Origin of the sequence: Liquorilactobacillus nagelii DSM 13675 (assembly GCF_019444005.1) — a bacterium.
Classification (GTDB): domain Bacteria; phylum Bacillota; class Bacilli; order Lactobacillales; family Lactobacillaceae; genus Liquorilactobacillus; species Liquorilactobacillus nagelii.
The window spans coordinates 2,133,181-2,190,851 of sequence record NZ_CP049304.1; the positions used below are offsets into that span (position 1 = coordinate 2,133,181).

Sequence of the window (57,671 nt, forward strand, 5' to 3'; positions counted from 1 at the left end):
ACGCAACAGCTTATTATCGCTTATTGCTATTAATCAAGAGCGGCAGAATTGGTGATGTGGTAGCTGTTGATTCAGTTTGTACAAGTTTAGCATCGCAAAATAATTTAAAAAATCATAAGAAACTGGATGTATGGGGAAGCATGGAAGCGTGGGGTGCAATTGCAATTCTTCCGATTTTTCAAATTTTGGGCACAAATTATCAAAGTAAAATAACGATTTCTAAAAAATTCGATAAAAGTGACAGCTTTGATTTATTTACAAAAACAGATTATGTTTTCAATCATGCCACAGGATCTTTTATGGTTGGAAAGGGAATAAAGTCAGAGGGGCAATTAATTATTTCAGGAACAATGGGTTATGTTATTGTACCCGCCCCATGGTGGAAAACGGACTATTTTGAGATTAGATATGAAAATTCTCAAAATAATAAACGTGTTTTTTATCAGTTAGAAGGAGAAGGAATCCGATATGAAATTTTAGCTTTTATGAAGGGAATCGAACTTGGTAACTCTAATCAATATATATCTTCAAGTGTAACACGGAAAATTTGCAATGAATTTAAAGATTATTATCAGCAAAAATATTTAATTAATATATAGTTTTTAGGAGGAAAAAATGGAATTTTATGTTAATAAAAACATTATGAAAACAAAACGCATATTTCCAAAGCAAAACAGATATAATTTTTATCGTTTTGATATGAATGAAAATCCTGAAGGTTTACCAAAAAGTTTTGTTGATAGTGTTTTAAAAGAAATAACTCCAGAATTTCTTGCAACTTATCCAGAACCAGACAATTTTGTTGCAAAATATGCTACTTATATGCATATTTCTGAAAATAATGTATTAACAACTAATGGTTCGGATATGGCAATTAGATATGTATTTGAAACCTTTGCTAAAGAAAGTAGTGAGGTGGTAACGGTATCTCCTACTTTTGGAATGTACGATGTAAACTGCAATATCTTGGGCTTAAAACACATTCCTGTTGAATATGAAAAAGATTTAACAATTAATGTTGAAAAAATATTAAATTCGATAAACAAAGGAGTTAGGATAGTTGTTTTAGTAAATCCTAATAATCCTGTTGGTAATGTGTATTCTCGAGAAAATGTTGAAAGAATAATAAAGAGAGCAAAAGAAGTTGGAGCGATTGTATTAATTGATGAGGCATATCATTATTTTTATCCAAATTCATTAATTGATGTAGCTTTAAAGTATCAGAATGTTATAGTTTTAAGAACTTTTTCTAAATTGTTTTCCTTAGCTGCTTGCCGAATGGGTATTGTAATTAGCAATCCAACCATTATTCATTATTTAAGAAATGCAAGATTAACGTTTGAAACTAATTCAATCGCGTTGTTGTTTGGAGAAAGAATTTTAGAAAACCAAGGTTTAATAAATAATCTAATTGAAAGCGAAATTACTGGCAAAAAATATCTCGTAAGTGAACTTAAAAAAGAAAACTATGTTTATCTTGAATGTGAAGGCAACTTCGTTTTGATAAAGCCAAAGTATTTTTCTCCACTAGAGATTGAAAAGGTTTTGTGCTTAAAAAAGAGAATATTGATTCATTCTTATGAAAGTGGAATTTTGAAAGATTATTTTAGAGTTTCAATTGGATCAGAAAAAATGATGAAATTATTCACAGATGCTTTTTTTGATGTTGATAAAAAATAGTTTTACCAGACCCATGTATGAATTTATGTAGGCGGGAGAATAGAAATGAATTTAAGAGAAAATCAAATTATATTGGAGCAATAACCAGTTTCTTATTTGGTGAACGCATCGGTAATGAAGATTTTCCATTACGGGGAATTCTTAATCGAATAAAATAAAAACATGAAAATAACTTTTTACAAGTAGTTGTGTTACAGGAAAGGAAAATTTATATCAATTGACTAGGGCTAATGATAATTTGTAACTTATGAGTATATAATATATAGGGTGATAATTCATGAATATTGCTTTAATAATTGCGGGTGGTTCAGGTAGAAGAATGGGGCAGGATATTCCTAAACAATTTGTTAACATTTATAATAAACCGGTCTTAATTTACACATTACAAACCTTTCAGGCTCACCCCAAAATAGATTTTATTGAATTAGTTTGTATCGCAGGCTGGCAAGATATTGTTAAGGCTTATGCTAAACAATTCAGCATAAATAAGTTGAAATTAATTGTTCAAGGTGGCAATACAGTACAAGAGTCTATTAGAAATGGTGTTTATAATTTAGAAAAATGGTGTAAAAATGATGACACAGTTATTATTCATGATGGGGTGAGACCGCTAGTGGATGAAGAAGTATTGTCCGATGTAATTGTGAAGTGTCAGCAATATGGTAATGCGGTTTCGGCATTACCTTACAATGAACAAATGTTTGTAGTTGAAGATGATTTGTCAACTCAAAAATATATTCCACGTGAAACATTAAGGCGTGTGTCAACTCCTCAGGCATATAAATATGGAAAACTTTATTGGGCGTACCATAAAGCTTTTAAGGAAAAAATTGGTATTTATGGTTCGGCTTATGTAAATACAATGATGGTTGATTTAGGAGAAAAATTATATTTCTCAGCTGGTTCTGAAAAGAATATCAAATTAACTACTAAGGAAGATTTAGATTTATTTAAAGCATATCTAAAAATTGAGGACGACCCTTGGATTAAATGAAGAGGAGAAAAGTATTATGATGCAGTATGAAATATATCAAGGTGATATACAAAAAGTTGCAGAGATTCTGTTACCATGGGAAAAATTAGCCGATAAATCGATTTTAATTACTGGAGCAACTGGGTTAATTGGCAGCTTTTTAGTTGATGTTTTGGCTTATAAAAATATTCACGAAAACCTGAACTGTCACATATATGCTTTAGGTCGAAACAAACATACTGCATTTCAGCGTTTTAATACTTATTTTCATGATGACTTTTTCTCTTTCCTTAAGCAAGATATAATCCAACCGCTAGAACTTGAAAGAAAAGTTGATTTTATCATACACCTAGCAAGTAATACACATCCTTTAGCTTATATAAATGATCCAATTGGCACAATTACAACAAATGTGATTGGAACAAATAATTTACTTCAGTTTGCTGCTCAAAGAGAAAATATAAGATTTTTATTTGCATCTTCTAATGAAGTTTATGGTGAAAATCGTGGAGATGTTGAACTTTTTGACGAAAGCTATTGTGGTTACTTAAATTCAAATACTCTAAGAGCAGGGTATCCTGAGAGCAAGCGTTGTGGCGAAGCACTTTGCCAAGCTTACTATTGCTCTAGAAATGTTGATTTTGTAATAGCTCGCTTGACCAGAACATTTGGTCCAACAATGATTAATGGGGACAGCAAAGTTATCTCTCAGTTTATTCAAAATGCAATTAAAAATCAAGCTATTATTTTGAAAAGTTCAGGTGAACAAAAATATTCTTTTACGTATGTAGCAGATGCGGTAACAGGATTGTTGACAGTGCTTATGCGTGGGAAAAAATCTGAAGCGTACAATGTAGCAGATAAGGGCTCTGATATTTCGCTCAAAGAATTGGCGAATTTAGTTGCGGAGTTGTCCAACTCAACAGTAAGTTTTGAATTGCCGAATGAAATTGAAAAAGCTGGCTTTAGCAAAGCAACTAAAGCGATGTTAGACGGTAGCAAGTTAAAACAATTAGGATGGAAAGCAAATTATTCTTTAGAAGAAGGCATAAAACATACACTGGATATTTTAAAGAAAGCAAATTTATGAAAGAACATATTATTGAGGTATCTACTCACAATGATAAACACAATCCCCATCAAACGCATGTATTACGTGTTTGATGGGGATTGTACATTTTCATTTTTTAAATTGTGCAAAAAAGTCTCAGTTCTAGTAAAGTTAAATCGCTAAAAGAAATCGCGAGATAAAACAGAATTCTATATTAAAAAATTAACAGGAAATGGAGTTCATTTTCAACAAAAACATTTTGGTATTGCATACGGTGATCTAACACTTTGCGTGGCAATAATGGCTTTGCCACACCAGAGGCGATGATATCTGTGAAAGTTCTTCGACCCAAGCACAACAAGAAGCTGCACGAGCTGGTAAATTAATTTTTTGTGTGAGTTTATCATTACCAATTAAGCCAACTTAAACGCTGAATCAGCATTTGAGCTTTATCATAAACTCGGTCCGATGAAGAACTACATCGAAGATGCTAAAGAAGGTTTCTTCTTCGACAAAAGTGCTAGTTCAACGTTTAATGCCAATGCGGCCCGGATGATGGTTAGTGTGCTAGCTTGCAATATCGTCAATTTTTCAAAGCAGATAGCACTGCCAAAATGTGAATCCAGTTTACGAGTTAGTACGTCGCTGATCTGTTTATTCAAAGTGACCATTCGCGTCGTGCACACTGGGCAGCGAGTCCGATTACGACTAAGTTTCATGATTTTTCAAAAAGCGAGAAAACTGGTGTTTTTTTGGGCCTATGAATAATTTAAATCATTCATATAGTCAGCCATTCTTAGTTGAACGGTTGACTTTTTTATTGAAAACAAAAGCAAATTAAATGAAAAATAATGGAAACTTATAATCCGCAAATCGCTCTAAATCAACAAATTTTAATGTGATATATTTTTAGAATTGTTTTGCACTATTTTTTTCAAAGAAACTTTCAATAACTTCTTAATTATTCTGAAAATAAGCCGATAAAATCAAGGAGGTTATTTAATTAAGGAGAGTGCTTGGAATAAGATGAAAAGTAAGCAAAGTTTGGGAAAATTTATCGGGAAACTATTGTTTGGAATTACGTTGCTAACAATAATTGTTTTAATGGTTTGTTCATATGCTTCAACTAAAAAGTTATTAACGACTCGCAATCAATTGAGTCAACAAAGTGCGGTTGACGCGTTAGTTACTAGCAATCATAATTTGCAAAGTTCGACTAACAGTGAATTAGAGAAGTTGGCAGGTTCATCAATCTTTAATCAGCAAAATTATAATGCAAAAACTGTTCGTCAGGCTTTGAATATGGCTAAAAAAGGCAATACTCAAATGGAACAGATTGAATTTGGTTCAACCAAAGGCGAGATGATTACCTTCACTAAGTTGCCAACAGGGTTTGATCCGCGTGTACGTCCGTGGTATGAAGGTGCCATCAAAGAGGATGGAAAGGTTTTTTGGACAGCGCCGTATCAGGATGCTGGAACTGGTAAAATGTTGACGACGGCGGCGATTGCGGTCAAAGACAAACAGGGTCAAGTGATTGGTGTCTTGGGGATTGACTTATCCTATAATAATATTCAAAAAACAATTTCGGCTTTAAATGTTGGCCGAACTGGCAGTGTCAGCTTGGTTTCAAATAATGGAACGGTTATTGCTTCTAAAGGTAAATCCAAGAACTATACTTTTAATAGTGGTAAAAATATCAAGACTAATACTGTTTTTAAGGCGATTGCGGCAGCAGACAAGAAAACCGGTATTTTAGAAGTCAATGATAAAAGTATTGGTCAAATTTATTACAACAAGCAAGGCAGTGAGTGGTCATTTGCTGTGGTAGATCATAATGATTTGAACAAAGAATTACATTCATTGATTGTGATTTCTTTGGTGATAACGCTTATTATGCTGCTGATTGTCATCTTATATGCGATTTACTCATCCAAGGTTATCAAAGAAACGGTTGCAATTTACATTAAACGTTTTGAAGCTGCTAGTCAGGGTCAATTTGATAAGATTAAACCATTTAAAGGTGGCAGTACCTTGGGGTTGCTAACCAATCCAGCAAAACTTGGCTTAAAAATGAGTGCGCCTGATGAAAATGGTCAGGAATTTAATCAAATTGCTTATCATTATAATGAAATGGTTGATGCAATTGGTAAATCGATTAACAAAGTTCAAGTGGAAAGTAAAACAGTTGCTGGAAAATCTGATTCTTTACTAGGACTTTCACAGCAAACGAATAAAGCAACTGAGGAAGTTGCTCAAGCAATTACCGGAATAGCTCAGGTTACGACTTCACAAGCTCAAGAAACCTCAGATAGCGTTGGTCAGTTGAAACATTTATCAGATGTCATCAACACTCTGCATAAAAATGTTGCCCAAATGACAGAACGCGCTCAACATTCTGGAAAAATGAATCAGGAAAATTTAGAGATTTCGGATCAGGTAGCTAATAATTGGAATCAAGAGTTGACCAAGATGCAAGAATTAGAAGAAAGTGTTGCTAATCTAAATGAACAAGTTCAAAATATCAATAAAATTATCACGGTAATTGGTGGAATTTCACGCCAGACGAACTTATTGGCATTGAATGCTTCGATTGAGGCAGCAGGTGCCGGAGAAGCGGGTAAAGGTTTTGCAGTTGTCGCAACCGAAATTCGTAAATTATCCGATCAGAGCAAAGACTCAACTAAAGAAATTGGTGAAATTCTCGAAAAAATTCGGGTTGATTCAGAAGAAATGGTTAAAAAGATGGGAGCTTCAGTTGCTGGTGGTAAGCAGCAAACGAAGCTGATCGACCAAGCAATTGGTTCTTCAAAAGATGTTTTTGGTGTCAATCAAAAATTAATTCAAGACATTCAAGAAATTGAGCAAGCTAGTGGTAAGATTGCTGAAGTTCAGGGTAAAATTGAAGAAAGTTTGGAGAACATCTCGGCTTCAACTGAAGAGAACTCAGCAGGTGCCGAAGAAGTTTCAGCCAATTCTGAAGAAGTGCAAGCAACAATGGAGGAATTTACTAATCATGTAGCTGAACTACAAAAGACTGCAGATACTTTAGCTAAAGTTGTGGCAACTTTCAAGTTTGAAAAAGAGTAAATATTTATTATAATAAAAAACCTTTATGACAATTTAAGTCTTTAAAGCATGAAAACTATCTGGATATTAATCAGATAGTTTTTTATTTTTAAAAATCCCTTTATTTTATTTGATTTTGTCCGATATTAAAATCGAAGCTGAATTATAAAAGGATGGTGTTAGGTAGTATGAAAAGTAAAAAGAGCTTAGGCAGAATAATTTGGACCTTGCTATTTGGAATTACGTTACTAACAATTATTGTTATGTTGGTTTGTTCGTATGCTTCAACCAAAAAATTGTTAACTGACCGTAACCGACTAAGTCAGCAAAGTGCGGTTAATGCGTTAGTGGCATCTAATGACAGTTTACAAAACTCGACTGAAAAGGAGCTCGAAGAACTAGCTAATTCTTCAGTGTTCAAACAAAGTAAATATGATTCTAAAGCAATCCGCCAAGGGCTGAATATGGCTCGCAAGGGTAACACACAATGGATTCATATTCATTTTGGATCTACGAAGGGAGAAATGATCACTTTCAATAAACTCCCAACTGGATATGATCCACGGACACGCCCTTGGTATACCGGGGCGTTGAATGATGATGGTCAAATTTTTTGGACAACACCATATAAGAGTACTGACACCGGTAAAATGCAGACAACTGCTGCAGTAACAGTCAAAAATTCTCAAGGACAAGTAATTGGCGTTTTAGGGATTGATTTATCATATGACAATCTGGCCAAAACGATATCATCGATGAATGTTGGCCGAACAGGCAGCGTAACTTTAGTTGCAAAAGACGGTACGGTGCTGGCATCCAGAGGTAAATCGAAAAATTACACCTTCAGTAGTGGTCAAAGCATTAAAAATAATTCAGTTTTCAAAGCTATTTCGGCAGCTAAAAGCAATTCTGGCGTTTTAACAGTTAACGACAAGCGAATTGGACAGGTTTTTTATAATAAAACGGATGATGGCGAGTGGTCATTTGCGGTTGTTGACCATAATGATTTAAATACGGAATTACATTCGTTATTGATTATTTCTTTAGTCATCACTTTAATCATGCTTGTTATTGTAACTTTATATGCGATGTACTCATCGAAGGTTATTAAAGAAACGGTAGCAGTTTATATTAAACATTTTAAAGCCGCTAGTGAGGGCAAATTCAGTAAAATCAAGCCATTTTCAGGTGGAAATACCTTTAAATTATTGGGAAATCCAAAAAAATTAGGTGAGAAATTGAGTTCTCCAGACGAAAATGGTCAAGAATTTAATCAAATTGCTTATCATTATAATCAGATGGTTACTGCCATCGGCGGATCAATTAATAAAGTGCAAGGGGAAAGCAATCATGTGGCTGAAAAGTCAAATTCTTTACTAGGGCTCTCCCAACAGACTAATAAAGCAACTGAAGAAGTAGCCCAAGCAATTACAGGTATTGCTCAAGTTACCACTTCACAGGCGCAAGAAACATCTGATAGTGTTGGACAATTAAAACACTTATCGGACGTGATTAAGACACTGCATAAGAATGTTAAGCAGATGAATGAACGTTCAGCTAACGCGGGTAAATTGAATCAGCAAAACTTGGAAATTTCCGACCAAGTAGCTGACAATTGGAATCAAGAATTAACGAAGATGCAGGAATTGGAAACTAGTGTTAGTCATTTAAATGAACAGGTACAAAACATTAATAAGATTGTTAATGTAATTAGCGGTATTTCACGTCAAACTAACTTATTAGCGTTAAATGCGTCAATTGAAGCGGCAGGCGCCGGTGAAGCTGGGAAAGGCTTTGCGGTTGTTGCAACTGAAATCCGTAAATTATCTGATCAGAGCAAAGACTCAACCAAAGAAATCGAAGAAATTCTTGGAAAAATTCAAGTTGATTCTGGTGAAATGGTTAAGAAGATGGGGGCTTCAGTAGCTGGTGGCAAGGAGCAAACGAAGTTAATTGACCAAGCAATTGGTTCATCTAAGGATGTTTTTGGTGTCAACCAAAAGTTGATTCAAGATATTCAAGAAATTGAACAAGCTAGTGGAAAGATTGCGGAGGTTCAAAGCAAGATTGAAGAAAGTCTAGAAAATATCTCGGCTTCAACCGAGGAAAATTCAGCGGGTGCTGAAGAAGTTTCGGCTAATTCGGAAGAAGTTCAAGCAACAATGGAAGAATTTACCAATCATGTATCAGAATTGCAGAAGACAGCTGATGAGCTGAAAAAAATAGTTGCAGCTTTTGAATTTGATAAATAACTTAATGAGGTCGGCCCACTGATTTTATAACAAGTGTTAAAGTAGAAAAAAGTCTACTTTAACACTTACTTTTTTTAGCAAAAGTAACTTATTTTTTATTTTTTGTTTAAATGACTTAAGTTTTTTTAAAAATTTCCGATATTATTAATCAGCGAATCAATTAAAGGGATGGTGTTGGAATTTATGAAAAATAAAAAAAGTCTAGGAAGAACAATTGGCAAAGCAGTTTTTGCAATTACACTCCTAACAATTATTGTCTTAGTGGTCTGTTCCTATGCTTCAACTAAGAGATTACTTACTCAAAGAAATCAACTCGCGCAGCAAAGTGCGGCTGAGTCTTTGATGAACAGTAATAATAGTTTTAGGAGTTCCACTCAAAAAGAATTAAGTCGATTGACAAGCGAGAGCGCTTTCAATGGAAAAAATTCAATGATAGCCAAATCAAGCAGCTTTTGCGTGATGCTCAAAATGCTAATGCTCAAATCAAGTATAGTGGTTTTGCAGCTACTGATGGACATTATCTGACTTTATCAGCAATGCCAAGCGGGTATGATCCACGAACTCGTCCGTGGTATAAAACAGCCGTTGCCAACCAAGGGAAAGTTATGTGGACAGAACCGTATAAGGATGCAGAAAGCGGTCAAATTGTAACGACAGCCTCTCTAGCATTTAAAAATGATAAGGGTCAGTTGGGCGTATTAGAATTGGATTTGTCATATGATAACATTAGTAAGACTGCTGCAGATATGAAAGTTGGCCGGACTGGTAGTGTAACTTTAATCCATAAAGGTGGTACAGTAGTTACTTCAGATGGCAAATCAAAGAACTTTACATTTAAGCAGGGCAAGAACATTAAAGAAACAGCGATTTATCAAAAAATAGCACAGGCCAAAGATAATAAAGGCTTGCTAAAAGTCGCCGATGCTGGCACGGTTTATTATGACAAAGACAACGCAAACAGTGATAATTGGTCATTTGCGGTGGTTGATCATAACGACTTGAATAGTGAACTGCATTCATTGATTGTGATATCATTGGTGGTTACCATTATTATGTTATTAGTAGTTGTTCTATATGCGAGTTACACCTCTAAAGTTCTTAAGTCAACAATTGCAATTTATATCAAGCATTTTGAGGATGCTAGTCAGGGTAAATTTCTCAAGATTAAGCCATTTAAAGCTGGTAAGATTTTTGGCTTATTAGCTAATACAGAAAAATTAGGGCTGGAATTCAGTTCACCGGATAAAAACGGCCAAGAATTCAATCGAATTTCTTATCATTATAATGAGATGGTCGATGTACTGGGTAAGTCAGTTAATGAAGTTCAGAATGGAAGCGACAATGTTGCGGGAAAGTCAAATTCCTTATTAGGCCTCTCGCAACAAACCAGTAAAGCAACTGAAGAAGTTGCCCAAGCCATTACCGGGATCGCTCAAGTCACTACTTCACAAGCCCAGGAAACATCTGACAGTGTTGGTCAATTAAAACATCTTTCTGAGGTAATCAAGTCACTGCATAAGGATGTTAAGCAGATGAATGACCGGTCAGCTAATGCAGGCAAGTTAAATCAGCAGAATCTGGAAATCTCTGATCAAGTTGCTGATAATTGGAATCAGGAATTAGCTAAAATGCAGGAACTGGAAGGTAGTGTCAGTGAGTTAAATGAACAAGTCCAAAATATTAATAAGATTGTTAATGTAATTGGTGGAATTTCACGTCAGACGAATCTATTGGCTTTGAATGCTTCAATTGAAGCCGCAGGTGCTGGGGAGGCAGGTAAAGGGTTTGCGGTCGTGGCCACTGAAATTCGTAAATTATCCGATCAAAGTAAAGATTCAACTAAAGAAATTGGAGAAATTCTTGGAAAGATTCGCGTTGATTCAGAAGAAATGGTTAAAAAAATGGGAGCTTCAGTTGCTGGTGGTAAGCAGCAAACCAAGCTAATTGATCAAGCAATCGGGTCATCTAAGAATGTTTTTGAAGTCAATCAGAAATTAATTGATGATATTCAAGATGTTGAACAGGCCAGTGGGAAAATTGCTGAAGTTCAAAGTAAAATTGAAGAAAGTTTGGAAAATATCTCGGCTTCAACAGAAGAAAACTCAGCTGGAGCGGAAGAAGTTTCGGCTAATTCGGAAGAAGTCCAAGCAACAATGGAAGAGTTTACTAATCATGTTGCTGAATTGCAAAAGACAGCTGATAAACTTAAAAAAGTTGCAGCAGCTTTTGAGTTCGACAAATGATAACCAGTTTTAATTAAATAAAAAAGCGTCCGATCGTTATTAATCATATTGATTAACAATGGTCGGACACTTTTTTAGAAAAATAGTTTAAGTCAAAAAAGCAAATTTCGGACGTGGAATGATGATGAAAGCTGCCATGATGGCAACAAAATCAAAGTAGCTATCCAAAACAAACGGTGCAATTACGTAGTGAATAATAATTACAAAAGCGATAATCAACAAGGCTATAAATACTCTAATTTTTTTACTCATCATCCAAGCCCCCTTTTCCAATTAAATGATAGCGCTTTCTTTAAGCGAGAACAAGTAATTAACTCGATTTCAGGTTTTTAACATTAATTGGATTCTTTTATTTGTTATTTGCAAGTCAAACTAGCAAATAAATTTATAATCCTAACTCAGTTTTTGGTCGAATTAATATCTCAGCAAAAAACTAAAAAAATGACGAATAATCTTGATTATCCATTGATGAAACCTTGTATTTCAAGAGTAAATATTTTAAACTAGGGATAGCGTGTGAAACATCGTTTGTTTCACAAATAGGAGAAAAAACGAAGGGGTTAATATGAAACCAGCAGAATTTCAAGCGAAATTGGCTGACCAGGGAATAGTGCTTTCAGGCTGGCAGCAGGAACAATTTGCCGTCTACTATCGTTTGTTGGTCACTACTAATCGACAAGTAAATTTAACAGCATTGACCGCAGAAAGTGATGTTTATTTAAAGCATTTTTATGATTCATTGATGCCAAGCTTGGTTTTACAACAGATTCAACAAGAACCACTGACAATCTGTGATGTAGGTGCTGGTGCCGGTTTTCCGTCGATACCACTGAAAATTGCTTTTCCGCAGTTGCAGATCACGATTGTTGATTCATTAAACAAACGGATTAACTTTTTACGAGAACTGGTTGGGGCTTTGAACTTGAGCAATGTTGAGTTGCATCATGCTCGTGCTGAAGAATTTGGGGCTCGCCAAAGTGAATTTCGGGAACAGTTTGATATTGTAACTGCTCGAGCAGTGGCTTCTTTAGATGTTTTAAGCGAATTATGTTTGCCGCTCACTAAAGTTGGAGGCAAGTTTGTTGCCTTAAAAGCTCAAAAGGCGCCAGAAGAAATTGCTGCAGCAACAAGTGCAATTAAAGTGTTAGGCGGACGAGTATCTGCTGATCAGACAATGGTTTTACCCGAAACCAATGACGTCCGTCATGTAATTGTGATTGATAAAACAACGGCTACTCCGGCTAAATATCCACGTAAACCAGGAACACCGAATAAAAAACCACTTAGTTCGATCTTGCATAAGGAGGGGTAAAAGTGGCATTTTCATTTTGGAAAAACAAGCAGGAAACTGCTGCTCCGATGGCAGCTGCTCAAGTTCAGCAAATACCGACAGCACAAATCATTGCTAATCATTACCAGCCAAGACAAGTTTTTGATCAAGAAAAGATTGCTGAATTGGCAGCTACTTTGCAAGAGCATGGGATGCTGCAGCCAATTATTTTACGTTCTGCAGCGGCTAAGGAAGAACAACAGTATGAAATTATTGCTGGTGAACGCCGCTTTCGTGCTGCTCTGCAATTAAAGTGGGATAAGGTTCCAGCAATTATTAAGGAGATGTCTGATACTGAAGCAGCTTCTTTTGCGGTAATTGAAAATTTGCAGCGTGAGGGTCTAACCGCCATTGAAGAAGCTCAGGCGTATCAAGAATTAATGGAGCTTAATCAATTGAATCAAAGCCAATTAGCTAAAGAGATTGGTAAAAGCCAGTCATTTGTGGCTAATAAATTACGTTTATTGAAGCTAGCACCATTTGTTAAGCAAGCTTTGCTGACGCGAAAAATATCTGAACGACATGGCCGCAGTGTGGTTGGTCTATCAGTTGAAGCTCAAAGTAAAATTATTCAACAAACAATTGATCAGCAGTTAACAGTTAAAGAAACTGAAAACCTAGTTAAGTCCCAAGTAACAACATCATCTCAAGATAAAGTCTCGAAAAAGAAACCACAGCATAAGTTGGCAAAGGGCAAAACACAAGATTTAAGGGTGGCAGTTAATACAATTAAGCAGTCACTGAAATTAATCAGTGATAGTGGAATTAAGGTAACAACACACGAGGAGCAGGGTCCGGATTATCATCGGATAATTATTGACCTGCCGCTTGAAACGGAGAAATAGGAGGCACCAAATGGGAACAGTAATTGCACTGGCTAACCAAAAAGGTGGTGTTGGTAAAACGACGACCAGCATCAATTTGGGGGCATGTTTAGCTGATTTAGGGCAGCGCGTCTTGTTAATTGACTCAGATGCGCAAGGTAATGCGACTAGCGGTGTTGGCATTCATAAAACTGGGATTGAAAAGGATATATATGACGTGCTGGTTAATGAATATCCATTGGATAAAACAATTTTACCAACAGGCCATCCGAATTTTGATGTTGTTCCGGCAACTATTCAATTATCTGGGGCTGAAATTGAGTTAACCTCACAGTTAGCACGGGAATCACGTTTGTTAGAAGCGGTAAAGGAAGTTCGTGATCAATATGATTTTATTCTAATTGATTGTCCACCGTCGTTAGGCTTACTGACAATTAATGCATTTTGTGCCAGTGATTCGATTTTAATTCCAGTTCAAAGTGAATACTATGCCTTGGAAGGGTTGAGCCAATTATTGAATACTATTCGGCTGGTGCAAAAGCACTTTAATCCAGATTTACAAGTTGAAGGAGTTCTAATGACGATGCTTGATGCCCGCACTAAGCTGGGAGTCCAAGTGGTTGAAGAAGTTCGTAAATTTTTTGGCGAAAAGGTCTATCAAACTTTGATTCCACGTAATGTTCGTTTATCTGAAGCCCCTAGTTATGGACAGCCAATTGTTGATTATGACCCGACTTCAAAGGGAGCACAGGAGTATCAGGCACTGGCTAAGGAGGTTCTGAGTCATCATGGCAAATAAAAATAGCAAAGGCTTGGGTCGCGGAATTAATGCTCTATTTCAGGATCTGGAACAAGTTAGTCAGGAAGAAGAAGTTATTACTGAACTAAAGCTGACAGAGATCCGACCAAATCCTTATCAACCGCGAAAAGATTTCAATGAAGCATCGCTAGCTGAATTAACGGCTTCGATAAAAAAATCTGGAGTTTTTCAACCGATTATTGTTCGTAAGTCGCAAGTTAAAGGGTACGAAATTATTGCCGGCGAACGCCGCTTTCGCGCTTCTAAATTAGCCGGCAAAGTAACAATTCCCGCGATTGTTCGTCAATTGGATGAACCGCAAATGATGGAAATTGCGGTTTTGGAGAATCTCCAGCGAGAAGATTTGACGCCGCTAGAAGAAGCCCAAGCATATGATATGTTGATGAAGAACTTGAAATTGACGCAAGCTCAAGTTTCTGAGCGGCTAGGCAAAAGTCGTCCTTATATTGCTAATTATTTGCGGTTGCTTGGTTTGCCAGACTCGGTTAAGCAGTTAGTTCAGCAACAGCAACTGTCAATGGGGCAAGCCCGGACTTTGTTGGCCTTAAAAGATAAGCGCCAGGTTGCAGCAGTTGCCCAAAAAACAGTTAAAGAAAATCTGACTGTGCGGCAGTTGGAGCAGCTGGTAGCGCGGATGAATGGTGAATCTGCTCAAACGGCCAAAAAGCCAGTCAAAGATCCGTATCATAAATTTTATCAGCAAAGCGAACATGCGCTCCAAGAAAAGTTTGGCACCAAAGTTGCAATTAAAGGCAATAGCAAGGTTGGACATGGCCGAATTGAAATTAATTATTTATCAACCGCTGATTTTAACCGAATTATGGACATTTTAGGAATTTCACTTGATTGAATATCTATTTAGGGGGATTTTAAATGACAGTTGATTATAATTTGCACGATATCGTAGAAATGAAGAAACAACATCCTTGCGGTGTTAATCGTTGGAAAATTATCCGGGTTGGGATGGATATCAAGATCCAATGTACTGGCTGCCAACATTTGGTTATGATGCCGCGCCGTGAGTTTAATCGCAAATTAAAAAAAGTACTCGAACCAGCAGCCAATCAGGAATGAAAATTTAAGAAAGAGTGAAGAAAGCATGTCATTAACAGCAGGAATCGTCGGCTTACCAAATGTTGGCAAGTCAACTTTATTTAACGCAATTACTAAAGCCGGAGCAGAAATGGCTAATTATCCATTTGCGACAATTGATCCGAACGTCGGAATGGTTGAAGTTCCCGATCAACGGCTAGCACGGATTGATGAATTAATTCCCGCCAAGAAGATTATTCACACGACCTTTGAATTTACCGATATTGCGGGAATTGTTAAAGGTGCCAGTCACGGTGAAGGATTAGGCAATAAATTTTTGGAAAACATTCGCCAAGTTGATGCAATTGTTCATGTTGTTCGAGCTTTTGATGATGATAACATTACCCATGTTAATAATAAAATTGCTCCATTAGACGATATTGAAACAATTAATTTAGAATTGACCATCGCTGACCTAGACAGTGTCAATAAACGTTATGCGCGAGTGGAAAAAGTTGCACGCACCAAAGATAAAGAAGCGATGGCTGAATTTGCTGTTTTACAAAAAATCAAACCGATTTTAGAAGCAGGCAAACCAGTTCGCTCACTAGAATTTGACGAAGATGAACAAAAAGTTGTCAAAGGACTCTTTTTACTGACTTCAAAACCAGTATTATATGTGGCTAATATTGCTGAAGACGACATGGCTGATCCAATGGCATCAGAATATGTTCAGCAGGTAAAACACTATGCCGATCAAGAAGGTTCAGGCATGTTGGCGATTAGTGCCAAAACTGAAGAAGAAATTGCTCAGTTGGATGATGATGACAAACAAGACTTCCTGGAAGCTGAAGGGGTTGAGGAGTCAGGCCTAGATCGGTTGATTAAGGCTTCTTACAAACTGTTAGGTCTAGCAACCTTCTTTACGGCGGGTGGTAAAGAAACTCGTGCTTGGACTTTTAAACAGGGAATGAAAGCTCCGCAAGTTGCTGGAATTATTCATTCAGACTTCGAACGCGGATTTATCCGAGCGGAAACGGTTTCTTATACAGATTTGGATAAATTTGGTAATTTGGCTGCTGTTCGTGAAGCTGGCAAGTTGCGTTTAGAAGGTAAGGATTACCTGGTTCAAGATGGTGATATTATTGAATTCAGATTTAATGTGTAAGTTTGAAATTTAGAAAGTGAGGAAGCATATGACTGAGAAAAAAGCTGCTGAAGAAAACCAAGCAACAGCTGGTCAAACGACGGTTGGAGATAATAAAGAACGTAATCAAAAAGTTGCACAGCAGCAAGCAGCAAATCTAGAAGAAAAAAAAGCTGAAGAAGTTAAGGTTGTTGTCGGTAAATTTGCCGGTTTAACGAAACGAAATGAAGACTTTTTGTTTCGCTTAAATAAAATTCTTGAAGAACGCAACTATGATTCAGCTAAACGAGAAGCGATGATTGAGGAATTAACACTTGAATTGCGTGAGAAACAAAGCAAGGGAATTACGGCCAAGCGTCTGTATGGCACTCCAAGTGAAAAAGCCGATGCAATTATTGCGGGGCCAAAAAAAGAAGCTCAACCAGTTACTTTTTGGAAGATGGCGTTGGATAATGGCTTAATGATGTTTATGCTGTTTTGTGCAATGTATGCGATTATGGGGATGGTTTCACCAAAATCAGTTAAAGTCAATGGTGGAGTTTTAACTTTGTTGGTTACCTCTGTATTAGCCGGTGTCGGAATGGCCTTCTTCTATCAGATGGCAGCTGATCGCAAAGCTAAGAAGCAACGGTTGCCTTTTTGGAAGATGTTATTATGGTCATTGATTCTGGTTGTCGTCTGGTTGATTGTCTTTACCGGTGTTGCAGCAATTCCGGGTGTTCTGAATGCAGGCTTGAGCCCAATCATTTATGCCGTTTTAGCTATTTTGGTTTTTGGGTTGCGTTATTACCTGAAGAAAAAAATTGGGTTGCGCAGTATGCCATTTTAAAAGATTAAGTTGACATTTGTAGGCTTTACCAGTAAGATACAAGTGTATTAAAATTGATTGACAGTTAATTAGGAGGCACTAATGATTTATTTAATGGAAAAATGTGAATGCATGTGTACCTTGAAACCGAGCAGTTTGATTTCACGGTTCATTTGGCGTTCCACCTTAAGTAGTTAATCAGCAGCGCCGAAAATGAAAAAGTGAAAGTCCCGTCTCGGTTCGAAAATTCGATCGAGATGGGATTTTTTTATTAGCAAAATAATTGTTAATCGAGAAAGGAGTTAGCTAATGTGGGAGATAGTTAGAACGGCTTTACCGCAATTAATAGCTGCGGGATTGAAGTACACGATACCAATTGCATTGGTTTCATTTGCGATTGGTTTAGCAATTGCATTAATTACCGCATTAATTCGAATTTCCACGCGGGGTGGGTTTTTCAAAGTAATTAAAGTAATTTTTCGCTTTTATGTTTGGTTATTCCGCAGCACACCACTGTTGGTTCAGTTATTCATTGTTTACTTTGGGCTACCCTATTTGAAAATCAGCGGTATTGCTCCTGGAGGAATTAAGCTAGATCCGCTAACAGCAGGAATTATTACTTTTTCCTTAAATACTGGGGCATATTGTTCGGAAACAATTCGAGCAGCAATTTTATCAATTCCCAACGGTCAATGGGAGGCGGCTTATTCGTTAGGAATGACGAAAACTAAAGCACTACGGCGAATTATTTTACCCCAGGCTTTACGAGTATCTTTACCACCGCTGGCTAATAGTTTTATTAGCTTGGTCAAAGATACTTCACTAGCTGCTTCAATTACAATTGTTGAGATGTTTGAGGTTAGTCAGCAAATTGCCGCAGAAAATTATCAGCCGTTGATTATGTACTGCCTTGTAGCTTTGTTATATGCCGTTGCCTGCACGATATTGTCATGGTTACAAGGATACTTGGAAAAGATTACCTCGCGTTATGTGATGACTAGTCATTGATGAAAGGAGTATCTAATGTTAAAAGTTGAAAAACTAAGTAAAAGCTTTGGTGGTCATCAAGTTCTCAAAGATTTGACGGTCGATTTTCCGGAACATCAGACAACTGTCATTTTAGGGCCATCAGGTTCAGGCAAATCAACTCTGCTGCGTTCGCTGAACTTGCTAGAACGACCAGAAACTGGGAAATATTACTTTGACCAGCAAAGTTTTGATTTTGCTCGTGGGATCAATAACAAGGACACTTTGGCAATTCGCCAGCAAACGGAAATGGTTTTTCAAGGTTATAATTTATTTCCACATCTAACCGTATTAAAAAATATTATTGAAGGCCCAGTTCAAGTTTTGGGCATAGATAAGAAAACCGCCGAAATCCAAGCAAGACAACTATTAAAAAAAGTTGGCTTGGCTGATAAAGCTGATTTCTATCCAAGTCAATTATCTGGTGGACAAGCCCAGCGAGTCGCGATTGCACGTTCATTAGCGATGCAGCCTAAATATATTTTGTTAGATGAACCAACCAGTGCACTTGATCCAGAATTAGAATTAGAGGTTTTAAAAGTTTTATTACAGTTATCAGCGGAGAAAAAATCTTTAGTAATTGTAACTCATAATTTGGCTTTTGCTAGTAAAGCTGCTGATAAAATTGTTTTTATTGAGAATGGTCAAGTTTTGTTTGACGGTTCGACACAAGCTTTTTTTGCTGCTGAACAACAGTCACGGATTAAAGATTTTATTTCGGCAATGACTTTTGCCAAACTTTAAAAATTTAGGGAGTGGATCAAAATGAATTTCAGAAAAATAGTAAAATTAGGTTCAGTTTTTATTGGGGCAGCCTTGTTAACGGTTGGGCTAAGTGCTTGCAGCTCTAAAAGTAGTTCAACTACGGATAATCTGGGGTTGAACCAAAAAGGGACTTTGACAATTGGTTTGGAAGGAACTTATGCGCCTTACTCTTATCGAAAAGATGGTAAATTAACTGGCTTTGAAGTTGAATTGGGCAAAGCACTAGCAAAGCAAATGGGCTTAAAGGCCAAGTTTGTACCAACTAAGTGGGACGGCTTAGTTGCCGGATTAGGCAGCAATAAATATGATGTTGTCTTAAACAATATTACTAAGACACCTGAACGGGCGAAAAGTTACCTTTTTTCTAAACCATATATTTACTCGCGCTATGTCTTGATTACTAACAAGGATAAAAGTAATCTTAATTCACTGAATGACATTAAGGGACAAAAGTTTGCTGAAGGAACGGGAACTAATAATGAGCAAGTAGCTAAAAAGTTTGGTGCAACGATTGTTCCTTCCGGTGACTTCACGACTAGTATTGCTTTAATCAAACAGGGACGAGTTGCCGGTACCATCAATGCTCGTGAAGCTTGGTTGGCTTATAAAAAGTCAAATTCAACAACCGGTTTAAAGGTTAAGGACGTTTCTTCAGAACAAAAAGCAGCTCAAGTTGTGGCATTGTTTAATAAAAAATCAACTAAATTACAACAAAAGACCAATCAAGCTTTAGCTAAGTTGCGGCAAAATGGCACACTGACCAAGCTATCCAAGAAGTATTTTAATGGAGATATTACTAAGTAATCATTCAGATAAAGAATAAAAAGATAAATTAATAGCGGTTGTCCCAATCATTTGGGGTAATCGTTTTTTTTAGTGGAGTTGACACTTTGTTAAAATTCGGGTATTCTAAATATACCTAATAGGGGTATATTTAGAAGAGGAGTGGTAATTATGTTTTGGGATAAGTTTACTAGCATCAGTCCAGCGCAGTTACAATCAAAATTGCCGCAACATCCACTAATTGTTGATGTTCGACAGCCAGATGAATATCAGGATGGACACATTCCGGGATCCGTCAATGTACCATTGATGACAGTTATGCAAAATCCGGCAACAGTTACCAGTAAAGCAATAGCTAATCAACCAATTTATGTTGTTTGCCATAGTGGAGCTCGCAGCCGTCAAGCTGCTAAAATCTTAAGCCGTCAAGCGCGAGATGTGATCAATATAGCCGGTGGAATGATGCAATGGAACGGTAAAATTAAACGGGGGAATCAGCGATGAGAATAATTATTGTTGGTGGTGTTGCGGGCGGAAATGTCAGCTGCAGCACGTTTACGGCGCCTAGATGAAAACATTGAAATTATTATTTTAGAAAAAGGAAACTATGTATCTTTTGCGAACTGTGGTCTGCCATATTATTTGGGAGGAGAGATCACTGATAAGGCCCAATTAGTAATTAAAACACCAGCAGAATTACAACGGCGCTTTAATTTAGATATTCGTTTGAATCATGAGGTGGTTGGATTAGATTTTGCAGCTCAAGAGATTACTGTTAAAAATGCCCAAGAAACCAAAAAAATGCATTATGATCGGTTGTTATTAGCCCCGGGGGCACATCCAATTATTCCTAAATTTTCTGGTGTGGATTTAACTCATTCTCAGTTTACCTTAAGGGGTATTCCGGATTTGGAGAAGATTATAGCTAAGTTACAACAGCCAGCAATTAAGCGAATTGCGGTTATTGGCGGCGGTGCAATAGGTCTGGAAATTACTGAAGCACTACTGAAACAGAAATATCAAGTTGCATTACTTGAAGCACAATCACAATTGTTAACATCGTTTGATCCGGAAATGAGTGTTTTGTTAGCTCAAGAACTAGAAAATCACGGAGCAAAGTTATATTTAAATGCTAAAGTTGCTGCAATTCAAGCTAATAATGACTTAATTTTAGCGGATCAAAGCAAGGTTGCAGTTGATGCGATTATTTTTGCGCTTGGTGTTCGGCCAGATACGGCTTGCTTTACTGCAGCTGGATTGAAAAGTGCAAACGATGGCAGCTTAATAGTTGATGAGAATTATCAAACCTCAGTCCAAAACGTTTACGCGGTTGGAGATGCAATTTTAACAATTAACCAATTGACTGGAAAATCACAGCCATTCCGATTAGCCTCACCAGCCAATCGCCAAGGACGGCAAGCAGCTGATGCAATGCTAGGGTACAAACGAAAAAATCGTGGGAATATTGGAACATCGATTGTCCGAGTCTTTGGTTTAGGGGCAGCGCAGACGGGTTTAAATGAAAAACAGCTGCACCAGCTCAAGCTGATGTTTAACTGCTTACATTTGCGCGGCAATTCGCATGTTGCTTATTTTCCTGGTGCGCAACCGTTTAGCTTGAAATTACTGTTTGAACAAAAGACGGGAAAAATTTTGGGAGCTCAAGCAGTTGGTGCTGGCAGTGAAAATGCAGCTCGGCGGATTGACATTTTAGCAACAGCAATAAAAGCAGGAATGACTGTCAATGATTTACCCGAATTAGAACTGAGTTATTCACCACCTTTTGGAGCGGCTAAAGACCCAGTAAACTTAGCGGGATATGCAGCACAGAATATCCTAGAAGGGCTATCTGAGAATATTCAGTGGCACGAGTTAAGCAAGTATCAAAAGGCGGGAGCTTATTTAATTGATGTTCGTGAGCCAGAGGAAATTACCACTAATGGAGCCTATCCGCAAGCTCATAATATTCCAGTAGATCAATTGCGAAAACACTTAAATGAATTGCCAGCAGATAAATTATTGATTACAGCTTGTCAAAGTGGACAACGCAGTTATTTGGCGGAACGAATTTTGCGTAATCATGGATTTCGAGTTAAAAACCTCGATGGTGGTTGGCTAACGTATCAAGCAGGAATGCAAGCTGTTTTTCCCATTGCAGATAAGCTATAATCAAGGTAAGTTAATGAGACCAAAGCTGAACTAGGGGATGTGAAGTTATGCAATGTGATCCGAAAATGTTGAATCGTTTGCGTCGTGCCGAGGGGCAAATTCGTGGAATTTTACGAATGATGGATAAGCATGCTGAATGTAAAGATGTTACTACCCAGTTACTCGCTGTGCGATCAAGCATTGATAAGGTGCTGGCCCTGATTGCCATTCAGAATTTGAAAGATCAGGTCACACAAAAAACAGCCAGTCAAATAATGGAAGATCCAGAAATTCAAGCTGCTTTAAAGTTAGTTATGAAGACTAGATAATCTAACCAGACTAAAAAAATAAAGTTTGAAACGATATGTTATGTTAAAAAGGGGAAAGTATCGGGCCTCCTGAGATAAAACTTTTGTAGAGTGGAGAAATCCACTCTTTTTATGTTTTGAAATAGCAATTGTTTTGTTGAAATTAAAGTTAAAAGCAATTTGAAATTAATTTTATTAAGCGATTTTGCTGACTAACTAATTAAAATGAAGCTGATAATAATTGATAGGAAATATTGTCAGTCTTACCAATGATATTTGAGCTGCTAAAGCATGTTGAAATTACCAATTTTATCATTCTTATGTTAGAATTTTAATTGATTTCTAATGGGGGATGGGTAAAAGTGCCGTTAACTTTGATTACTGCAATTGCACCGATTATTTTTACTTTAGCGTTGGGATTTGTGTCAGGTTGGCGGCGGCAATTCCAAAAGCGGGCTAGTCAACTATTTATTGCCCTAGTGATGTCATATGCTCTGCCGCTTAGCCTGTTTGGCGGTCTACTAGCTACTAGTAGGAAAGTGATTATTCAGGACTTACCGCTTTTTTGGTGGTTGGGTCTAGGGATGATTGGCGTTTTCGCAATTTTAATTGTTGTTTATCAAATTAAATTGCATCATCTGAGCTTGGCCGTTTTACGAGCGTTGAGTGTGGCTTGCCCATCGGTTCCATTTATGGGTACCTCGGTTTTAGCCATTATTTTTGGGGCAACAGATAGTGTGATTTTAGTAGCTATTTGTGGGCTTTATTTAAATCTTATTCAAGTTCCACTGAGTGTTTTATTGTTAGCAGCTGGAGAAAACGATGAGCAGGTTAGTGGAGTTCAACAAGCTAGTGAGCGGTTGGCAGCTGCTTTTAAAAAGCCCCTTGTCTGGGCACCAATTTTAGCATTTGCTTTAAATCTTAGTGGTTTCAAATTGCCAGCTGTTTGGCTACCATTGTTCAGTGAACTAGGTCAAGCAGCTGGTGGAGTAGCCTTGTTTGCAATTGGAATTATGTTATATGTGCAGCGCTTTAGTATTTCTCGGTTTGTGTTGTTAAATGTTAGTTTGAAAAATATTGGCTTACCGGGCCTAATTTGGGGGATTATGGTAATCGCTGGAGCTAGTTGGCATTTTCAGCAATTAGTAGTTATTACTTTAGCAATTCCAACGGCGGCAATGCCAAGCATGTTGGCGATCCAAAATCATGTTCACGAAGATGAGATGGCTTCAACCCAATTGGTCAGTACCTTGTTGTCAGTTTTAACAATGGGAATGTTTATGTTTTTCTTAGGGGTAAAATAGGCATTTTAGTAGACGTTGGTTGATGATTTAGGTAGGATAATGGTAGAAGTGAAAGCTTTTTCATAAACGAGAAAGGAGCATACCAATGACTTATCATCTTCCTGCTTTACCTTATGATTATGCTGCTTTAGAGCCCTATATTGATCAAACGACAATGAAGTTACATCATGATCGGCATCATCAAACGTATGTTAATAATCTCAATCAAGCTCTAGAGAACTATCCGGCTGCCGCTAACTGGTCATTAGAACAATTATTGACTAATTGGGAGGATCTGCCCGATAAGATTGCGACAGCCATTCGAAACAGCGGTGGCGGCCATGCTAACCATTCGTTTTTTTGGGAGACTTTGACCCCCGAGTTTGATCAGGCATTGCCTAGCAATCTTCAAGCTGCTTTAGAAGAAACATTTGGCAGTGTTGCTGAGTTTAAACGACAGTTTTCAACGGCAGCTGCCAGTGTTTTCGGTTCCGGTTGGGCTTGGCTGGTTCATGATGAAGATGGACAATTGTTGATTACGACAACTGCTAATCAAGACTCGCCATTAATGTTGGATCAACAACCTTTGCTGGGTTTAGATGTCTGGGAGCATGCCTACTATTTAAAATACCAAAATCAGCGTCCGGCATATATTGAAGCGTTTTGGCACGTGATTAATTGGGGAAAAGTCGCTGAAAGGTTTGAGCAGAGTAATTAATTTTTAAATTGAAAAATAAAAAAACTGGAGAACGATAGCAGTGGTTGTTCTTCAGTTTTAATGCGCTTTTAGCGAAGATGATAAGCTTAAATATTTCCTAACGTTTAAATAAAGCTGTTAATTGTAGAATAATGTATTGTATAATGTTAAGTTGTTTCAATATAGAAGTTTTTTATAGTCAGGGAGCGGTTTAAACATCTGGGGGAACGGTTGTTGCCGATACTGATTTTTTCAAGTGGACTTGACAAAGTGCAGCTTGAATTTTAAAGGAGTTAAACTGTTTATGAAGGTCGTCCGAAATTATTTATATAATGCTGGTTATCAGCTACTGCTAGTTCTTTTGCCCTTGGTTACCGCGACCTACATAAGTCGAGTCTTAACCAATACGGGTGTAGGAATTAACTCCTACACTAATTCTATTATTTCATATTTTATTTTGTTTGGTAGTTTAGGAATTAATCTCTATGGGAATCGCGAGATAGCTTATTTACGTAATAAACCACAGAAGATGTCACAGGCGTTTTGGGAAATTGTAATTTTAAGGGTTTTAGCCGTTATTTTAGCATATATAGTTTTCTTTATTTATATTCCATTTAGTAGACACCCTACTCTAATGATTTTCCAATCAATTAATTTGTTAGCAGTAATCTTAGATATTTCATGGTTATATATGGGGATTGAGGATTTTAAAAAAACCGTTACCCGAAATACACTAGTTAAAATTATTTCTTTGATTGCAATTTTCATGTTTGTTAAAAATAAAAGTGATTTAGGATTGTATATTATTATTTTAGGATTAGGCAGCTTGCTAGGTAACTTAACTCTCTGGCCTTTTTTAAGGGGTGTTATCAAAAGAGTTAAATGGAATCAGCTGCATCCTTTTCAACATTTACGACCGTCTTTGGTGCTGTTCTTTCCACAAGCAGCAATTACAGTTTATGCTGTTCTAAATAAGACAATGCTCGGCTTGATAGCGGGAACGGTAAATTCGGGATATTATAACAATGCTGATACGATTATTAAGACAGTTTTGGCATTAGCAACTGCAACGGGAACAGTTATGTTACCGCATGTTGCCAATGCCTTTGCCAAGGGTGAAAAAGCGAAAGTTAATCAAATGCTATATGATTCTTTTGATTTTATTTCCTTTTTAACGGTCGCAATGATGTTTGGCCTAGCTGGGTTATCGTTACACTTAGGCCCGTATTTTTATGGCCGTGGTTTTCAGCCAGTTGGGCTGGCGATGCTGTTAGAATCACCGGTAATCTTGTTGATTGGTTGGAGCAATGCGATTGGCACGCAGTTTTTATTGCCGACGAATCATAATAAAGAATTTACGACTTCAGTAGTTTTAGGAGCGAGTGTTAATATTGTCATTAACTTTCCGATGATTTATTTTGGTGGTTTAAATGGTGCCATTTTGGCAACAGTTATTTCAGAAACTTGTGTTACTGGCTATCAGTTATGGGTTGTTCGAAAAACGATTAATTTTCATCTACTTTTTCTAAACTTACCAAAGTACTTAATTGCCGGGGTATTAATGTTTATTCCGGTTTTTTGGATCAATAATTCGGTACATACCAGTATTCTTTCAATTGGAGCGGAAGTATTATTAGGAATTATTGTTTATGCAGTGATGATTTTGCTGTTACGTCCAACAATTTTAGAAAAAGCTAAAAAAGTCTTAGCTGAAAAAAGAGCTGGTCGTTAAACTGAAAACATTTGTTAGTCTAAGAATTTAAATTTTCTTGGACTTTTTTTGTGAGTTAGTGTTATAATAAATGTATCAACTTACAGAGGAGAATAATCAATATGACTGTTATTATTCCAGATTTCCAACTAGCAGCTGAAACACAACCAGGTACAGTTGCATTAAAAGTAAATAATTTAGCAGACCAAACAAAATTTTATCGTGATGTAATTGGATTGGCCGTATATGAACAAAATACAATGCAGAGCATTTTAGGGGCGCATGATAGTCAGCAACCGCTACTGATTTTACGACGGGTTGTTTCACCTTTACCAATTACTCCTAAAACAGGTTTATATCATGTTGCTTTTTTACTACCAACGCGCAAAGACTTAGGCAATGCTTTAATTCATTATTTGACGGAACAGGCACCGTTAATTGGCGCAAGCGATCATGGATACAGTGAGGCTTTATATTTAACTGACCCCGAAGGAAATGGCATTGAGGTCTATCACGATAAGCCACGCAGCCAATGGGATATTCGACCTGATGGCGAAATTCCGGGAATTACGATTGAAATGGATGCCCAAGCAGTAGTTGACGCTGCTGATCGTCAGTGGTCAGGCTTCCCAGCTGGAACTAAGGTTGGACATGTACATCTAAAAGTTGCTAATTTAGCAGCAACCGAAGAATTTTATACCGACGTTCTCGGCTTGTCTTTGAAAACAAATTTTGGCAAAAGTGCAAAGTTCTTTGCTAGCGGGGGCTATCACCATCATATAGCCGGTAATATTTGGACGGGGAGAGACTTAGCGTCCAGTGATCCGCATGACTTGGGTTTAGCCTATTATACTTTTTGGACCCAAAACGATCAGGAATTAGCTCGAATTAAGGAGAACTTAGAAAAGTTGCAGCAACCATTTGAAGTCTTGGCTGGACAGCAATTAGCCTTAACTGATCCGAGCGGTATTCAGTTAAGATTTGAAAACATGCCTAATTTTAAATAAAAAGAGCAGAAATCTTCATAAAATAGCGACCACCAAAAGCTAGGACAAACTAGTTTTGGGTGGTCGTTGTTTTATGTTAATCGATAGAATTTTTAGCGATTCAAAGACACATTAACTGAAGAGTTTCTTAGTAGCACGCATTAACGTTTTTAAGTCACGATCATAGCGTGGAGTGTTAACCAAATGAGCCATTGGAATTCCAGCAAAATGAAAGGCAGCAATTTCGCCAGAACGAACAGCGCTTTGCTCAGTAAAAATCATTTGGAAGGGCTGTTCAACGAATTCACCAGTAAAGGCAAGATTGGTCGAATTTTCCGGAATAACTTCAGGACGATCGCTTTTAGCTCGATTATTGAACAAAGCAGAGGCGTAAGGCATATAAACGGGAATATTGTTAACAATGCTAGCAAGAATCTCAGCCTCTTTAGTTTTAATGTTAACTGGACCAGGATCAACTTTAGCTAGTTGACCAATTAATTCTTGAGCCATTTCTTTACCAGTCATTTCAACGTAAGGCTTTTGGACAAATTCTCCTCGACGGCGTGGGTATAAGAAATATCCCCAGATAACAGTTTCATTTGGTTTCTGTGTCGTAAAGTGCGGCTGATGATGAACAACAATTGACATGTTAACATCTTTTTGGCCTAAAGGAGTGATTGGCTCAGTTGATAAGAAAGAATTTAAAGCATTACCGGGCACTTGCGTGGTAATCCGGGTAATTTCATCCAATAGCAGGTGATTCTTGGTTGTCAAAGTGAAGCTAACCCATTCACTGGCAGAACGATCCGCAAAGAACTTGTCAGGTTTACCAAGATTATAAAACTGTTCCGAAATTTGTTTCCAGAGACTCGCAGCTGCGCCGTAGTCTGGGTTTTCAGTAGCAGGAGTATCATAGTCACCCAGAGTAGCTGAGTCGGTAATTGAACCGTTGGTAAAGATAACAGCGGTTTGATCGTCAATTTCAATTTCTTCGGTTTCGTTAGTTTCGGTGTTAGTCATACTGATTTTAGTAACTGTGATTTCATCTTGCATCGTGGTTGGCTTGAACTTAAACTCAGTCACCCGCCGATTGAGAACAAAGTGGCAACCCTGCTCTTTTAGATAATTAATCAATGGTAGCATGATACTTTCGAATTGATTATAGCGAGTTCGATTGACGCCGACTAGATGTTCAATTTGAGTAAATTCATAGATCATCTGATGCATATAACGGCGTAGTTCTTGTGCCGAACTTTGTAAACGAAAGGCAAAGGTTGTCTCCCACATATACCAGAAGTTTGTTTGAAAAATATGTGGTGAATGCTTAAAATACTCGGCAATCGAAATATTATCAAGCTTTTCTTCATCCTCATCCGGCATCATAATTAATTTTGTCAACAGTAAGCGGTCAGTATTGTTCAAACCTAAATGACCAGCAACTATAATCCCTTTACCGCCTTCCATTAAGCGAGCCTTATCAAAGGTTGGGTGGGCTGCATCAAACTCATAAGTATCTTGAGCAGCCGTTAAGCCAGATTCTGTTGCCGAGGGAATTCGTTCCAGTAAATCCATTAGGTCAACATAAGTTCGATAATTAAGCATCCGGCCACCACGGGCAAGATAACCACGAGTATTTTCTAATGGATGCTGCTGAGACCAATAATCATCGGCTGCCTCACTAGTGGTTGAACCGTCATTTGAACCATGATCGTCGAGTGAATAAAAGGTAATAGCATCACCATTCCAGTGTCCTTCTTGAATTAAATAGACTGCTGCTGCTAAGTTAGCTAAACCGGCACCAATCATAACTGCTTTTTTCTTAACCAATCAAAATCACGTCCTTTCAATGACTAGAAATTAACTATTGTATTTAGCATAGGCATTCAAATCGTCGCCTTGACCAATTTTCATGTATTTGACCGTTTTGTAGGCGACAATTGCAGTTGCAGTTGCCAAAATTAAACCGCAAAAACATTTTTTCTTCATGCTGATCACCTCACTAAGTTTGATAAAAACTGACTTCCAAACAAATCATAGCGCGAAACCGCTTTTTTTGATAGTGATTTGATATCGATGTTAGAAAAGGTTAATTAGTTTGGGACTTTAAAAATTCTAAAGCAAATTTTTGATAAAATTCAATCGCCTGCAGGTAAATTGGCAATTCAACATATTCATTGCTTTGATGGGAACTGTCAGATCCGGGACCGATTTCAATGCTATTAAAGGTACCTTTAGCTTGTAGGAATTCAGCGCCATCATTAGCTCCGGAACTACCAGCAATTTTAAAAGTTCGACCTAATACTTCCTGAGCAGTTAGCTGGGCAGCTTTGATAATTGGAGATTGTGGGTCCCCTGGGATAGCTTCTTCTGGAAAGCTATATTCAACTGCCAACTTAACGTCAGACTGTTGGTTAAGTTCGGCCAGTAACTCAGCAATTTTGTCGTAAAAGACTTGATTTGGATAGGCAGGAATGGTACGAATATTTCCCCATAGTTCAGCATAAGAAGGGATACTGTTAACTTGTTCACCACCTGAGATCTTAGTGATATTATGAGTAATTCCACCTAAAACCGGATCAACTGCTGTAAAATCGGCAAAACGTGCTTTAACTTGTTGATAAAAAAGCATTAGGTTATCAATTGCATTAACTCCAAATTGCGGTCGAGCTGAATGAGCCGCCTTACCGATTGAAGTAATACGATAATCAATTACACCGCGGGCAGTATAGACCAGCTGACTAAGATCGCTGGTTGGTTCGGCAACGATTAAACCAATTAAATTATCTGCATAGCCAGCTTTAGTTAGTTGGGCTGCTCCATATTCTCCGGTTTCCTCACCAACGGTTGCCAGCAAACGAATGCGACCAGATAATGGTTGCTTACTCTCAAGTAATTCCAGCATAGCAACTACCAAGGCGGCTAAGCCACTTTTCATATCAGCTGCTCCGCGACCGTACAAGCGCTGCTGCTTAATGACTGGTTCAAAAGGATCACTGTCCCAAGCATTCAAATCTCCAGGAGCAACTACATCTAGGTGACCCGAAAAACCCAAAATTGGGCCAGTTTCACCAATCGTGACGATCAGATTGTCGCGATTGGGGGCGTAGGTCAGACGTTCGACTTTAGCATTTGAATAAGGCTCAAATAAGCTGGCTAAGTAATCGGCAGCTTCGGCCTCATTATTATTAACTGTTTTAATCCTGATCAGTTTTTGTAGAATTTCGATTTTTGCTTGTTCTTTCATTTTGTCACCTCATTAAGTTATTGTGTTTATTGTAGTTGGTTTTAAGGCATTTGAATAGTAATATTTTGCTTGATCTGATTATTTCAAGTGAATGGGTAATTCTAATTAATCTAGGAGAATTGCGTAAGCGAGTTTTTCAATACTGGCAGGGTAAGATTTGTTATACTGAAAATGAATTAGAAAGAACGGGTGAAAGAATGAAATTCGAGCAAATTATTACTCAGGCGGCATTAGCGGGATTGATTAGTGATAAACAAGCAGATACTTCAGCCTACACGCCAAAATTATTAAGCAACTCGGAACAAGAAACGATTTGGGAACATATCCGGACACAGTTACAACAATGCAGCAGCTTTGTCTTTGCAGTTGCCTTTATAACGGCAGATATGCTACCGCCTTTCAAGGCAGTTATGGCAGATTTGTCAGCTAAAAATGTTAGTGGGCGTTTGGTAACCTCGGATTATCTTTCCTTTAATCGGCCAGATGCCTTAGCTGAGTTATTGAAGATTCCTAATCTAACAACTAAAATTGCGCCGCTGGCTGGTTTTCATGCCAAGGGATATTGTTTTGAGCATCAACAACCAGATTATCAAACGTTGATTCTTGGCAGTGCTAATTTTACTCGCTCAGCTTTGTTAAAAAATTATGAGTGGTGTTTAGAATTAAATTCATTGAAGCAGGGTCAATTGGTGGCACAATTACACACCGCAACTGAAAAATTATGGCAACAAAGTCAGCTGTTAACGCCAGTTTGGTTGGAAAATTATCGTCAACGCTGGCAAGTGGTTCAGCAATTATCTCCAGCAATTGCTGCTTCGACCATGGTTAATCAAGAAGCGGTAACTCCTAACCAAATGCAGCGGCCCGCCCTGCAACAGTTAGCAGCTTTACGTCAGGCTGGAGCTCAGCGTGGGTTGGTTATTTCGGCTACTGGAACTGGCAAAACTTTTCTGGGGGCATTTGATGTCCAACAAGCCGCTCCTAAAAGATTCTTGTTTGTTGCTCATCGTGAACAGATTTTACGGAAAGCCAAAGCTAGTTTTCAACGAATTTTAGGTGGAGTTGACAGTGATTATGGACTTTTAAGCGGGAGCCATCAGCAGTTACAGGCTAAATATTTATTTGCTACGATCCAAACTTTGACTCAACCAGCGGTAATGCGGCACTTTGCACCAGAAACTTTTGATTATCTCTTAATTGATGAAGCACATCGCAGTGGTGCTCCAAGTTATCAAAGGCTACTGGATTATTTCCAACCACAATTTTGTTTAGGTATGACTGCAACACCAGAAAGGACAGATGATTACAGCATTTTTCAATTGTTTGATTACAACATTGCTTATGAGATTCGTCTGCAAGATGCTTTGGCAGCTGGAATGCTTTGCCCGTTTCACTATATTGGATTGCAAGATTATGAATATCAAGGACAACTTTTGACTGACAAAGCACCATTACGTCAATTGGTTGCGCCAGAACGAGTGAAGTATATTTTACAGCAGTTAGAGTATTACAGTTATTCAGGTATTCAAGTTCATGGCCTGATTTTTTGTAGTCGGCGCGATGAGGCAAAGGAATTAGCGCAAGCGATGACAGCTAAAGGCCACCCAGCCCGTTCGCTAGATGGAACGACAACGATTGCTCAGCGAGAACACTTAGTCAGCCAATTGGAACAAGGCCGGTTGGAATACTTGGTGACGGTTGATGTTTTTAACGAAGGGGTCGATATTCCTTGTGTTAATCAAGTTGTAATGTTGCGCAATACACAGTCGCAAATTGTCTTTTTACAACAGTTAGGTCGCGGGTTGCGAAAATTTGCTGGAAAAAGGTATTTAACAGTTTTGGATTTTATTGGTAATTATCAAAACAACTATTTGATTCCGTTAGCACTGACTGAGGATCATTCTTTAAACAAGGATCAAGTGCGTTCAACTTTAGCCTTGGAACCAGTTATGGGTTTATCGACAATTACATTTACACAAGTCGCCCGCCAGCAGATTTATGCTTCGTTGCAGCGGGTTAAGCTAGATGCCTTTATTAAGTTGCGGCGAATGTACCAACAAATGGAACAGCGGCTTGGTCGCATTCCATTATTAACTGACTTTGCGCAACAACATCAGTTGGATGTGGAAGTTTTTGCTGAAAATAATCAAATTGATAACTATTATCAGTTTTTGAATAAAATGAAAGCAGCTCAACCAACTATAACCAAGCAGCAAGATGCCTGGTTGACTTTTATCACACAGGAGTTATTAAACGGTAAACGGCGCCATGAATTATTGTTACTTCAGGTTTTAAGCAATCAGTTTCAATTGACTTCAGCGGAGTATCTGACTTTATTGCAACAACATAACTGCAAGACAGATCCAGCAACGTTAGATTCAGTTAAAGCAATTTTAAGTTTGGATTTTTTCCAAGTTAAAGCGGGGAAACAACTTCAAGCTGATAAATACGGTGGGCAGTCGTTAATTAATTTAATCGCGGATCGTTATCAACTAAACCAAGCACTGTGGCAGCAGTTGCAGACATCAGCTTGGTTTAAAAAATTATGGCAAGATGTTTTAACTGCTGGTTTGTTGCGTTCGGAGCAATATCAAGCAGATCAAGCTTTTACTTTATACCAAAAATATACGCGCAAAGATGTTTGTCGATTACTGAATTGGCCGTTGGATGTTAGTGCCCCTTTATATGGTTATCGAGTTGGTAATCATGATTGCCCAATGTTTGTGACCTATCAAAATGATGCAGCTAAAAATGCTCGTTCAGGGGTATATGTTAACTACTTTCTTAGTCCTGACACCATACGTTGGTATACCCGTAGTCCACGACATTTAGATTCAGCTGAAGTAAAAAAATTGTTGGAACGAGATGAGCAAGGAAATTATAAAGTAACGATTCACTTATTTGTCAAACGCAGTGATGAAGAAGGAAAAGGTTTCTATTATCTTGGACGTTGCCAAGTGGTGTCTTCCTCGGTAGTAGAAATTAATTTACCAATTCCGGGGAAAAAGCCACGTGCAACGGTAGCGATGAATTTACAATTGCAGCAGCCGTTGAATTACAAAATGTACCGCCTAATTACAGGGAAAAATTTTTAATTGAAAAGATTGACTTTATTTTTAAAAATGATATCATTATGATATCAAGTACTTGATTAGAGATTGAAGGTGACTGATTTGGAAGATCCAGTAACTTTTTTATTGCGTTTACCGCAAGACTTGAAACGACAACTGGAACAACGAGCGAAACAAGAAAATCGCAGCGTCAACAGTTTGTTGAATACTTGGATTGAACAGGCGTTGCAGGTAAAACCAGCAACATCATTGGAAAATCGCCAGTTTTTGGGGAAAGTGGTCGAGACCCGTCAAATCGATCCGGAAAATGGTTTGGCACAGGTTAATGGAATTTATTATCGTTATTTGATTGAAGGCAATGAGGATTATTCAGCAAGTAAAAACTATATTGTGATTGAAGCTAATGGCAATATTTTAACGTTGCGGCCCGTTGCCAGATAAAGAAAGAGGGAAAAAGTATGCTTGGAATTAAAATTATTCAGCAGAATTGTCAAGGACTAGTTGAAACGTTAGGAAAGTATCGTCGAAATGTTGATGCTGGTTTGCATTTTTATGTACCATTTTTTCAACATATTCGGACAGTGAATCTGGCAATGCGGCCTTTAAAGTTATCTCAATATTCGGTGATCACTAAAGACAATGCTGATATTAAAGCTAGTGTCACCTTGAACTATCATGTTACCGATGCGCAAAAATATGTTTATGAAAACACTGACTCAGTAGAATCGATGGCTCAGCTTGTGCGCGGACATTTACGAGATATCATTGGCCGGCTGGAATTAACTGATGCATTAGGTTCAACGTCTAAAATCAATGCGGATTTGGCGGCAGCAATCGGTGATTTAACTAATGTTTATGGTATCAACGTTGACCGGGTAAATATTGATGAGTTAACACCATCTTCAGCAATTCAAGAAGCCATGGATAAGCAATTGACGGCTGATCGAGAGCGAATTGCTACAATTGCTAAAGCACAAGGCGAAGCTCAGAATATTAAATTAACAACTGATGCCAAAAATCGGGCTTTAATTGAGACTGCTCAAGCACAAGCCAAAGCAACACGGACACGAGCTGATGCAGAAAACTATCGAATTGCTAAAACGGCGGCAGCTTTGCAGACGGTTGACGAAAAATATTTTAAAGACCAAAGCATTGCAGCGTTTGTTCAATTAGCTAATTCAGATACTAATTTGGTAGTAATGCCCAAAGAAGAAATTACAGGATTGGGACAAGTCCCGGTAATTAAGAAGATGTTAGATCAAGGTAATACCACGAATTGATTGAAAGCTAATATCTTTCAAAGCAATAAAAAATATTATCCTGGAGAAAGAAAACAGCGGTTAATTCAAAAAAGACACTAGGAATTAACCTAGTGCCCTAAGCTTACTTCTCATTATTCTTGAGTATCAAATAAATGATAAATAGTTGAATAACTAAAGTAGCTGAAACTGGGATGGCTATTTTAAACACCATCTAGCTAACAGTTTGATTCAGGTGGTCAAACCCATACTGTAGCTGGTACTTAGTATAACATATTGTAATTAACAACTGATAGATGTTAAAATATATTTAGAAACTGAGATGGCAATACACTTTCTTTGTGGACCTAGTCAATCCACTCACTTGCAGGCTTCCGGATTAAACTTCTGGAGGTCTTTTTTTTGGCTAACTTGTAGTGTAAAAAAATTAAGTGCGATCATTGTCGATTAATGTGAGATACTTTTTAAACTAAAATTAATTCCGGCAAAAATCTCGGTTTACTTTGATTGAATGACTTGCGGCAGCTTTATAGTGCTGAAAGATTTTTAGAAGTTATTGTTTGAGTTGATCATCATCGTCGTAAAGTTCGTAAAAAAAACAAAATTTTCAATTATTTTTACTTGCTTAATCGTTTTTTTGTGAAAAATAGATGAGAATGCTTGCTTTTACCCAGAATATTGGGTATTTTAGAAAATAAAAATATTAAAGGAGCGTTTTTGTAATGTCGAATTGGGATACCAAATTTGCGAAACAAGGATTCACGTTTGATGATGTTTTATTGATTCCGGCTGAAAGTCACGTCTTGCCAAATGATGTAGATTTGAAGATTGAGTTGGCGGATAATTTGAAACTTAATATCCCGATTATTAGTGCGGGAATGGACACGGTTACCGAGTCTTCAATGGCAATTGCGATGGCACGTCAAGGTGGCTTAGGTGTCATTCATAAAAATATGACGATTGCGCAACAGGCTGATGAAGTGCGTAAAGTTAAACGTTCTGAGAGTGGCGTGATTATTGATCCATTCTTCTTAACACCAGAAAATTCAGTGGCTGAAGCAGAGGATTTAATGCGTAAGTACCGTATCAGCGGAGTCCCGATTGTTGATAGTTTAGAAAATCGTAAATTTGTCGGCATTATTACTAATCGTGATCTTCGATTTGTTGATGATCATCATCAGCCAATTGACAAGGTGATGACAAAAGATCATTTGATTACTGCCCCTACCGGAACTTCTTTAGAAACAGCTCAAGATATTTTGCATAAACATCGTATTGAAAAATTACCAATGGTTGATGATCAAGGTCGCTTGACTGGCTTAATTACTATTAAAGATATTGAGAAAGTTGTTGAATTTCCACATGCTGCTAAAGACGAACATGGTCGTTTGTTAGCTGCTGCTGCTGTCGGAGTAACAAGTGATACTTTTGATCGAGCACAGGCGCTAATTGATGCCGGGGTTGATGCAATTGTCATCGATACAGCGCATGGCCATTCAGCTGGAGTTATCCGTAAAATCAAGGAAATTCGTCAACATTTTCCGAAAGTAACTTTAATTGCTGGTAATGTTGCCACTGCCGCAGCTACCAAAGCTTTATATGATGCTGGGGTTGATATTGTTAAAGTTGGAATTGGGCCTGGTTCAATTTGTACAACACGGATTGTAGCCGGCGTTGGCGTTCCACAATTAACGGCCATTTATGATGCGGCCAGCGTTGCTCGTGAATATGGAAAGACAATTATTGCCGATGGCGGGATTAAGTATTCTGGTGATATCGTTAAAGCTTTGGCTGCTGGTGGTAATGCAGTTATGCTGGGCAGTATGCTAGCTGGAACGGATGAAGCACCTGGTGAAACTGAAATTTATCAAGGCCGTCGGTTTAAGACTTATCGTGGAATGGGCAGCTTGGCTGCTATGGACAGCAAGCACGGTTCATCAGATCGTTACTTCCAAAGCGGAGTTAACGAAGCTAACAAACTTGTTCCTGAAGGAATTGAAGGCCGGGTTGCTTATAAAGGCCGGGTTGGCGATGTTGTCTATCAAATGGTCGGTGGGCTACGTTCCGGAATGGGCTATGTTGGAGCAGCAACCTTGAAAGGTTTGCAAGATGATGCTCAGTTTATTCGGATTTCTAACGCTGGTTTGCGTGAATCACATCCACATGATGTTCAGATTACCAAAGAAGCACCTAATTATAGTAAATAAAAGCTAATTTTAACTTAAAACTAGCAGGACTGAATCGCTTTTGGTGGTTCAGTTTTTTATTTTTTAGTAGGAGCTATAGCTAGCTAGCAGCTGATAAAAAGACTAAAATCAAGATTAAGATAGTTAATTTGAGAGTCAGGGGATGAACCAATGGGAATAACAAATCCAACACCGCCAACTAAGGTCAAGGAACTATTCGATCGTTTGGCACCAAATTATGATCAGATGAATAATGTGATTACTTTAGGAATTCAAAATTCTTGGCGCAAACAAACGATGAATTATTTGCGATTACCAGTTAATGCACAGGTTTTAGATTTATGTTGTGGCACCGGTCATTGGACGTTAGATTTAGCGCGAGCAACAAATGACACCAGCCGAATTACCGGGTTAGATTTTAGCCCGCAAATGTTGGAGTTGGCAAAAGCTAAACTAGCTAATTCCAATTTACAATCAAAAGTCAGACTGCTACAAGGGGATGCAATGAAGTTGCCGTTCGCCGATAACTCCTTTGATTTGGTAACAATTGGTTTTGGCTTGCGCAATGTTCATGATGCGCAGCAAGTACTGCGTGAAATGACACGTGTGACTCGACCTGGCGGACAGGTTGTTTGTTTAGAAACTTCACAACCACAAGATGGAATTTTAAAAATGGGTTGGAAAATGTACTTTTCATTAGTTCCGTGGGTAGCAAAGCTATGTGGCAATCAACGGCAAGATTACCGTTACTTGCAGAAAACAGCAGAAAAGTTTCCAACAGCGCCTCGATTAGCCAAGCTGTTTCAAGAAGCAGGGTTAGCTAAAGTTGAGTATCATTATTTTACCTTTGGCGCAGGAGCATTACACTTTGGAACAAAAATTAGATAGTGAAAAGCACTTGTGGAGCCTGATTCAAAAGTGAGCTGCTTTCTAAAGAGTTAAAGTCAATAATCCATTTTATTAGCTGGTCTTTTGTCGATTTTTTATCGGTTAAAGGCCAGCTTGTTTTATAATAGTTGATCCATGTTTTACTGCATGAGCTGAGTTAGATTTACTACTAGTGCCTATCTTTTACAGCTCATTTCACTTTAATTTCAAGGAGATATTTCACAAAATATTGGTTTCTTTCCAAACGTGCAATGCTATTTCTCCACTATATCATCTCCTAATAAATTGTTTCTAGAGTCCTCAATCTAGAACTCTATTTGTGCGTTGAAAGCAATAACGATCTTTTTAAATTTAAAAAGGTTAATTTGTGGATGATTTAACCTTTTTTTGTTAAAATTTGAATTGGTTAAGCGCATGAAATTATTTTATTCTTAACTGATTAGTTCTTTTATGATATATTATGTTTCAAATATGAGCAAATATAACAAAATGTGGATATTTGTTGGAGGATAGAGTTCTATGAAGATACACATAACAAACATATACGGTCAATCATCAAAAAGTACAGCGCTAATTGCCCAAAACACAGTTGCTAAGATTGCGCGGACTTTAGCTTTTAATGAGTTAAGCATTTATTTTTATGATATTAAAGTTGACAGTCCAAGAGAGTTGGACAAACGATTGGATGGTGTTTTGGCTGGTGTGGCCAACGGAGATCTAGTAATTTTTCAATCACCAACTTGGAATGATATGAAATACGATGAGGAATTTGTCAAAAAGTTAAAAGCATATAAAAATGTCAAAATTGCATTTTTTATTCATGATGTTTTACCGCTAATGTTTTTGTCTAATCGTTATTTATTTAAAAGAGTAATAAACTTTTATAATCAAGCAGATGTCTTAATTGTTCCTTCAAATTCGATGTTAAAATTGCTGAGAAAACAGGGATTGAAAGTCAAAAAAATCGTAATTCAAGAAATGTGGGATTGCTTAACAGATCTGGATTTACCGGTTCCAAAACAAAATGATTATTTAAATTTCATTGGTGATCCGCAAAAATTTTCTTTTGCTAATAAATGGGATTACGAGATTCCATTACATCTTTATTCAACTAATGCACCAGCTGAAAAAGAAAAAGTTGAGTTTCAAGGATGGCAATCACCGGCCAATCTATTATTGAATTTGGCTGAGGGTGGATGGGGTTTAGTTTGGTCTGATAATCCTGAAGTTGAAGAATACATGAAAGTATGTCTTTCTTATAAACTAAGCACATACTTAGCTGCTGGAATTCCAGTAGTTGTGAAAAAGGGAATTTCTAATCAGAAAATTATTGAGGATAATAAACTTGGATTAGTAGTTAATGATTTAAATGAAGCTGTTATAAAAGTTAAGTCGTTATCATCTAAAGACTATCAAGAATATATTGAACACACTATCCATTTTGCTGAATTGCTGCGAAACGGGTTTTTTACCAAAAAATTATTGATAGAAACAGTTCATTGTCTACTACGTAAGGATTAGGTTTAAGTGAAAAAAAATCAAAAACAAAATGAAAGTACTAGAATAATTTTAAAAAAAATTTCTTGGACAGCTTTGATTTTAATAGTTTATGATATCGGTCGTCATATTCCTTTGCCGTTTAATGACTATAAAATGATTAAGCAATTAATGATTAATGATCACTTATTGGCTTTATCAGGCAGTGCCACGGGAGCTAATTTATCGCAAATTTCTTTATTTTCTTTGGGACTTGGGCCCTGGATGTCGGCGATGATTATTTGGCAACTGCTGGTGATGATTAAAAAGTTTAGTTTTGATAAATTGAGTAAACGAGAAGCAAGCTTTTTTCAGTTATTGATAACGCTTTTTATTGCTCTGATTGAAGCTTGGGGCCTGTTATTAGGGCTAAGATTGGTAGAAATGAATTTGTTGAAAACCTTAATTATTATTTTGACGATGGTCAGTGGCAGTTTCTTTTTGATTTGGTTGGCTAATATGAACGCAATTAATGGAATTGGAGGAACGGTGACTGTCGTTTTATTCGGAATGATTGCTAGTATTGCTCAACAAGTAAAGCCGATTTTTAAAGTTAAATTAACTTCTTGGAATTATGCATTTTGGCTTATATTAATTATGGTTGTTGGGTTGTTACTTATATTGATGGCGGTGATTTTAGATAAAGCAGAGTATCGAATAATAATCCATCGAATTTTAATTAATAATAAATTTAATCAACAAACATATTTACCCGTTAGGCTTAACCCAGGTGGCGGGATGGCGATTATGTTTGGATTATCACTATTGCTAGTTCCCAATTATCTTATTCGTATTTTACACAACTTTAACCAGCAAAATATGTTGATTTATTGGCTTTCAAAAAATATTGGACTTAATTCGTATTTCGGTGTTTCAATTTACGTAATCATTTTAGTTAGTTTATCAATTGTTTTTGGCTTTGTTAATGTTGATGCAGAAAAGATTTCCGAAAATTTGAGAAAATCAGGTGATTATATAATTAATTGTCAGCCAGGAGTTCCCACGCAAGCATATTTGCAAAGATATATAAAGCTATTTTCAACGTTGGGAGCTTTTTTTACAGGCCTCATTGCTGGATGTCCGCTGTATTTGGGAGTTATCTATTCTCAATACAGCACAACATTGATGTTGCCCGGTTTTTTATTAATGTCCGTTAGTATGCTGTGAATGATTACAGATCAAATAAAAACAATTATTTTATTGCATAGCTATTCAGATTTATTTTCAGATTAGGAGGAAAATAATGTTTTATTTTTTGCCTGATTGGCAGCAATCAGAAAATTTTTGGGAAAATACAGCTGAACCTTGGTACCGTGAAACAAGAAAAATTGAATTTGATGACACAATTAATCAGTTGCGGATGCTGATTAAAGCTAACCAGTCTAGTAAAATGCTTATTTTAAGCTATTCTCCATTTTTGCGTAGCTTTTTACAGCGACAAGATATTCTAGGGGTAAATAGTTTTAATGCTTTTGATGTAATTCAAGGTATCAATTTGAAATATATGCGGTCGTTAAATTTTACAGATTTGAATTGGCCCACTGATATTGAATTTAGTTATACGCCATTTTTGGTTATTGCCCGCCGACAAGATCAGCTTTATGCCCGAATTGAGTTTGCTTCAAATGGGCGATTACTAAAAATTATTCGGTTTTTAAATGATAAGTCGTCTGAGACTTTATTGTTTGATGATCGTGGCTTTTTGTCGAGTTTAATTTATCAAAATAAATCAATCTCTGAAAAACAGCAAACTTTTTTTGACTTAAACGGAAATTGGAGAATAAAAGTAAATTATCCAGCTATGAATGTGGAAGTTAATCCAAATTTTTATACTGAATTTATGCAAAAAAAATACGATAACATTGAAGAATTAATCGTTGAGAAATTTTGCCAGTATTTAACTAAGTGTTTTTCTAAAAAGGATACTTTAATTGTGGCTGCTGCTGAGAGACAAATCAATTTGGTAAACAAAATTGACTTACCTCGAAAACAGGTAGTTTTTTCTTTTTTTGCACAACGTCAAGATATCGATAAACAACAAATTGTCAAATTGACTAAAAAAGCCGCTACTTTTATTGCCGACACAGATAAAACTGTCAGTCAATTAAATTCAATCAGCTCTCATACTGATTATCCAGCAGAAGTAGTGCAAATTTCCCCATTTGATAGCAGATTAGAATTAGGACATAGTCAACAAGTAAAAAAATTAAAAATTTTGTTATTGGTTAACAGACTTGATATTAGTGATCAAAAGCCCGTTTTAAGTGAACTTATCAAGACAATGAAACAAAATCAATTGATTGAGCTAGTCTTGGTTGATTATCAAAATACTCAGACTTATTGGAAGAAAGTTGTGCAGCAAGTAATTCAGCAACAAAAAGCTGAGGACTTGTTTGTTTTTGCAGATCAGCAACAAATTGTTTCAAAAGTTAAAAATGAAAATGATTTTAATTCTACCAAGAGAAAAATTATATGGTGTTTTTTACAAAGTGAAGAAGATGTTATTAGACAATTATCTGATACCAGGTTAGTTATAGACTTAGCTAAAGAACCTGACCTTTTTTTACAAATTGCAAGTATAAGCGCAGGAATTCCACAAATTAATCAAGTAAAAACTAGCTATGTTGAAGATCACAAAAATGGTTTGATAATTAAGAAAATCGACCAGTTAAAGCAGGCAGTTAATTTTTATTTAGTAGGTTTGACAAACTGGAATCAAGCTTTAGTATATGCGGCAAAAAGAATTTCAGAATATTCGAGTAAAAACTTGATAAAAAAATGGCAAAAAATTTCAAAGGAAGCGGAGTAAATGAATCCTCAAAAAATTTCTGTGCTTCAAGTTGGAGTGAGTGATTGGTCTAAAAAGTTTTCCTTGCCTGATCAGTTGAAATGGGATTTTATAACGGTTGAAAAGGCACAAAAGAAACTTCTTTTGAAAGATGGCTTTAAGCCGCGAGTACTTATGCTGACTGATCTGGAGCAATTAGATGACTTAAATGAAACAATTAGAAAAACTGCACCAGTTTATGCAGTTTTATATCCGCAAGAGCAAAAGTCAATAAGTCCAAAAATTGTTGATTTTTTAAAGAATAAGAGAGCAGTTGCAGTTTCCCTAAAGGATCCAACAAAATTGTTGAAAAAAATTGCATTAAGCTTTTTTGATAACCAAAGTGGGATTAAATTAGGAGTCAATAATATTGAGATTAATCCGGCTTTTAATGGAACACAGAGATATCATGGTAATTCAAGCTTGGAATTAGATAGTAACTATGGTTCAGAGTATCGTCCATTAGTCTATTGGCGAAATAGCATGTATGTTGATCCAGGAAAAAGAGTAGAAGTTTGGCTAGAGTATTTGAAGGAAGAGAGTGTAAATTTAAAATTACAGTTTTTTGAAACTGCAAATGGATCAACTGAAAATGAACAACCAACTTGGACCTTGAGTGAACAACAGTTGCAGCAACCAGAAATTTTGGAACGAACGCATAATGAAAAAAATGGGTCGTATTTAAATGCAGTACTTTGGATCAAAGGTCAGGGCAAAATAGAAATAAGTTCATTGCATTTTCGTTGGTCACGGTACGAATTCGGAAATTTAATAGTTGGCGGTCAACGCATGGTGGATCGATTTCGACAGGAGTTTTTTTATTACTTTGATCCGGGTGATCTTAAACCACCGCTAAATGTTTATTTTGCAGGTTATCGTTCGCTTGAAGGCTTTGAAGGATATGGTATGTTGAAAAAGCTAGGTGCACCATTTTTGCTATTCACTGATCCTAGATTAGAAGGAGGGAACTTTTACATTGGCTCTCAGGAATATGAGCAAAAACTTTTAGGGGTTATAAAAAAAGTAGTGGCAGAACTAGGCTTTACTCAACAGCAGATAATTCTTTCAGGAATTTCAATGGGAACCTTTGCCGCGCTCTACTATGGCAGTTTTCTAAAAGCACATGCTATTATTCTCGGGAAACCTTTAATAAATCTTGGGTTGATTGCTGAAAATAACAGACTTTTGCGTCCGCAAGAATTTGATACTTCATTGGATATATTAATGAGTGGGAAAGCCAAGGGGTCAAGTAGTAAGGATTTGAATCACTATATCTGGCGAAAGTTACTGCAGGGAAATTTTAAAGAGACTGTTATAGCTGCAGCTTATATGAAAAATGATGATTATGATGGTTTAGCTTTTAAACAACTTGTTCACCAATTACAGCCACAACAGGTAAAGATTTTGGGTAAGGGGTGGATTGGCAGACATAATGATAATACACCTGCAATAATAAGTTGGTTTCTAAACCAATATAATTATTTTTTAAGAAATGATTTCGAAAGGAATAATTATGAATAATTATGCTGTAAATTTAATATTCTGGGAGAACACAGCATCAACCTATCTCTATGGGTCAAGTATCAGTTTTTTAAGTAAAGAACATGTGACCTTTGCGAATAACTTAATGTCGCCAGGAAAAAAAATTGTTGAATGGTATTCACAAACTAACTATCAAGCGCAACGATTTTGCCCACAATTACCGTTATTAACCCCAAAGCATAGTTATGTTTTAAGATTACGAGCTCGGACTGAACCAGCCAAGTCAGTGTTAGTTCGACTAAGTTTTTATAACCATGGTGGGCAGTTGATTGGGCAAAAATTTATTTCTGGTTTTCAAGGGGAATTTGTTTATCCAACAATGTCTGCCAGTTATAGCATTGCATTATTGAATGCTGGGTGCCAGGAAATTAATTTTCAAAGACTGGAATTAATGGACAGTCGCTACACTTTACCTCAAAATGATAATTTCTTTTTTTCAAAGTTTAACCAAGGGAGAAATTCAAAATTACATATTTTCTTTCTAGAACCGACATTAAGGACAGTTGAGCTTCCAATTAAAATTAATTTAGAAAAAAAAATAGGTGGGAATATATTATTGATTGGTAGCTCATTTATAAATGCTCATCTCTATATTGATCCAGAAGTGAAATCACGAATCTTAGCTGAGGCCAAAAGTGCAGAAATGATTTTCTACGGTGCCGGACCAATTTCAAATTTTGCTGCATGTTACTATAGCAAATTGTTTTCGGCATCAAATAAGCTCTCAAAGAGATGGTTTACTACTGAACAATATTTAAATATTATTCAGCGAGAGCAGTTGCCAATTGTTGCTGCAAAATTAATTAATTCACTTCCAAGTTCAGCTATGAATGACAATATTTCGGGGGATTCTTTGTCACTTATTCCGCCAAACCTGTATAGCAATCAAGAATCGTTATTTAAGGAAATCCAACAAGAAATTGATAATTAGAAGGGATGTTAATGAAAGACTATACACTAAGAAGCTTGTATCATTTAGTAAGGCGGATTAACCAGTATGCTTCTGAATTCAAAAGTCTGACTGATGTTCAATTGCAAGACAAGACAGTATTTTTTAAGCACCAACTAGAAAATGGCAAAACATTAGATGAAATTTTGCCAGAAGCTTTTGCAGTTGTGCGTGAAGCAGATCGACGTGTGTTGGGAATGTTTCCTTTTGATGTTCAGGTAATGGGTGGCATTGTTCTCCATCAAGGCAATGTTGCTGAAATGAAAACTGGGGAAGGGAAAACGCTAACTGCTACAATGCCGTTATATTTAAATGCTTTAACTGGTCAAAGCACGTTATTAATAACAGCTAATGAATACTTAGCAAAACGTGATGCGGCTGAGATGGGAAAAGTGTATCAGTGGCTCGGCTTAAGTTGCAGTTGTGGTGTAACAGCACCGGATAAAGACTTAAAACCAGTTGAAAAACGGGCAATTTATGCTGCAGATATTGTTTATACAACGAGTGGAACTTTTGGTTTTGATTATTTATTGGACAATCTAGCAAGTAATTCAGCTGAGAAGTATATGCGGCCTTTTGGATACGCAATTGTAGATGAGGTTGATCAAGTGTTATTAGATAGTGCCCAGACTCCACTAGTAATTTCTGGAGCACCAAGGGTTCAGTCCAATATGTATCGGATAGCCGATAATTTTATTCAGACATTGTCCGAGGACCAAGAATATAAACTAGATGAAGAACGAAAATCAGTATGGTTAACGCCAAAAGGGATAACAGCTGCTGAACATTATTTTCGACTTTCAAAGTTATATGATGGACAATACACTGAATTATTACGTCAAATAATGCTTGCCCTGCGAGCGCACACGTTATTTGAAAATGGTAAAGACTACGTTGTTGAAGCTGGAGAAATAAAACTGCTTGATGAACAAAACGGACGAGTCTTGGAAATGACCAAGCTTCAATCTGGGCAGCATCAAGCACTTGAAGCACGTGAAAATTTAGATATCACTCCAGATATGCGTGCAATGGCGTCGATTACTTTTCAAAATCTATTTCGAAAATTTAAAAAGCTAGGGGGAATGACTGGAACAGGTAAAACAGCAGAAGAGGAGTTTATCGAAACTTATTATATGAAGGTCGTTCGAATTCCAACTAATCGGCCAATAATTCGCCGTGATTTACCTGATTTGGTTTATTCAACTTTGCCAGAAAAACTTTTAGCATCTTTGGATCTAGTGAAGAAGTTGCATCAAAAAGGGCAACCGATCTTGCTTGTGACACAATCTGTAGAACTGTCCGAAATTTATTCAGAATTATTACTGCGTGAACAGATACCTCACAATGTTTTAAATGCCCGAAATGCTGCTAAAGAGGCAGCTATTATTGCCGAGGCAGGTCAAAAAGATGCGGTAACGGTGGCAACTTCCATGGCAGGACGAGGGACGGATATAAAGCTGGGAACAGGTGTAGCTGAGTTAGGTGGACTTGCTGTGATTGGAACTGAGAAAATGACTAACCATCGAGTTGAATTACAATTGCGCGGAAGAGCGGGCAGGCAAGGAGATCCGGGAATGAGTCGCTTTTTTGTTTCACTTGAAGATGAAGTAGTGTTTAAATTTGGAGCACGTTGGCTGCGTCACTACTTTGAAAATCATTCTTTTAAGTTTGGCAATTCTCCTAAAAGGCTGAAATCAAGGTTAATTTATCAAGCAATTCAAAGAGCTCAAAATGTTAGTGACAACAATGGGTATCAGCAGCGAAAAAGTACCTTGGAATTTGATGAAAGCGTTAGAATTCAACGTGAAGAGATTTATAAACAACGTGATAAATTAATTTTTGGAACAGAGCATCTAGATTGTCAGGTAAAAAATATTTTAAAAAAGCAGATCAACACTTTTGTAAAAAATAGCCATCATTTAACACAGCAGAGAATAAGTCGCTTTATTTGGGACAATCTAAGTTATAGTTATCAAATTGAAGACAGTAAATCGTTTGATCAGGAATCTTTGACAGATTATTTATACGACATAGCCTTATCACAATTGCATAATAAGATTAATTCGATGAACGAAGGTGATCGGCAAAGTTTTTTTCGGTTAGCAATTTTAAAAGCAATTGACAATTGTTGGATAGAGGAAGTTGATAATTTGCAACAGTTACGGACAGTAGTTTCAGCACGCCAATATGCACAGCGAAACCCAATTTATGAATATCACCAAGAGGCGATGACGTCTTTTAAAAAAATGAAGTCGAGAATAATGCAACAAATCATCAAAAATTTATTATTGAGTTCCATTTTAACTGGAGAAAACGGTGAGTCAGTTATTTACTTTTCCTAGAAAAGGAGGACAAACAAGATGACGGTTTACAATTTCAATTTAGGAATAGGTTGGGCAAGCAGCGGAGTTGAGTATGCCCAAGCGTATCGAGCAAAAATTATGCGCCAAATAAAACAACCCGTCAAATTTATTTTTACTGATTTGATTTTAAATGAAAATATTGAAAATTTAACAAGCAATATTGGTTTTCATGATGATGAGATAATTTGGCTGTATCAATTTTTCACCGACATAAAAATATCCCCCAATAAATACACATTACAGCAATTTGAAGAAAGTATTCAATTCGAGAAACGTCAAGGAAAAATAGAAGAAGTTAATTCTAAAGTAATTCGATATCATTTTAAAGCTGAAAAGCAATTTGCAACAGTGTACTTAGCAGAACCCAATAGTGATTTGGTAGCGCGGGTTGAATATGTTTCTCGTGGTTGTTTGATACGTAAAGATTATTTTACATCCACAAAGATTTTTTCGGAATATTATGCACCAAAGGATCAAAGTGCTCATCTGTATCTCCGACGTTTTTTTAATCAAAACGGTTCAATAGCCTATGAAGAATTAATTGATGGAAATAACGAGTTATATCTCTTCCCTGACAAGATTTTATATTCAAAAATTGATTTAATCGGTTATTTCATAGATAAATTAAATTTAAGCGGACAAGATGTGCTGATTTTAGATCGAGCAACTGGAATTGGCCAAGCAGTTTTTCGGCATCATAAACCAGCAAAATTAGGTGTTGTAATTCATGCTGAACATTTTAGTGAAAATGCAACAGATGATACTAACATTCTATGGAATAATTTTTATGAGTATCAATTTGATCAAGCAAATCAAGTAGACTTCTTTGTCACAGCAACAATCACACAAAAGAAAATTTTGGAACAGCAATTCAAAAAATATTGTGGATTTGCACCTAAAATTGCAGCAATTCCAGTTGGAGGATTGCCTAATCTGAATCAAGCTCAAAAGAGAAAAGAATTTTCTTTAATTACTGCTTCAAGATTAGCCACTGAAAAACATATTGATTGGTTAATTTTAGCCGTAGTTCAAGCCCATCAGCAAATTCCACAATTAGTTTTCGATATTTATGGTGAAGGTTCAGAAAAGAAAAAATTACAATCAACAATCCAAAACTTGCATGCGGAAAAATATATAAAATTATGTGGGCATCAAGATTTGGAAAATATTTATCAAAATTATCAAGGATATATTTCAAGCTCGACAAGTGAAGGCTTTGGATTAACATTAATGGAGGCCTTGGGGTCAGGATTAGCTCTAATTGGATTGGATGTTCGTTATGGAAACCAAGAATTTATACAGGATAAAAAAAATGGTTATCTGATACCATATCACCAAAATAATGAATTTTCATTAACAATTAATCGGCTTTCAAAAGCAATTAATAATTTATTTACTGATTTTGATCTTGCGGCCGCTCACCAATGTTCATATGAATTGGCAAAGAAATATTTGTTCACTACAGTTGCAAAAAAATGGCAGGTTTTATTGGAGGAACTGGTAGATGATTAATTTATTTGATAGAAATGATCAAGCGACTTGGGATCTTTATTTTTCTCTTAAAGCGATTGGAGAAGAGAAGCCGACAATTATTATTCAAGATGACGGTTGGCTCCCCGACAACTTGGAATCTCCTTGGAATTATTTTTTGCGGGAGGACTGTGCAGGTCACCCATTATTTTTCAATCAAATTGCGGTTCCAGATTTTTGGGAAATAAGAGGTGATAACAGTTCGGCAAGTATTTATGATTATGATCGTCGGGCAGGAGAAATAGTTTATGCTAATCCCAAAAATAAACGTTGGGTAAAAGAAGTTAAGTGGTTTGATTATACAGGAAAAGTACGCAGTATTGACTATTATAACTGTTTTGGATGGCGCTTTGCCCAAGAAACAATTAATTTGGCGGGGCAATCAGTTATTAAGACTTATTATACGCAAACAGGCAAGGAAAAAATCGTTGAAAATTTGCTTACCGGAGATATTATTTTAAATACGAATGAAAAAATTTTGAATTTTATGTCTAGAACAGAATTTATTTATTATTATTTGTGTCAAAGAGGATTCCAATTAGACTGTATCCGATATAACTCGTTATCCTATCCTTTTTTCATTTCTCTTAAACGACAAACTGTTCAGAAAGATTTACTTTTTTGGCAGGAACCTTTGGGACAAACAATGCCAGGAAATATGAAATTGATTTTTGATGGGCAAGCAAAACAAACAAAAAGAATTATTTTTTTTGAACGTGATAGTTATGAAAATGCAAAAAAAATAAGTAGCAATAAATTAGATATTAATTTTGGCGGATATATTTATCAATATAAGCGAAAAAATAGTTACGGAAAAAACGGTTTGATTTTGACAAATTCGGATCAACTAGAAAAAATTGAAGTATTAATAAAAAGATTACCAGAAATGGATTTTAAAATTGCGGCTGTCACAGAAATGTCTGATAAATTAGAACAGCTCCGGTATTACAAGAATGTTACCCTCTATCCTAATATTACGCAGCAACAACTGAATACTTTATGGTATAAATGTGATTTTTATTTAGATATCAATCATCAAGGAGAATTGCAGAACGCTATTAGAACAGCTTTCGATTATAATTTATTAGTTGTGGGATTTGAAAATACGGCGCATAATCGGCATTTTACAGCGAAAGATAAATTGTTTCAGCCTCAGCATGTAAGTACAATGATTGAGGAACTGAAGAGATGTTTAAAAGATCCTATATATATGCAAAAGCAATTAGAACATCAGGCCGAGACTGCTAATCAAGCGACTTTAAACCAATATCGTCAATTGCTCGAATAGTGAGGAAATTAAAATGAAAAAAAATGAAGACTCAGATTTGTTTGAAAAAGACATAACAAAGCGGTTAAAGAAAGTCCAAGCACCTAAACAACAAAAAGAAAAACCGATTAGTAAATTGCAAGTTATTGCGCTAATCGTTACTGTAATCATTGTAGCGGGTATTATAATATCATTGCTACAAACCATTTTAAGTAAGTGAACAGCTCAATTCTTCGATATTTGTCATAGCAGAAATTGCTATGACTTTTTATTTTGAAAAAATTTAAACTGTCATCTTAGAGTATCATTTAGTCAACGAAACTCTTTTGTTACTACCTTATTGACGACAACCAAAACATATCTCAAGTATCCGTTTTCTAAATAGCAAAGTTGGTTCTGGAAGCTGCTTGCCGATAACTCAAAGTAGTAGCGAAACAGCTAATCAAAATACTCATATTAGTTTGACTATTAGTGACAACAAAAATTTCCCTCTAATAATTACTGACGATTATAATTAACCTAATAATTTAAAAAGCAGAAAACAGCTTTTATTAAAAAATAAAAACTGTTTTCTGCTTTTTGTTTACATAGCGATTTTTACTACATTTTGTGTTTTAAGATGTTCTTTAATAAAGCATATTTTTCTTATTTATAATAAAACGGTTTTTAAAGACTCATATTATAAGCTAAATTTTGCCATTAGTGATATAATATCTACGTTTCATATATTAAACTTAATTGTATATAATTCACTATATTGTCAAAAAAGCGTAATGGAGGTTCAGGCCGTGAATCGAAAATATAAGGGAAATTACTCTGAAAAAGACAGAATTACCCGAGTTAAGCTATATAAAGCTGGGAAAAATTGGGTTAGTTCTTTGATGAATGTCATTGGATTAATTAAAGTTTTTAGAAAGAAAGATATATCTGAAATCAACTTTTCAAATTTAGATATGTCTGAAAGAAAGGTTTCAAATAGAGGATCTAGTGAAGCAGCAAAAACAATAGCTGCAATTGGGGCACTTGCTGGCGGTGTTGCACTTACCGGTGGTGTTGTGTCAGCGGATCAAGTCTCAGGAACGGTAGCAGTATCGAAAACAGTTGAAGACGGAAATGTTTTAGCAGGGCAAGATAGTACACAACTTAGCAGTAATACTAGTAGCTTGTCTAATTCTGAAGAAGGAACTACTTCTTCTTCAAGTTCAACATCATCATCAAATTCAACATCAAGTTCGGTAATTAGCAGTGAGTCTACAAGTACTAGTCTTGCTAGTTCTGTTAGTGAATCATACAGTCAAAGCTATTCAACAAGTAGCAGTGTTTCAGATTCAGAAAGTATGTCTACTAGTGAGATTTCTAGTACAGATTCACAAAGTCAAAGTGAGTCGACAGTTGAAAGTGGAAGTTCACAAAATGTTACTCAAGAAAGCGGCTCTAATGCTAAAAGTAGTTCTGAAAACAGTGGGGTCAGCACTAGCCTAACGTCAAACCAAGACAATCAGTCTGATTCAAGTGAAATAACGAATTCTTCAGAAAGTACATCGAGTTCAGAAACTGCAACAAATTCACAATCTGAAAACAGTCAAGTTCAAGTCTCCTATCAAACATTAGTACAACAATTAAATGCAAATTCAACTTTAAGTGAAGAAAACAATGGGTTTGCAAATGTTACAAAAGACAATTTTTTAGATTACTTTTCTTTGAATGGATCTGCAACTTACGATCAAGATACAGGCATAGTTACTATTACTACTGACACTAATAACGAGGTTGGAAACTTTTCACTGAAGAGTAAAATTGATATGAACTCAAGCTTTACCTTAACGGGTCAAGTGAACTTAGGTGACAAGACTTCTTCTCATATGGGAGCCGATGGAATTGGTTTCGCTTTTCATGATGGAAATACCACTGATATAGGTAATGCTGGTGGTAATTTAGGAATTGGCGGTTTGCAAAATGCAATTGGTTTCAAACTTGATACTTGGCATAATGATTATCAAATTCCTCAGGCAAATAAGGACGGCGCAGAAATCTCTTCGACTGATTCTAATGGTTTTGGTTGGGATTCTGATCCAAGTGCTACTAGTTATCCGCAATTTGGGGCTTTTGTTACTACTTCTAATGAGCAAGTTGAGACTGCTAATGGTCAATCATATCAGCGATGGTGGGCAACAACGGATACAAGCTCAGCACAAAAACTAAATGCAGCTGATTTAGATGGGCAATTTCATGACTTTGTAGTTAGCTACGATGGTGATACACGGATATTAACTATTAGTTATACGCAAACAGATGGCACAATTTTAACTTGGACTAAAAGTGTTTCCAGCAGTGACCAAGCAATGGCTTTAATTGTGAGTGCTTCAACTGGCGGAGCTAAAAATTTACAACAGTTTAAAATTGAATCATTTTCTTTTAGGGAAGCTGCAACCGTTAATGTAATGTATGTAGATACGGAAGGAAATCAAATTGCCCAGGGGACAGTTACATATCCTAATGGACCTTACGTTAGCGATGAATACGAAACTACACGATTAGATATTCCAGGTTATACATTTGTAAAAATGGATGATGGCTCAGTTACAGGGACAAATAGTTTAGAACCCAGTGGCACGTTAACAACGGCTGGAAATAACGGAACAGTTGTTTATGTTTACAGCAATAATTCGACATCTGCAAGTCAATCAAATTCAACAAGCTCATCATTGAGTTCGAGTGAGTCAGCGTCCGAATCAGCTAGTTCATCAATGAGTTCAAGTGAATCAGCATCAGGTTCGACCAGTTCATCATTGAGTTCAAGTGAGTCAGCGTCTGAGTCAGCAAGCTCGTCAATGAGTTCAAGTGAGTCAGCATCAGGTTCGACCAGTTCATCATTGAGTTCAAGTGAATCGGCATCTGAGTCAGCTAGCTCATCAATGAGTTCGAGTGAATCAGCCTCCGAATCAGCAAGCTCATCAATAAGTTCAAGTGAATCGGCATCTGAGTCAGCTAGCTCATCAATGAGTTCAAGCGAATCGGCATCTGAATCAACGAGCTCATCCATGAGTTCAAGTGAATCAGCATCTGAATCAACCAGCTCATCAATGAGTTCGAGTGAATCAGCATCTGAATCAACTAGCTCATCAATGAGTTCAAGTGAGTCAGCATCTGAATCAACCAGCTCATCCTTAAGTTCGAGTGAATCGGCGTCTGAATCAACCAGCTCATCAATGAGTTCGAGTGAATCAGCATCTGAATCAACTAGCTCGTCAATGAGTTCAAGTGAGTCAGCATCTGAATCAACCAGCTCATCCTTAAGTTCGAGTGAATCAGCGTCTGAGTCAGCCAGCTCATCAATGAGTTCGAGTGAATCGGCCTCTGAATCAACCAGCTCATCAATGAGTTCAAGTGAATCAGCGTCTGAATCAACGAGTTCGTCAATGAGTTCAAGTGAATCAGCATCTGAATCAACCAGCTCATCAATGAGTTCAAGTGAATCGGCATCTGAGTCAGCTAGCTCATCAATGAGTTCAAGTGAATCGGCCTCTGAATCAACCAGCTCATCCATGAGTTCGAGTGAATCAGCATCTGAATCAACCAGTTCATCATTGAGTTCAAGTGAATCGGCATCTGAATCAACTAGTTCATCAATGAGTTCGAGTGAATCGGCCTCTGAATCAACCAGCTCATCAATGAGTTCAAGTGAATCAGCGTCTGAATCAACGAGTTCGTCAATGAGTTCAAGTGAATCAGCATCTGAATCAACCAGCTCATCAATGAGTTCAAGTGAATCGGCATCTGAGTCAGCTAGCTCATCAATGAGTTCAAGTGAATCGGCCTCTGAATCAACCAGCTCATCCATGAGTTCGAGTGAATCAGCATCTGAATCAACCAGTTCATCATTGAGTTCAAGTGAATCGGCATCTGAATCAACTAGTTCATCAATGAGTTCAAGTGAATCGGCATCAGGTTCAACTAGTTCGTCCTTGAGTTCAAGTGAATCGGCCTCTGAGTCAGCTAGCTCATCAATGAGTTCAAGTGAGTCAGCATCAAGTTCGGCCAGCTCATCGTTAAGCTCAAGCGAATCAGCATCCGAGTCAGCAAGCTCATCATTGAGTTCAAGCGAATCAGCCTCCGAATCAACCAGCTCATCAATGAGTTCAAGTGAATCAGCGTCTGAATCAACGAGTTCGTCAATGAGTTCGAGTGAGTCAGCGTCTGAATCAACCAGCTCATCATTGAGTTCGAGTGAATCAGCGTCTGAGTCAGCAAGCTCGTCATTAAGCTCAAGTGAGTCAGCATCTGAATCAACCAGCTCATCATTGAGTTCAAGTGAGTCAGCATCAGGTTCGACTAGTTCATCGGTAAGCTCAAGTGAATCAACATTAAGCTCTACTAAAAAGTCAAATGAAACTCTTCCACAAACAGGAGAAAACAATAATAATGAGTTTGCCTATCTTGGCTTAGCAGCATTGCTTGGAGCAATTGGCTTAGCAAAAGGCAAGAAGAAAAAAGAAGATTAGTTTTTAAAATAGATCAAAAAATAAAAATTTCTAGACATAGAGTATATTTGTCTAGAAATTTTTATTTATAAATAATTGTGTGAGCAGTTATATAACTTTAATTAGTGAAAAATTTCATAAGCATATTGTTATTATAATTTGCGTTTATATATTACAATTGTAAGCGTATTCAGGAAAGGGGACTGAATAGTTTAAAAGCTAAGTCTAGGAGGAATTTTTATGAGTGGTTTTTGGGGCGAATTTTTTGGAACAGCAGTATTGATTGTTTTAGGTGTCGGTTGTGGTGCTGGAGTTAATTTAAAGGGTAACTATGCTCATGGGCAAAACTGGACATTTATATCTTTGGCATGGGGAATGGCAGTAACCTTTGGAGTATTTGTGGCTGGACAGTTTGGTTCATTGGGACATTTAAATCCTGCTGTAACAATTGGCTTTGCAGCTTTTGGTTTTTTCCCTTGGCATGAGGTTGTACCTTATCTGCTAGGACAGTTTTTAGGAGCTTTTGTTGGTGCTGCAATTGTTATTATTCAATATTATCCACATTTTCAAGTAACTAAAACTGTTAATGAAGGCAATACAGTTGGAATTTTTTCAACCATGCCGGCAATTAAAAATTCTCTTTTTAATTTTTTGAGTGAAGTTATTGCAACCTTCGTTTTTATTTTTACGCTGCTGAACTTAGGTAATTTCACGCAAGGATTAAAACCAGTTATCGTTGGTTTATTAATTATGGTCGTAGGTCAAGCATTGGGCGGGACAACTGGTTTCGCATTGAACCCAGCCCGTGATTGGGGTCCAAGGTTGGCATACACAATATTGCCGGTTCCTAATCGTTCGAGTGCTCATTGGGAATACGCTTGGGTCCCAATGCTTGGACCATTGTGTGGCGGATTATTAGCTTCAGGTCTGCAATATGTTTTAAAATAGTCTGATTGCTAAATGAACACTTTGTTATTCTTAAAATGATTGAAAAACAAAAAATCATGTATTACAATAAACTTATTGGGTAATTAATGATTACTTATTCAACTAAATGATTATGGATCAAATGAACACCCAGTGAACCTGTGAAAAATTGATTCATCCACTTTAAAGGGGCTAATAGCTCCTTTTTTTGTGAGATTTTTTTAACTTTGCCCTATTTTAAAACAAATTTCGGTATCCTATAAAAGGACTTTATTGTTACTTTTTCTAACGTGAAAGGATTTTTTGATGCAAACAAAAACAAATGAAATTGTCAAAGGAATTTTTTGGGCAGCCGTTGCTTCGGGTATGTGGGGAATTTCCGGCACAGTACTTCAATTTATTTCCCAAGATGAGACACTACCAATTAGCTGGTTCTTATCAGTTAGAACATTGGGCGCCGGGATAATTTTATTAACGATTAGTTTTATTAAATATCGTTGGCAGATTTTTGATATTTTTAAATCTTGGAGATTAATTGGCTGGTTGCTAGCCTATGCAGTTTTAGGATTGATGGCTAATTTAATCACCTTTTTCATTTCTGTTAAAACTGGAAATGCTGCAGCAGCGACAATTTTACAATATTTAAGCCCTTTGTTTATAGTTTTAGGCAGTTTAGTATTTAAAAAGCAAAAACCGTTTACGAGTGATTTAATTTCGTTCTTGTTATCACTAGCAGGCGTTTTTCTGGTGATTACGCAGGGTAATTTTTCACAGTTGGCCATTCCTTTAGCTTCGCTATTATGGGGGATTGGTTCAGGTATCACCGCGGCTTGCTATATTGTTTTGCCTAAACCAGTATTGCGAACAGCTTCGCCGATAGTAGTTTTAGGTTGGGGAACGTTTCTGGCGGGAGTGTTCTTTAATTTATATCATCCATTTTGGCTGGAGGTGCCAACGATTACACCGGCTGTTGTAGCTTCGGTTGGAACAGTTATTTTATTAGGAACGATTCTGCCATTCAGTTTACTACTGTATAGTTTACATTTTGCTCCGTCAGATGTTGTTAGTATTATGGATGCTGTTCAGCCGATTGTTACTTCAATTTTAAGTGTCATATTTTTAAGCTTGAAAATGAATTGGGTTGAAGTGTTGGGAATTTGCTTGGTACTGATTGCAATTTATTATCTGCAACGAGGACGACGCCAAGCAGAGTTAGAAAATATTAAATAGACTGAAAGGCAGCTGGTTAAGCTTCTGTAAAACAGAGGAGCCAGCTGTTTTTTAAAAAATGAGATTTTTTTAATTCAATAAAAATAACATGCTATAATTAAGTATTACTGTTTGGAGGAAAAATAATGCCGCGAAAAATAAGTTTATTTTCAATTGTAATGTTAACCTTAAGCTCAATTATTGGTTCAGGATGGCTGTTTGGTTCAGGAATGGCAGCTCAGATAGCTGGACCAGCGGCGATTATTTCCTGGATTCTTGGGGGAGTAATTATTGGTGTAATTGCATTGAATTATATTGAATTAGGAACAATGTTTCCAACGACTGGTGGGATGAGCCAGTATGCTTCTTTTTCGCATGGGCCATTACTTGGTTTTGTGGCCGGGTGGGCTAACTGGATTTCATTGTTAACAATCATTCCAATCGAAGCTGTTGCGGCTGTCCAATATATGAGTTCTTGGCCCTGGTCTTGGGCTAATTGGACCCGCGGCTTTATCTCTGATGGTAGCATTACTAATCAAGGGCTAGTGATCGTTTTTTTATTTATGGCGGCATTTACGTTATTGAATTTTTGGTCGGTCAAATTATTGACCAGCTTTACTAGTTTAATTGCAGTATTTAAAATGGCGGTTCCGATCTTAACAATCGGAATTTTAATGTTGTCGGGTTTTGATACTAGTAATTTTAGCCACACAGCAGGGTTTATGCCGTATGGTAGTTCGACAATTTTTACTGCCACGACAGCTGCTGGAATTATTTTTTCATATAATGCTTTTCAAACAACGATTAATATGGGCGATGAAATTGAAAATCCAGAGAAGAATATTTTTTGGGGAATTGTCATTTCTTTTGGGATCAGCATTATTATCTATACGCTATTGCAAGTGGCCTTTATTGGTTCAGTTCCAACGACTAAATTAGCTGCTGGCTGGCGCGGAATTAATTTTCAATCGCCATTTGCCGATATTGCTTTGTTATTAAATTTGAGCTGGTTGGCGGATATTTTATATATTGAGGCTTTTGTTTCGCCATTTGGCACTGGGGTTTCTTTTGTTGCCACGACTTCGCGTGCGCTAGCGGCTATGACAACAACTCGTCATTTACCGACCTTTTTAGGACGACTTAGCCAAAAATATCAAACACCGCGTCGTTCAATGATTGTTAATTTGTTTTTAGGTATTTTAATGGCAGCCTGTTTTCGGAATTGGAGTGCATTATCAAATGTAATTTCAACTTCAACTCTAATTGCTTACATAACTGGTCCGGTAACTTTAATGACTTTTCGCAAATTAGCACCAGACTGGCAACGACCTTTCCGGTTAAAAGCTGCCCGAATATTAGCCCCTACAGCTTATTTGTTAGGCTGCTTAGCGATCTATTGGGCAAAATGGCCGACAACGATTGAGGTTTTCGGTGTAATTGGATTGGGTTTGATTTT

Annotated in this window: 47 protein-coding genes and 1 pseudogene (2 of these 48 only partly in view); 44 read left to right on the plus strand and 4 right to left on the minus strand. The window is 36.9% G+C overall.

Annotated features, from left to right (window positions below; translation table 11 throughout):
- From G6O73_RS10675 to G6O73_RS10710, 9 genes and pseudogenes are all read left to right on the plus strand, one after another.
- Positions 1–599: the 3' end of a Gfo/Idh/MocA family oxidoreductase gene (locus tag G6O73_RS10675; RefSeq protein ID WP_057885017.1), read on the plus strand. It extends 745 nt beyond the left edge of the window; the window shows 599 of its 1,344 coding nt (coding positions 746–1,344); its start codon lies off the left edge, out of view; it ends in the stop codon at positions 597–599.
- A 16-nt stretch (positions 600–615) separates the two neighbouring features.
- Positions 616–1,680 carry a pyridoxal phosphate-dependent aminotransferase gene (locus G6O73_RS10680; RefSeq protein WP_057885018.1) on the plus strand — a complete coding sequence of 355 codons (1,065 nt, stop codon included), beginning with the start codon at positions 616–618 and terminating at the stop codon, positions 1,678–1,680.
- Positions 1,681–1,957: 277 nt separating this feature from the next.
- Complete coding sequence (locus G6O73_RS10685; RefSeq protein WP_057885019.1) at positions 1,958–2,674, plus strand: IspD/TarI family cytidylyltransferase; 717 nt, start codon at positions 1,958–1,960, stop codon at positions 2,672–2,674.
- 16 nt (positions 2,675–2,690) lie between these two features.
- Entirely contained in the window at positions 2,691–3,743 is a 1,053-nt protein-coding gene (locus G6O73_RS10690) for an NAD-dependent epimerase/dehydratase family protein (protein WP_057885020.1), read from the plus strand.
- A 402-nt stretch (positions 3,744–4,145) separates the two neighbouring features.
- Positions 4,146–4,472 (plus strand): annotated as a pseudogene (locus tag G6O73_RS10695) (transposase); the annotation flags it as partial.
- Positions 4,473–4,730: 258 nt separating this feature from the next.
- The gene (locus G6O73_RS10700; protein ID WP_057885021.1) at positions 4,731–6,794 is read left to right on the plus strand and encodes a methyl-accepting chemotaxis protein; all 2,064 of its coding nucleotides are present in this window, start codon (positions 4,731–4,733) and stop codon (positions 6,792–6,794) included.
- A gap of 167 nt (positions 6,795–6,961) precedes the next feature.
- Positions 6,962–9,025 (plus strand): methyl-accepting chemotaxis protein, encoded by a 2,064-nt coding sequence (locus G6O73_RS10705; protein ID WP_057885022.1) that lies wholly within the window; start codon positions 6,962–6,964, stop codon positions 9,023–9,025.
- A 183-nt stretch (positions 9,026–9,208) separates the two neighbouring features.
- Entirely contained in the window at positions 9,209–9,550 is a 342-nt protein-coding gene (locus G6O73_RS12830; RefSeq protein WP_235805038.1) for a hypothetical protein, read from the plus strand.
- Positions 9,478–11,268 carry a methyl-accepting chemotaxis protein gene (locus tag G6O73_RS10710; RefSeq protein ID WP_235805039.1) on the plus strand — a complete coding sequence of 597 codons (1,791 nt, stop codon included), beginning with the start codon at positions 9,478–9,480 and terminating at the stop codon, positions 11,266–11,268. The genes G6O73_RS12830 and G6O73_RS10710 overlap by 73 nt, the downstream gene beginning before the upstream one ends.
- Before the next feature lie 87 nt (positions 11,269–11,355).
- Here the strand turns inward: G6O73_RS10710 and G6O73_RS10715 are convergent, their stop codons facing one another.
- A complete protein-coding gene (locus G6O73_RS10715) occupies positions 11,356–11,520 on the minus strand; it encodes a hypothetical protein (protein WP_157056639.1) in 165 nt (54 codons plus the stop codon).
- A gap of 313 nt (positions 11,521–11,833) precedes the next feature.
- On the opposite strand from G6O73_RS10715, the gene rsmG reads away from it, so the two are divergent.
- The 17 genes from rsmG to G6O73_RS10800 all read left to right on the plus strand — a co-directional run bounded on the left by rsmG (position 11,834) and on the right by G6O73_RS10800 (position 26,957).
- Positions 11,834–12,580: a 16S rRNA (guanine(527)-N(7))-methyltransferase RsmG gene (gene rsmG / locus G6O73_RS10720; RefSeq protein ID WP_057885023.1), complete on the plus strand. Its 747-nt coding sequence runs from the start codon at positions 11,834–11,836 to the stop codon at positions 12,578–12,580.
- 2 nt (positions 12,581–12,582) lie between these two features.
- On the plus strand, positions 12,583–13,443 hold the full coding sequence (noc, locus tag G6O73_RS10725; RefSeq protein WP_057885024.1) for a nucleoid occlusion protein: 861 nt from the start codon (positions 12,583–12,585) through the stop codon (positions 13,441–13,443).
- A gap of 10 nt (positions 13,444–13,453) precedes the next feature.
- Complete coding sequence (locus G6O73_RS10730) at positions 13,454–14,221, plus strand: ParA family protein (RefSeq protein WP_057885025.1); 768 nt, start codon at positions 13,454–13,456, stop codon at positions 14,219–14,221.
- Positions 14,211–15,092, plus strand: a complete 882-nt coding sequence (locus G6O73_RS10735; RefSeq protein WP_057885026.1) for a ParB/RepB/Spo0J family partition protein — start codon at positions 14,211–14,213, stop codon at positions 15,090–15,092. Before G6O73_RS10730 ends, G6O73_RS10735 begins: the two co-directional genes overlap by 11 nt.
- 23 nt (positions 15,093–15,115) lie before the next feature.
- Positions 15,116–15,316 carry a DUF951 domain-containing protein gene (locus G6O73_RS10740; RefSeq protein WP_057885027.1) on the plus strand — a complete coding sequence of 67 codons (201 nt, stop codon included), beginning with the start codon at positions 15,116–15,118 and terminating at the stop codon, positions 15,314–15,316.
- A 25-nt stretch (positions 15,317–15,341) separates the two neighbouring features.
- Entirely contained in the window at positions 15,342–16,442 is a 1,101-nt protein-coding gene (gene ychF, locus G6O73_RS10745; RefSeq protein ID WP_057885028.1) for a redox-regulated ATPase YchF, read from the plus strand.
- A 28-nt stretch (positions 16,443–16,470) separates the two neighbouring features.
- Positions 16,471–17,250, plus strand: coding sequence for a DUF1129 domain-containing protein (locus G6O73_RS10750; RefSeq protein ID WP_083478444.1), 780 nt, complete (start codon positions 16,471–16,473; stop codon positions 17,248–17,250).
- A 288-nt stretch (positions 17,251–17,538) separates the two neighbouring features.
- Entirely contained in the window at positions 17,539–18,237 is a 699-nt protein-coding gene (locus tag G6O73_RS10755; RefSeq protein ID WP_057885029.1) for an amino acid ABC transporter permease, read from the plus strand.
- A 15-nt stretch (positions 18,238–18,252) separates the two neighbouring features.
- On the plus strand, positions 18,253–18,999 hold the full coding sequence (locus G6O73_RS10760; protein WP_057885030.1) for an amino acid ABC transporter ATP-binding protein: 747 nt from the start codon (positions 18,253–18,255) through the stop codon (positions 18,997–18,999).
- 21 nt (positions 19,000–19,020) lie between these two features.
- Positions 19,021–19,824 carry a transporter substrate-binding domain-containing protein gene (locus G6O73_RS10765; RefSeq protein ID WP_057885031.1) on the plus strand — a complete coding sequence of 268 codons (804 nt, stop codon included), beginning with the start codon at positions 19,021–19,023 and terminating at the stop codon, positions 19,822–19,824.
- Between the two features lie 150 nt (positions 19,825–19,974).
- Positions 19,975–20,307 (plus strand): rhodanese-like domain-containing protein, encoded by a 333-nt coding sequence (locus G6O73_RS10770; protein WP_057885032.1) that lies wholly within the window; start codon positions 19,975–19,977, stop codon positions 20,305–20,307.
- Between the two features lie 18 nt (positions 20,308–20,325).
- Positions 20,326–21,972 carry an FAD-dependent oxidoreductase gene (locus G6O73_RS10775; RefSeq protein WP_245002958.1) on the plus strand — a complete coding sequence of 549 codons (1,647 nt, stop codon included), beginning with the start codon at positions 20,326–20,328 and terminating at the stop codon, positions 21,970–21,972.
- Positions 21,973–22,019: 47 nt separating this feature from the next.
- Positions 22,020–22,280, plus strand: coding sequence for a metal-sensing transcriptional repressor (locus G6O73_RS10780; RefSeq protein WP_057885033.1), 261 nt, complete (start codon positions 22,020–22,022; stop codon positions 22,278–22,280).
- A gap of 341 nt (positions 22,281–22,621) precedes the next feature.
- Complete coding sequence (locus G6O73_RS10785; RefSeq protein ID WP_057885034.1) at positions 22,622–23,563, plus strand: AEC family transporter; 942 nt, start codon at positions 22,622–22,624, stop codon at positions 23,561–23,563.
- A gap of 85 nt (positions 23,564–23,648) precedes the next feature.
- Positions 23,649–24,260, plus strand: a complete 612-nt coding sequence (locus tag G6O73_RS10790; RefSeq protein WP_057885035.1) for a superoxide dismutase — start codon at positions 23,649–23,651, stop codon at positions 24,258–24,260.
- Between the two features lie 283 nt (positions 24,261–24,543).
- Positions 24,544–25,971 carry an oligosaccharide flippase family protein gene (locus tag G6O73_RS10795; protein WP_057885036.1) on the plus strand — a complete coding sequence of 476 codons (1,428 nt, stop codon included), beginning with the start codon at positions 24,544–24,546 and terminating at the stop codon, positions 25,969–25,971.
- 101 nt (positions 25,972–26,072) lie between these two features.
- Positions 26,073–26,957, plus strand: coding sequence for a VOC family protein (locus G6O73_RS10800; protein WP_057885037.1), 885 nt, complete (start codon positions 26,073–26,075; stop codon positions 26,955–26,957).
- Positions 26,958–27,068: 111 nt separating this feature from the next.
- Here G6O73_RS10800 and G6O73_RS10805 read toward each other — a convergent pair whose 3' ends face one another.
- The 3 genes from G6O73_RS10805 to G6O73_RS10810 all read right to left on the minus strand — a co-directional run bounded on the left by G6O73_RS10805 (position 27,069) and on the right by G6O73_RS10810 (position 30,180).
- Positions 27,069–28,763 (minus strand): oleate hydratase, encoded by a 1,695-nt coding sequence (locus G6O73_RS10805; RefSeq protein WP_057885038.1) that lies wholly within the window; start codon positions 28,761–28,763, stop codon positions 27,069–27,071.
- A gap of 30 nt (positions 28,764–28,793) precedes the next feature.
- Positions 28,794–28,922 carry a hypothetical protein gene (locus G6O73_RS12970; protein WP_261905947.1) on the minus strand — a complete coding sequence of 43 codons (129 nt, stop codon included), beginning with the start codon at positions 28,920–28,922 and terminating at the stop codon, positions 28,794–28,796.
- A gap of 100 nt (positions 28,923–29,022) precedes the next feature.
- Complete coding sequence (locus G6O73_RS10810) at positions 29,023–30,180, minus strand: ArgE/DapE family deacylase (protein WP_057885039.1); 1,158 nt, start codon at positions 30,178–30,180, stop codon at positions 29,023–29,025.
- 197 nt (positions 30,181–30,377) lie between these two features.
- On the opposite strand from G6O73_RS10810, the gene G6O73_RS10815 reads away from it, so the two are divergent.
- The 18 genes from G6O73_RS10815 to G6O73_RS10900 all read left to right on the plus strand — a co-directional run.
- Positions 30,378–33,275, plus strand: a complete 2,898-nt coding sequence (locus G6O73_RS10815) for a DUF3427 domain-containing protein (RefSeq protein WP_057885060.1) — start codon at positions 30,378–30,380, stop codon at positions 33,273–33,275.
- Between the two features lie 69 nt (positions 33,276–33,344).
- Positions 33,345–33,692 (plus strand): Arc family DNA-binding protein, encoded by a 348-nt coding sequence (locus G6O73_RS10820; RefSeq protein ID WP_057885040.1) that lies wholly within the window; start codon positions 33,345–33,347, stop codon positions 33,690–33,692.
- Positions 33,693–33,709: 17 nt separating this feature from the next.
- Positions 33,710–34,531 (plus strand): SPFH domain-containing protein, encoded by an 822-nt coding sequence (locus G6O73_RS10825; RefSeq protein WP_057885041.1) that lies wholly within the window; start codon positions 33,710–33,712, stop codon positions 34,529–34,531.
- Positions 34,532–35,232: 701 nt separating this feature from the next.
- Positions 35,233–36,717, plus strand: coding sequence for an IMP dehydrogenase (gene guaB, locus G6O73_RS10830; RefSeq protein WP_057885042.1), 1,485 nt, complete (start codon positions 35,233–35,235; stop codon positions 36,715–36,717).
- A 150-nt stretch (positions 36,718–36,867) separates the two neighbouring features.
- Positions 36,868–37,584, plus strand: coding sequence for a demethylmenaquinone methyltransferase (locus G6O73_RS10835; RefSeq protein WP_057885043.1), 717 nt, complete (start codon positions 36,868–36,870; stop codon positions 37,582–37,584).
- 519 nt (positions 37,585–38,103) lie between these two features.
- Positions 38,104–39,105: a sugar transferase gene (locus tag G6O73_RS10840; RefSeq protein ID WP_057885044.1), complete on the plus strand. Its 1,002-nt coding sequence runs from the start codon at positions 38,104–38,106 to the stop codon at positions 39,103–39,105.
- A 6-nt stretch (positions 39,106–39,111) separates the two neighbouring features.
- Entirely contained in the window at positions 39,112–40,287 is a 1,176-nt protein-coding gene (secY2, locus tag G6O73_RS10845) for an accessory Sec system protein translocase subunit SecY2 (protein WP_057885045.1), read from the plus strand.
- Between the two features lie 76 nt (positions 40,288–40,363).
- On the plus strand, positions 40,364–41,929 hold the full coding sequence (asp1, locus tag G6O73_RS10850; protein ID WP_057885046.1) for an accessory Sec system protein Asp1: 1,566 nt from the start codon (positions 40,364–40,366) through the stop codon (positions 41,927–41,929).
- A complete protein-coding gene (asp2, locus tag G6O73_RS10855) occupies positions 41,930–43,468 on the plus strand; it encodes an accessory Sec system protein Asp2 (protein WP_057885047.1) in 1,539 nt (512 codons plus the stop codon).
- On the plus strand, positions 43,461–44,420 hold the full coding sequence (gene asp3 / locus G6O73_RS10860) for an accessory Sec system protein Asp3 (RefSeq protein ID WP_057885048.1): 960 nt from the start codon (positions 43,461–43,463) through the stop codon (positions 44,418–44,420). The genes asp2 and asp3 overlap by 8 nt, the downstream gene beginning before the upstream one ends.
- Positions 44,421–44,431: 11 nt before the next feature.
- The gene (secA2, locus tag G6O73_RS10865; RefSeq protein ID WP_148127193.1) at positions 44,432–46,780 is read left to right on the plus strand and encodes an accessory Sec system translocase SecA2; all 2,349 of its coding nucleotides are present in this window, start codon (positions 44,432–44,434) and stop codon (positions 46,778–46,780) included.
- A gap of 18 nt (positions 46,781–46,798) precedes the next feature.
- Positions 46,799–48,313: an accessory Sec system glycosyltransferase GtfA gene (gene gtfA / locus G6O73_RS10870; protein ID WP_057885050.1), complete on the plus strand. Its 1,515-nt coding sequence runs from the start codon at positions 46,799–46,801 to the stop codon at positions 48,311–48,313.
- A complete protein-coding gene (gtfB, locus tag G6O73_RS10875) occupies positions 48,306–49,619 on the plus strand; it encodes an accessory Sec system glycosylation chaperone GtfB (protein ID WP_057885051.1) in 1,314 nt (437 codons plus the stop codon). The genes gtfA and gtfB overlap by 8 nt, the downstream gene beginning before the upstream one ends.
- Before the next feature lie 13 nt (positions 49,620–49,632).
- Complete coding sequence (locus tag G6O73_RS10880; RefSeq protein WP_057885052.1) at positions 49,633–49,818, plus strand: hypothetical protein; 186 nt, start codon at positions 49,633–49,635, stop codon at positions 49,816–49,818.
- 568 nt (positions 49,819–50,386) lie between these two features.
- Positions 50,387–54,100, plus strand: a complete 3,714-nt coding sequence (locus tag G6O73_RS10885) for a lectin-like domain-containing protein (protein WP_219935180.1) — start codon at positions 50,387–50,389, stop codon at positions 54,098–54,100.
- A 219-nt stretch (positions 54,101–54,319) separates the two neighbouring features.
- Positions 54,320–55,027, plus strand: a complete 708-nt coding sequence (locus G6O73_RS10890) for an MIP/aquaporin family protein (protein WP_057885129.1) — start codon at positions 54,320–54,322, stop codon at positions 55,025–55,027.
- 285 nt (positions 55,028–55,312) lie between these two features.
- A complete protein-coding gene (locus G6O73_RS10895; RefSeq protein WP_057885130.1) occupies positions 55,313–56,236 on the plus strand; it encodes a DMT family transporter in 924 nt (307 codons plus the stop codon).
- Positions 56,237–56,361: 125 nt separating this feature from the next.
- Positions 56,362–57,671: the 5' portion of an APC family permease gene (locus G6O73_RS10900; protein ID WP_057885131.1), read on the plus strand. It continues 277 nt past the right edge of the window; the window shows 1,310 of its 1,587 coding nt (coding positions 1–1,310); the start codon lies at positions 56,362–56,364; its stop codon lies off the right edge, out of view.

Coding starts and splice junctions, on each gene's coding strand:
- gtfA (WP_057885050.1), top strand. CDS start 46,799: ATGACGGTTTACAATTTCAATTTAGGAATAGGTTGGGCAAGCAGCGGA.
- G6O73_RS10700 (WP_057885021.1), top strand. CDS start 4,731: ATGAAAAGTAAGCAAAGTTTGGGAAAATTTATCGGGAAACTATTGTTT.
- G6O73_RS10770 (WP_057885032.1), top strand. CDS start 19,975: ATGTTTTGGGATAAGTTTACTAGCATCAGTCCAGCGCAGTTACAATCA.
- asp1 (WP_057885046.1), top strand. CDS start 40,364: ATGTTTTATTTTTTGCCTGATTGGCAGCAATCAGAAAATTTTTGGGAA.
- G6O73_RS10755 (WP_057885029.1), top strand. CDS start 17,539: ATGTGGGAGATAGTTAGAACGGCTTTACCGCAATTAATAGCTGCGGGA.
- asp3 (WP_057885048.1), top strand. CDS start 43,461: ATGAATAATTATGCTGTAAATTTAATATTCTGGGAGAACACAGCATCA.
- G6O73_RS10690 (WP_057885020.1), top strand. CDS start 2,691: ATGATGCAGTATGAAATATATCAAGGTGATATACAAAAAGTTGCAGAG.
- G6O73_RS10880 (WP_057885052.1), top strand. CDS start 49,633: ATGAAAAAAAATGAAGACTCAGATTTGTTTGAAAAAGACATAACAAAG.
- G6O73_RS10810 (WP_057885039.1), bottom strand. CDS start 30,180: ATGAAAGAACAAGCAAAAATCGAAATTCTACAAAAACTGATCAGGATT.
- guaB (WP_057885042.1), top strand. CDS start 35,233: ATGTCGAATTGGGATACCAAATTTGCGAAACAAGGATTCACGTTTGAT.
- ychF (WP_057885028.1), top strand. CDS start 15,342: ATGTCATTAACAGCAGGAATCGTCGGCTTACCAAATGTTGGCAAGTCA.
- G6O73_RS10750 (WP_083478444.1), top strand. CDS start 16,471: ATGACTGAGAAAAAAGCTGCTGAAGAAAACCAAGCAACAGCTGGTCAA.
- asp2 (WP_057885047.1), top strand. CDS start 41,930: ATGAATCCTCAAAAAATTTCTGTGCTTCAAGTTGGAGTGAGTGATTGG.
- G6O73_RS10765 (WP_057885031.1), top strand. CDS start 19,021: ATGAATTTCAGAAAAATAGTAAAATTAGGTTCAGTTTTTATTGGGGCA.
- G6O73_RS12830 (WP_235805038.1), top strand. CDS start 9,209: ATGAAAAATAAAAAAAGTCTAGGAAGAACAATTGGCAAAGCAGTTTTT.
- G6O73_RS10790 (WP_057885035.1), top strand. CDS start 23,649: ATGACTTATCATCTTCCTGCTTTACCTTATGATTATGCTGCTTTAGAG.
- G6O73_RS10800 (WP_057885037.1), top strand. CDS start 26,073: ATGACTGTTATTATTCCAGATTTCCAACTAGCAGCTGAAACACAACCA.
- G6O73_RS10730 (WP_057885025.1), top strand. CDS start 13,454: ATGGGAACAGTAATTGCACTGGCTAACCAAAAAGGTGGTGTTGGTAAA.
- G6O73_RS10890 (WP_057885129.1), top strand. CDS start 54,320: ATGAGTGGTTTTTGGGGCGAATTTTTTGGAACAGCAGTATTGATTGTT.
- G6O73_RS10835 (WP_057885043.1), top strand. CDS start 36,868: ATGGGAATAACAAATCCAACACCGCCAACTAAGGTCAAGGAACTATTC.
- G6O73_RS10825 (WP_057885041.1), top strand. CDS start 33,710: ATGCTTGGAATTAAAATTATTCAGCAGAATTGTCAAGGACTAGTTGAA.
- G6O73_RS10685 (WP_057885019.1), top strand. CDS start 1,958: ATGAATATTGCTTTAATAATTGCGGGTGGTTCAGGTAGAAGAATGGGG.
- G6O73_RS12970 (WP_261905947.1), bottom strand. CDS start 28,922: ATGAAGAAAAAATGTTTTTGCGGTTTAATTTTGGCAACTGCAACTGCA.
- G6O73_RS10780 (WP_057885033.1), top strand. CDS start 22,020: ATGCAATGTGATCCGAAAATGTTGAATCGTTTGCGTCGTGCCGAGGGG.
- secA2 (WP_148127193.1), top strand. CDS start 44,432: ATGAAAGACTATACACTAAGAAGCTTGTATCATTTAGTAAGGCGGATT.
- G6O73_RS10895 (WP_057885130.1), top strand. CDS start 55,313: ATGCAAACAAAAACAAATGAAATTGTCAAAGGAATTTTTTGGGCAGCC.
- G6O73_RS10815 (WP_057885060.1), top strand. CDS start 30,378: ATGAAATTCGAGCAAATTATTACTCAGGCGGCATTAGCGGGATTGATT.
- G6O73_RS10705 (WP_057885022.1), top strand. CDS start 6,962: ATGAAAAGTAAAAAGAGCTTAGGCAGAATAATTTGGACCTTGCTATTT.
- G6O73_RS10680 (WP_057885018.1), top strand. CDS start 616: ATGGAATTTTATGTTAATAAAAACATTATGAAAACAAAACGCATATTT.
- G6O73_RS10840 (WP_057885044.1), top strand. CDS start 38,104: ATGAAGATACACATAACAAACATATACGGTCAATCATCAAAAAGTACA.
- rsmG (WP_057885023.1), top strand. CDS start 11,834: ATGAAACCAGCAGAATTTCAAGCGAAATTGGCTGACCAGGGAATAGTG.
- G6O73_RS10740 (WP_057885027.1), top strand. CDS start 15,116: ATGACAGTTGATTATAATTTGCACGATATCGTAGAAATGAAGAAACAA.
- G6O73_RS10735 (WP_057885026.1), top strand. CDS start 14,211: ATGGCAAATAAAAATAGCAAAGGCTTGGGTCGCGGAATTAATGCTCTA.
- gtfB (WP_057885051.1), top strand. CDS start 48,306: ATGATTAATTTATTTGATAGAAATGATCAAGCGACTTGGGATCTTTAT.
- G6O73_RS10795 (WP_057885036.1), top strand. CDS start 24,544: ATGAAGGTCGTCCGAAATTATTTATATAATGCTGGTTATCAGCTACTG.
- G6O73_RS10760 (WP_057885030.1), top strand. CDS start 18,253: ATGTTAAAAGTTGAAAAACTAAGTAAAAGCTTTGGTGGTCATCAAGTT.
- G6O73_RS10715 (WP_157056639.1), bottom strand. CDS start 11,520: ATGAGTAAAAAAATTAGAGTATTTATAGCCTTGTTGATTATCGCTTTT.